43 protein-coding genes, 1 pseudogene and 1 riboswitch (1 of these 45 running past the window's edge) are annotated in these 57,671 nt (G+C 65.7%); of the genes and pseudogenes, 22 read left to right on the forward strand and 22 right to left on the reverse strand.

The annotated features are described in order from the left end of the window. The 4 genes from V7066_RS00005 to V7066_RS00020 form a co-directional block, all read left to right on the forward strand. Window positions 1–1,616 (forward strand): Ig-like domain-containing protein (locus V7066_RS00005; protein ID WP_334181195.1); only part of this gene is annotated, 1,616 nt, incomplete at its 5' end. Between the two features lie 217 nt (window positions 1,617–1,833). Beyond that, the gene (locus V7066_RS00010; RefSeq protein ID WP_334181196.1) at window positions 1,834–3,138 is read left to right on the forward strand and encodes a TolC family protein; all 1,305 of its coding nucleotides are present in this window, start codon (window positions 1,834–1,836) and stop codon (window positions 3,136–3,138) included. Then, the gene (locus V7066_RS00015) at window positions 3,131–5,275 is read left to right on the forward strand and encodes a type I secretion system permease/ATPase (RefSeq protein ID WP_334181197.1); all 2,145 of its coding nucleotides are present in this window, start codon (window positions 3,131–3,133) and stop codon (window positions 5,273–5,275) included. Before V7066_RS00010 ends, V7066_RS00015 begins: the two co-directional genes overlap by 8 nt. Further along, window positions 5,272–6,489 carry an HlyD family type I secretion periplasmic adaptor subunit gene (locus V7066_RS00020; protein WP_334181198.1) on the forward strand — a complete coding sequence of 406 codons (1,218 nt, stop codon included), beginning with the start codon at window positions 5,272–5,274 and terminating at the stop codon, window positions 6,487–6,489. The genes V7066_RS00015 and V7066_RS00020 overlap by 4 nt, the downstream gene beginning before the upstream one ends. Before the next feature lie 4 nt (window positions 6,490–6,493). On the opposite strand, the gene V7066_RS00025 is transcribed toward V7066_RS00020, so the two are convergent. From V7066_RS00025 to V7066_RS00040, 4 genes are all read right to left on the reverse strand, one after another. Further along, a complete protein-coding gene (locus V7066_RS00025; protein ID WP_334181199.1) occupies window positions 6,494–7,006 on the reverse strand; it encodes a hypothetical protein in 513 nt (170 codons plus the stop codon). Between the two features lie 230 nt (window positions 7,007–7,236). After that, window positions 7,237–8,907 carry a YbaL family putative K(+) efflux transporter gene (ybaL, locus tag V7066_RS00030; protein ID WP_334181200.1) on the reverse strand — a complete coding sequence of 557 codons (1,671 nt, stop codon included), beginning with the start codon at window positions 8,905–8,907 and terminating at the stop codon, window positions 7,237–7,239. 261 nt (window positions 8,908–9,168) lie between these two features. Further along, the gene (locus V7066_RS00035; protein ID WP_334181201.1) at window positions 9,169–11,703 is read right to left on the reverse strand and encodes a sulfite reductase flavoprotein subunit alpha; all 2,535 of its coding nucleotides are present in this window, start codon (window positions 11,701–11,703) and stop codon (window positions 9,169–9,171) included. Between the two features lie 218 nt (window positions 11,704–11,921). Beyond that, on the reverse strand, window positions 11,922–12,989 hold the full coding sequence (locus V7066_RS00040; RefSeq protein ID WP_334181202.1) for a threonine aldolase family protein: 1,068 nt from the start codon (window positions 12,987–12,989) through the stop codon (window positions 11,922–11,924). Window positions 12,990–13,044: 55 nt separating this feature from the next. Beyond that, window positions 13,045–13,155, reverse strand: a riboswitch (SAM-I-IV-variant riboswitch). Window positions 13,156–13,320: 165 nt separating this feature from the next. Between V7066_RS00040 and V7066_RS00045 the strand changes: the two genes are divergently transcribed. The 4 genes from V7066_RS00045 (at window position 13,321) to V7066_RS00060 (ending at window position 17,285) form a co-directional block, all read left to right on the forward strand. Continuing rightward, the gene (locus tag V7066_RS00045) at window positions 13,321–14,976 is read left to right on the forward strand and encodes a sensor histidine kinase (protein ID WP_334181203.1); all 1,656 of its coding nucleotides are present in this window, start codon (window positions 13,321–13,323) and stop codon (window positions 14,974–14,976) included. After that, complete coding sequence (locus V7066_RS00050) at window positions 14,973–15,635, forward strand: response regulator transcription factor (protein WP_334181204.1); 663 nt, start codon at window positions 14,973–14,975, stop codon at window positions 15,633–15,635. Before V7066_RS00045 ends, V7066_RS00050 begins: the two co-directional genes overlap by 4 nt. A gap of 1 nt (window position 15,636) precedes the next feature. Further along, window positions 15,637–16,641 carry a lysylphosphatidylglycerol synthase transmembrane domain-containing protein gene (locus V7066_RS00055; protein WP_334181205.1) on the forward strand — a complete coding sequence of 335 codons (1,005 nt, stop codon included), beginning with the start codon at window positions 15,637–15,639 and terminating at the stop codon, window positions 16,639–16,641. 140 nt (window positions 16,642–16,781) lie between these two features. Next, window positions 16,782–17,285 carry a hypothetical protein gene (locus V7066_RS00060; RefSeq protein ID WP_334181206.1) on the forward strand — a complete coding sequence of 168 codons (504 nt, stop codon included), beginning with the start codon at window positions 16,782–16,784 and terminating at the stop codon, window positions 17,283–17,285. A 19-nt stretch (window positions 17,286–17,304) separates the two neighbouring features. On the opposite strand, the gene V7066_RS00065 is transcribed toward V7066_RS00060, so the two are convergent. Genes V7066_RS00065 through V7066_RS00090 form a run of 6 tightly spaced genes read right to left on the reverse strand, consistent with a single transcriptional unit; the run spans window position 17,305 to window position 23,952 of the window. Next, a complete protein-coding gene (locus V7066_RS00065) occupies window positions 17,305–18,747 on the reverse strand; it encodes a GMC family oxidoreductase (protein ID WP_334181207.1) in 1,443 nt (480 codons plus the stop codon). Continuing rightward, a complete protein-coding gene (locus V7066_RS00070; RefSeq protein ID WP_334181208.1) occupies window positions 18,744–19,115 on the reverse strand; it encodes a hypothetical protein in 372 nt (123 codons plus the stop codon). Before V7066_RS00070 ends, V7066_RS00065 begins: the two co-directional genes overlap by 4 nt. After that, window positions 19,108–19,803, reverse strand: coding sequence for an HAD family hydrolase (locus V7066_RS00075; protein ID WP_334181209.1), 696 nt, complete (start codon window positions 19,801–19,803; stop codon window positions 19,108–19,110). The genes V7066_RS00070 and V7066_RS00075 overlap by 8 nt, the downstream gene beginning before the upstream one ends. Before the next feature lie 13 nt (window positions 19,804–19,816). Then, window positions 19,817–20,836 carry a UbiA family prenyltransferase gene (locus tag V7066_RS00080; protein ID WP_334181210.1) on the reverse strand — a complete coding sequence of 340 codons (1,020 nt, stop codon included), beginning with the start codon at window positions 20,834–20,836 and terminating at the stop codon, window positions 19,817–19,819. A gap of 58 nt (window positions 20,837–20,894) precedes the next feature. Next, window positions 20,895–22,475 (reverse strand): glycosyltransferase family 39 protein, encoded by a 1,581-nt coding sequence (locus V7066_RS00085; protein WP_334181211.1) that lies wholly within the window; start codon window positions 22,473–22,475, stop codon window positions 20,895–20,897. A gap of 4 nt (window positions 22,476–22,479) precedes the next feature. After that, window positions 22,480–23,952, reverse strand: coding sequence for an aspartate aminotransferase family protein (locus V7066_RS00090; RefSeq protein WP_334181212.1), 1,473 nt, complete (start codon window positions 23,950–23,952; stop codon window positions 22,480–22,482). Between the two features lie 347 nt (window positions 23,953–24,299). On the opposite strand from V7066_RS00090, the gene V7066_RS00095 reads away from it, so the two are divergent. Continuing rightward, window positions 24,300–26,429, forward strand: a complete 2,130-nt coding sequence (locus tag V7066_RS00095) for a transglycosylase domain-containing protein (RefSeq protein ID WP_334181213.1) — start codon at window positions 24,300–24,302, stop codon at window positions 26,427–26,429. A 2-nt stretch (window positions 26,430–26,431) separates the two neighbouring features. Here the strand turns inward: V7066_RS00095 and V7066_RS00100 are convergent, their stop codons facing one another. Next, window positions 26,432–29,170 carry an EAL domain-containing protein gene (locus V7066_RS00100; protein ID WP_334181214.1) on the reverse strand — a complete coding sequence of 913 codons (2,739 nt, stop codon included), beginning with the start codon at window positions 29,168–29,170 and terminating at the stop codon, window positions 26,432–26,434. Between the two features lie 250 nt (window positions 29,171–29,420). After that, the gene (locus tag V7066_RS00105; protein WP_334181215.1) at window positions 29,421–31,163 is read right to left on the reverse strand and encodes a hybrid sensor histidine kinase/response regulator; all 1,743 of its coding nucleotides are present in this window, start codon (window positions 31,161–31,163) and stop codon (window positions 29,421–29,423) included. A gap of 146 nt (window positions 31,164–31,309) precedes the next feature. Between V7066_RS00105 and V7066_RS00110 the strand changes: the two genes are divergently transcribed. From V7066_RS00110 to V7066_RS00125, 4 genes are read left to right on the forward strand one after another with little or no spacing between them, the layout of a single operon-like run. Further along, window positions 31,310–32,728, forward strand: a complete 1,419-nt coding sequence (locus V7066_RS00110) for an aldehyde dehydrogenase family protein (protein WP_334181216.1) — start codon at window positions 31,310–31,312, stop codon at window positions 32,726–32,728. A 21-nt stretch (window positions 32,729–32,749) separates the two neighbouring features. Beyond that, window positions 32,750–33,091 (forward strand): gamma-glutamylcyclotransferase family protein, encoded by a 342-nt coding sequence (locus V7066_RS00115; protein ID WP_334181217.1) that lies wholly within the window; start codon window positions 32,750–32,752, stop codon window positions 33,089–33,091. After that, entirely contained in the window at window positions 33,088–33,984 is an 897-nt protein-coding gene (locus V7066_RS00120) for a bestrophin family protein (protein WP_334181218.1), read from the forward strand. The genes V7066_RS00115 and V7066_RS00120 overlap by 4 nt, the downstream gene beginning before the upstream one ends. 10 nt (window positions 33,985–33,994) lie before the next feature. Beyond that, a complete protein-coding gene (locus tag V7066_RS00125; RefSeq protein WP_334181219.1) occupies window positions 33,995–34,672 on the forward strand; it encodes a M24 family metallopeptidase in 678 nt (225 codons plus the stop codon). Between the two features lie 43 nt (window positions 34,673–34,715). On the opposite strand, the gene V7066_RS00130 is transcribed toward V7066_RS00125, so the two are convergent. The 3 genes from V7066_RS00130 to V7066_RS00140 all read right to left on the reverse strand — a co-directional run bounded on the left by V7066_RS00130 (window position 34,716) and on the right by V7066_RS00140 (window position 39,128). Further along, entirely contained in the window at window positions 34,716–36,218 is a 1,503-nt protein-coding gene (locus V7066_RS00130) for an alginate export family protein (protein ID WP_334181220.1), read from the reverse strand. 82 nt (window positions 36,219–36,300) lie between these two features. Continuing rightward, window positions 36,301–37,608, reverse strand: coding sequence for an MFS transporter (locus tag V7066_RS00135; RefSeq protein WP_334181221.1), 1,308 nt, complete (start codon window positions 37,606–37,608; stop codon window positions 36,301–36,303). 293 nt (window positions 37,609–37,901) lie between these two features. After that, entirely contained in the window at window positions 37,902–39,128 is a 1,227-nt protein-coding gene (locus tag V7066_RS00140; protein WP_334181222.1) for an MFS transporter, read from the reverse strand. A 286-nt stretch (window positions 39,129–39,414) separates the two neighbouring features. Here V7066_RS00140 and V7066_RS00145 point away from each other — a divergent pair, with 286 nt between their 5' ends. Continuing rightward, on the forward strand, window positions 39,415–41,205 hold the full coding sequence (locus tag V7066_RS00145) for an ABC transporter ATP-binding protein (protein WP_334181223.1): 1,791 nt from the start codon (window positions 39,415–39,417) through the stop codon (window positions 41,203–41,205). 70 nt (window positions 41,206–41,275) lie between these two features. After that, complete coding sequence (locus V7066_RS00150) at window positions 41,276–42,742, forward strand: MFS transporter (RefSeq protein ID WP_334181224.1); 1,467 nt, start codon at window positions 41,276–41,278, stop codon at window positions 42,740–42,742. Here the strand turns inward: V7066_RS00150 and V7066_RS00155 are convergent. Genes V7066_RS00155 through V7066_RS00165 form a run of 3 tightly spaced genes read right to left on the reverse strand, consistent with a single transcriptional unit; the run spans window position 42,663 to window position 47,344 of the window. Continuing rightward, complete coding sequence (locus V7066_RS00155) at window positions 42,663–43,655, reverse strand: nuclease (protein WP_334181225.1); 993 nt, start codon at window positions 43,653–43,655, stop codon at window positions 42,663–42,665. The genes V7066_RS00150 and V7066_RS00155 overlap by 80 nt on opposite strands. Before the next feature lie 18 nt (window positions 43,656–43,673). Beyond that, the gene (locus V7066_RS00160; RefSeq protein WP_334181226.1) at window positions 43,674–44,831 is read right to left on the reverse strand and encodes a YdcF family protein; all 1,158 of its coding nucleotides are present in this window, start codon (window positions 44,829–44,831) and stop codon (window positions 43,674–43,676) included. Window positions 44,832–44,851: 20 nt separating this feature from the next. Further along, window positions 44,852–47,344: a TonB-dependent receptor gene (locus V7066_RS00165; RefSeq protein ID WP_334181227.1), complete on the reverse strand. Its 2,493-nt coding sequence runs from the start codon at window positions 47,342–47,344 to the stop codon at window positions 44,852–44,854. Between the two features lie 160 nt (window positions 47,345–47,504). Between V7066_RS00165 and V7066_RS00170 the strand changes: the two genes are divergently transcribed. After that, complete coding sequence (locus tag V7066_RS00170; RefSeq protein ID WP_334181228.1) at window positions 47,505–48,611, forward strand: ROK family transcriptional regulator; 1,107 nt, start codon at window positions 47,505–47,507, stop codon at window positions 48,609–48,611. A gap of 265 nt (window positions 48,612–48,876) precedes the next feature. Here V7066_RS00170 and fumC read toward each other — a convergent pair whose 3' ends face one another. Next, the gene (gene fumC, locus V7066_RS00175) at window positions 48,877–50,256 is read right to left on the reverse strand and encodes a class II fumarate hydratase (protein ID WP_334181229.1); all 1,380 of its coding nucleotides are present in this window, start codon (window positions 50,254–50,256) and stop codon (window positions 48,877–48,879) included. A gap of 290 nt (window positions 50,257–50,546) precedes the next feature. Between fumC and V7066_RS00180 the strand changes: the two genes are divergently transcribed. Further along, a complete protein-coding gene (locus V7066_RS00180; RefSeq protein ID WP_334181230.1) occupies window positions 50,547–52,820 on the forward strand; it encodes a DPP IV N-terminal domain-containing protein in 2,274 nt (757 codons plus the stop codon). A gap of 202 nt (window positions 52,821–53,022) precedes the next feature. On the opposite strand, the gene V7066_RS00185 is transcribed toward V7066_RS00180, so the two are convergent. From V7066_RS00185 to V7066_RS00195, 3 genes and pseudogenes are all read right to left on the reverse strand, one after another. Continuing rightward, window positions 53,023–53,484, reverse strand: coding sequence for an EF-hand domain-containing protein (locus tag V7066_RS00185; protein ID WP_334181231.1), 462 nt, complete (start codon window positions 53,482–53,484; stop codon window positions 53,023–53,025). Between the two features lie 11 nt (window positions 53,485–53,495). Beyond that, window positions 53,496–54,131: pseudogene (locus V7066_RS00190) on the reverse strand (DUF4198 domain-containing protein); the annotation flags it as partial. 15 nt (window positions 54,132–54,146) lie between these two features. Then, window positions 54,147–54,284 (reverse strand): hypothetical protein, encoded by a 138-nt coding sequence (locus V7066_RS00195; protein ID WP_334181232.1) that lies wholly within the window; start codon window positions 54,282–54,284, stop codon window positions 54,147–54,149. A 168-nt stretch (window positions 54,285–54,452) separates the two neighbouring features. Here V7066_RS00195 and V7066_RS00200 point away from each other — a divergent pair, with 168 nt between their 5' ends. From V7066_RS00200 to V7066_RS00220, 5 genes are all read left to right on the forward strand, one after another. Beyond that, the gene (locus V7066_RS00200) at window positions 54,453–55,172 is read left to right on the forward strand and encodes a 2OG-Fe(II) oxygenase (protein WP_334181233.1); all 720 of its coding nucleotides are present in this window, start codon (window positions 54,453–54,455) and stop codon (window positions 55,170–55,172) included. After that, the gene (alkB, locus tag V7066_RS00205) at window positions 55,159–55,803 is read left to right on the forward strand and encodes a DNA oxidative demethylase AlkB (protein WP_334181234.1); all 645 of its coding nucleotides are present in this window, start codon (window positions 55,159–55,161) and stop codon (window positions 55,801–55,803) included. The genes V7066_RS00200 and alkB overlap by 14 nt, the downstream gene beginning before the upstream one ends. After that, on the forward strand, window positions 55,800–56,351 hold the full coding sequence (locus V7066_RS00210) for a DNA-3-methyladenine glycosylase I (RefSeq protein ID WP_334181235.1): 552 nt from the start codon (window positions 55,800–55,802) through the stop codon (window positions 56,349–56,351). The genes alkB and V7066_RS00210 overlap by 4 nt, the downstream gene beginning before the upstream one ends. A gap of 85 nt (window positions 56,352–56,436) precedes the next feature. Beyond that, window positions 56,437–56,781, forward strand: coding sequence for a DNA-directed RNA polymerase subunit omega (rpoZ, locus tag V7066_RS00215; RefSeq protein ID WP_334181236.1), 345 nt, complete (start codon window positions 56,437–56,439; stop codon window positions 56,779–56,781). Between the two features lie 219 nt (window positions 56,782–57,000). Then, window positions 57,001–57,671: the 5' portion of a ParA family protein gene (locus V7066_RS00220; RefSeq protein ID WP_334181453.1), read on the forward strand. 100 nt of this gene lie beyond the right edge of the window; 671 of the gene's 771 nt are visible here — the first part of the coding sequence; the start codon lies at window positions 57,001–57,003; its stop codon lies beyond the right edge, outside the window.

Here is a 57,671-nt window from a genome sequence, read left to right on the forward strand (position 1 = left end):
TCACGGGCACCACCGACGATGCCCTGCCGAACCTGGGTGCCGTCGCCAACGGCGGCAGCTCCAACGACACCACGCCGACGCTCTCCGGTACGGCTGCGGCCAATACGGTGGTCCTGGTCTTCGACGGTTCGCTGCTGCTGGGCAGCACCACCTCGAATGCGTCGGGTCTCTGGACCTTCACGCCCACGAACGCCATCGCCAACGGCGCGCACAGCTTCACGGCGGTCACGACCGATACGGCAGGCAATGTCAGCGCGGCGTCCAACAGCTACGGCATGACGGTGGACACCGTGGCGCCGACCCAGACCGTCGCTTTCACTTCGCTGACCACGGATACCGGCACTCAGGGTGACTGGAGCACGCAGGACACTTCGCCGACGATCGGTGGCACGCTCAGCGCGACGCTCGGCGTGGGTGAGCGGGTGCAAGTCCAGGTCGACGGCGGGAACTGGGTCAACGTTACCGCCTCGGGCACGACATGGTTCTACGGTGCGGGGACGCTGACCGTCGGATCGCACACCGTGCTCGCCCGCGTGATCGATGCGGCGGGCAATATCGGTCCCAGTACCTCGCAGGCCGTGGCCATTACCGCGATTCCACAGCAGGCGCCCGTGGTGCAGTCCTCGGGCACGTCGCTTCTGGGTCTGGTGGGGGTCGAGGCGCTGGGCCTCATCGATCTCAGAACGCAGTCGCTGACCGCCTACGATCCGAACAACAATCTCAGAAGCGTGCAGGTGCGCTATGCGCCGCTGCTGGCCCTCAGCCTCGGCGCCTACACCCTGACCGCATCCTCCGCGCTGGCTGCCGAACTGGGGCTCCAGATCAGCATCAGCAACACGGCGGGCCTGCTCGGTATCATCGCGCCGACATCGACGTTGACGATCACCGCGATCGGCGGCGGTACGATCGACAACCTGGCGATCAACGAACTGCTCAACACGGTCCATTTCCAGCAGAACGTCTCGCTGCTGGGCGTGGATCTGCTGAACTCGGTATCGATCACCGCCACGGACAGCACCAACCTTTCGTCCACGGCGTCGACGGGAACCCTGCTCGATCTCAGCTTGCTGAACGCGAGTGGGTCGCCGAACGTGATCGAAGGGGACGGTCTCGCCAATGTTCTCAACGGGACTGCCGGGAATGACCGCCTCTATGGCCACGCCGGAAATGACACGCTGAACGGTGGCGACGGCAATGATTTCCTGCGCGGCGGCGCTGGAGCCGATACCCTCAACGGCGGGGCCGGAAACGACACGCTGGTCTACGATTCCGCCGATATCCTGATCGATGGAGGAACCGGAACGGATACACTTCTGATCGACAGCGGCACTGGCCTGGTGCTGGACTTGGGCACAGCCACCAACATTCGCAATATCGAGATTATCGATCTCGGCATGGGGGATAGTGGTCGGCAGATAAATCTCACGGAGGCAGGTGTTATCCGTGCGACGGAAAGTGCCCATCAACTGACGATAAATGGTGATGCAAAAGATACCGTGAATATGGTGGGTGCGGTATTTCAGGGGCAGTCGCTCATAAATGGGGAGGCGTATAACCATTATTCGTTAGGTTCTACAGATATATATGTAGACCATCCGGTTATGGTGGTTGTATAAGGCTAACTCCTTTGAATGATACTATCATAAAAGGGGTTGCATGGCGTTTGCGGAGTGGAGGTTCGCCGGGGCGGTGGGTATTGCCGCCCTGGGTATAATGGGAAGCCGAGGTCACGCAGAGGATCGGAATGAGAGGCAAGCAATAACCGCTACCGGGGAATTACCTCCGATCCGGCGGCAATTGACGGAACCATTACCTGCTTCGTCGGGGGCGGCAATGCCGCCGCCAGACATGACCGGGCAGGCGGGGGGACGGAGCGACGCGCAGCAGGCGGATGAGCTGCAGGTTCCGGCGCAACTCGATCTTTCCGATGCTGTCGTGCTCACGCTGATGCGCCACCCGGAAGTCGCGCGGGCCAATGCCGCTCTGGCGCGGGGCCGGGCCGATCTGGGGGCCGCCAAATCGGTCTGGACGCCGCAGGTGGGCTATCAGGCCAATATCGGGCCGAACATGCTGTCCGGGCGCAACACCTCCGGCCTCAACGAGAACATGGCCGGTCCCAGCATCTATCTCCAGCAGCAGGTCTGGGACTTCGGCCGCTCGAAGGGAGAGATCGGCGCGGCTCGCTCGACCATGCGCCAGCGGCGCTACGAACTGGAATCCGTGGCCGATCAACTGGCCGAGCAGGGCGCCGTCGCTTTCCTCCAGGTCAAGCGCTACGAACTGCTGTCGGTCGAGGCGAAGAAGCAGGTCGAGGAACTGGAGCGCCTGCGTCACCTGATCGGCCTCCGCGTCAATGCCGGGGTTTCCGACAAGTCCGATCTCATGCTCGCCGATGTCCGCGTGGAAAGCGCAAGGGGCGAGGCGATCCAGGCGGAAACCGCGCTGGCGGTGGCGCAGTCCACCTTGCTCAACCTGATCGGCGACCTGCCGCTGGCCTACACCGATCCCGGCGCCCAGATATCGCGTTTCGAAACCGGCGACGACGAACCCGACTACGAGAAGCTGCCCGCTGTCGTCGCTTCCGAAGAAGCCGAGCATGCGGCTGCGGCTAAGATCGGCCAGGCCAAGGGGGAGCGCTATCCTCGCCTCGGCCTCCAGCTTGGCTATACGCGCAACAACTATACCTACAACACGCGCGACAATTCGTTCTCCGGTATGGTTACGGTGACCGGCAATCTCTACCGCCGCAGCGACCACTACGTGATCGAGGCTGCCCAGGAAGATCGCCGCGCCGCCGAGGCGGTCAAGGACAGCACCGTATTGGAAGCGCGCGGCAAGGCGCTCACGGCGCGGCAGGAGATCCGTGCCGGACGCGCGCGGATTTCGGCCTACACGCTTCAGGAACGACAGGCGGTGACCGCCAGCCGGATATTCTTCGAGGAGTACAAGCTCGGCAAACGCACGCTGACCGAGCTGCTCAACACCCAACTCGAAATCTACCGCGCGGCGAGCGCCCGTATCGTCGCGGAGTACGACATCATGGAAGCGCGCGTCCGCTTCGAGAACGTGAGCGGAACCTTGCGGCCCTCGCTCGGCCTGCCCGCCCGCCTGCGTGAGGAGGAAGACTTCGATGGCTGATATTGGCGAGGCGCTCCATGCCCCCTGGACGGCAGCGGTGGCCGCGCTCGGCACCCTCAAGGGGGTGCCGGTGGGCGCACAGGAACTGACGAACCGGCTCTACTGGTCGGAAGGGCAGGATGCCGAAAAGACGCTGATCCACGCGGCAAGGCTGTCCGGTCTCGAGTTCCAGATCGTGGCCATGCGTCTCGACGACGTGCCCCAGATCCTGCTGCCGGCCATTGTCGAACTGAACGACGACGGCGCCGCGATCCTCCACGCCCGCGATGCCCGCAGCGTGCGCGTGTCGATGCCGGGCATGCGACAGGATGCTCTCGTCGAAATTCCGATCGACGTGTTCCGGGAGCGGGCCACGGGCCGGGTCGGCTTCGTGGAGCCACTGTCCACGCGTTCGCGCGATGCCCGGCTGGACGAGTTCCTGCGGGCGCCGTCGCGGTCCTGGCTGTGGGATATCATCATGGCCGACCGGCGCGGCTATGGCGAAGTGATGCTCGGTTCGGTCTTCGGCAATCTGCTGACGTTCGCGACCTCGCTCTTTGCCATGCAGGTCTGGGACCGGGTGATCCCCGCGCAGTCGATCCCGACACTCTGGGTTCTGGCGCTCGGAACCGGAATGGCGCTGACGCTCGAACTCCTGCTGCGAACCGCGCGTGTGCAACTCGTCGACCGCATCGGTCGGCGGGCGGACATGGCGATTTCCTCGCGTATTTTCGCCCGTGCGCTGGATATTCGCAACGATGCCCGCCCGCGTTCGACCGGCGCGCTGATCGCGCAGCTCCGCGATGTGGAGCAGATCCGCGAGATGCTGACGTCCACGACGGTATCGGCGCTGATCGACCTGCCTTTCATCGGCCTGTTCCTGGTGCTTTTCGCGTTCCTTGCCGGGCAGCTCACTTTCGTGCTGATCGCTGCTGCGGCCCTGATCGTGCTGCCGGGCTTGCTGCTCCAGCGTCCGCTCGCCCGCCTGGCGACCGAGGGGATGCGCGAAGGCGCCTTGCGCAATGCGATCCTAGTCGAATCCATCGAGCGCATCGACGAAATCAAGTCGGCCCAGGCCGAGGCGCGTTTCCAGTCGCTCTGGGAACGCCTGACCCTTGCCGGAACCCGCGTCGGCGCCGAGCAGCGCTTCCTCTCGGCCCTGTTCGTCAACTGGACCCAGACGCTCCAGCAGCTTGCCTATACGGCGGTGGTCGTGGCGGGCGCCTTCAAGGTCATGGAAGGCGACATGACGATGGGCGCGCTGATCGCCTGTTCGATCCTGACCAGCCGCGCGCTCGTGCTCTTCGTGCCGTTCGGTCAGATATTCACGCGCTGGCAGAACGCCAAAGTCGCGATGACCGGGCTAGAGGACCTGTTCGCCAAGCCGGTGGACCACGATCCCGAGCGGGGACTGTTGCGCCGAGCCGCGCTCAAAGGCTACTACGAGATCAAGGACCTTACCTATGCCTACGATCCGGAAGGCCCGCTGGCGCTGAAGGTCGATCGCCTGTCGATCCATGCGGGAGAGCGGGTGGCGCTGCTCGGCCGGATCGGGGCGGGCAAGTCCACGCTGCTGCGATTGCTGTCCGGGCTGGCCTGGCCCACCACCGGCGAGGTGCTGCTGGACGGGACCAACCTGACGCTGATCAACCCGGTCGATCTGCGCCGCGACACCGCCTATCTGGGGCAGGGGGCGCAGCTCTTCCTGGGCACCATCCGCGAGAACCTGATGATCGGCGCTCCCGGCGTCAGCGACGAGCAGATCATCCACGCCCTGGCGGTGACGGGCGGGCTGCCGCTCGTGCAGAACCAGCCGCAGGGTCTCGACCTCCTGTTACAGGAAGGCGGGGTAGGGCTTTCGGGCGGTCAGCGTCAGACCCTGCTGCTGACCCGCGCCCTGCTGCGCAACAGCAATATCCTCCTGCTCGACGAACCGTCCGCACCGCTCGACGATATCAGTGAGCGAGGGTTGGTCGCCAACCTCGGGCAATGGCTGCGCGGGCGGACGCTGGTGGTCACGACCAACAGGCCGGGGCTGCTGGATCTGGTCGACCGCGTGGTCGTGATCGATTCCGGGCGCATCGCGCTCGATGGGCCGAAGGACAAGGTACTGGCCGCGCTGGCCGGACCTGCCGGTATCCGGGAGAAGCGGGCATGAGCGGCGGTGCAGGGATGGCTGTCGCACCGGGCAGCAGTCTGCTGGAAGGTATCGGCGGCGAGGAAGACAGCCGCTGGCTGCGCACTGTCGGGCGGCTGCGGATCATTCCGATCCTCTCGGTCGGGATCCTCGCGTTTCTGGTCTGGAGCTATTTCGGGGTGCTGGACGAAGTCGCTGTGGGTACCGGCAAAGTCACCCCGCCATCACGTTCGCAAGTGATTCAGAGCCTCGAAGGCGGCATCGTCAACGGCATCTTCGTGCACGAGGGCGATATCGTCAAACCGCGCGAGCGGCTGGCGTCCCTCGATCGCGCCCGCTTCAGTTCGATGCTTGGCGAGGCGGAAGCCAAGGCGCGGGCCTTGGAAGCCACGGCTGCCCGTCTGGAAGCGGAGATCAACGGCGGCAATCCGAACTTCCCGCAGGCGGTGCGGGAGACGCCGGGATTGATGGCGCGCGAGATGGAGCTGATGCACTCGCGTAGGCAGAACCTCGATGTCGCCACGGCCAGCTTGCGCCAATCACTGGCCCTGACCCGGCGGCAACTCGCGATGACCGAACCGCTGGTCGAGCTGGGCGCGGCCAATCAGGTGGAGATCATCCAGCTGCGCCGCCAGGAGAACGAAATCCAGGCAAAGCTCGATTCCCTGCGCAACCAGTATGTGATCGATGCCAGCGCCGACTATGCCAAGGCGCGGGCCGAACTGGACCAGACCGTGCAGGTCATCGGCGGCCGCCGCGACCAGCTCGACCGTACGGTGCTCTACTCGCCGGTTCGCGGGATCGTGAAGAATCTGGAAGTGACGACGATCGGCGGGGTGATCCAGCCTGGCGGCTCGCTGATGGAGATCGTGCCGTTGGAGGACCAACTGCTGATCGAGGCGCGGCTCTCGCCCCGCGACATCGCCTTCATCCGACCGGGCCAGCCCGCCACCGTGAAGATCACGGCCTACGATCCCTCGATCTACGGGACGCTCGCCGGGACCGTCGATCGCATCTCGCCCGACACCTTGCAGGATGAAGTGCATCGCGATCAGGTCTATTACCGCGTCTATGTACGGACCCAGCGCTCGACTTTGCGGACGAAGAACGGGCATGAGTATGCGATCATGCCGGGCATGGTCTCGACCGTGGAGATCAGGACCGGTCGCAAGACGATCCTGCAATATCTGATGAAGCCCATCAACAAGGCCAAGGAGGCCATGCGCGAGCGGTAAAGGCTCAGACGCGCTGGCAGGTCGATGTCGGGACCTTCCCGCTGGCCTTGGTCAATTTGGCATGGACGCGGGCCAGGAAGGAGCGGGTGCGTGCCTTCGGCTCCGGATCGTCGCAGCAGGTGATCTTCCAGCTCCGGGCGCGGACGTCTGCCGGCTCCCCGGCGAGCAGGCGGTTGCGGTCGCCCACGGTTTCCATCGAGGCCTCGCCGGTGTTGCAGATGTCGTCGGCTCTCGCCACGGCGCTGCCGCCACCCGGAGAACCTCCCCCGCCGCGTCCGCCACCCCCGGCTCCTCCACCGCCGCCGCCGCCGCCGCCTCCGCCGCTTCCGCCGCCGCTGCTCCCACCTCCATTGCCGCCGCCACCGCCGGATTTGGCGATTGCGGGAGAGGCCAGTGAAGTGGAAAGGAGCATGGTCATGGTCGGCGGCACCAGCAGGGAGTATTTCCCGCAGGCCGCAAGAAAGGAGCGACGGTCGCTTTCCCCTTGCGATCCGGTGAAGACTTCGGGCTTTTCCATGACTTGCCTCCGCATCCTGCCCCTGCCTAGAAAGTACAGGAACGCCGTTCAGAGGTAAGTCGCTCTTGAGAGTGGCCCGTGCTTCTCCTGAAGTTCGGCGAGCTACGCCGAATGGTCCCGATCGCTAATACGCTTGTACAAAAGGACTTCCGGGCAGCTTAGGGAAAATTCACCATTGGCGCCGCCGCTCCCCCGCCTAACGGGTGGTTCCAGGCAAATGGGTAGGAATGTCAGGCGGTTTCGGGCTGGGGCCGCAGGTTCGTCGAACGGAGCAGTTCCAGCAGGCGCCGTGCGATCTCGCGCTCACCCATCACCACATGGTCGGCGCCGATGCGGGTGAGGTGATCGACTTCCTCGTCCGAGTGCGCACGGGCCAGGATCTGTATGGCGGGATTGAGCTGACGTGCGCGCTGGGCGATCACGCCCGCTTCGAAGCCTTCGGGAATGGCGATCATCAGCCGGGTTGCATCTCTGACGCCAGCTTCGTCGAGAATGTCCTCGCTGGAGGCGTTGCCGGCAACCACCTCATGGCCTTTCTCTCGCGCGCGCTGGACGAGATCGGGACGCTCCTCGACGACGACGAGGTTGCTGAGATTGCCCGTCATGCCCTCGGTCACCAGCCTGCCGACACGGCCGTAGCCGATCAGGACGAGCCGCTCGCCGGGTTTCGGTATCGCCCCAGCCTCGCGGCGTTCGCGTTCGGCGGCGGCCACGGATTTGACAAGGCTGTGCCGTCCGGCGAGCCAGCGGAAGATGAGCGGGTTGAGGAAGATCGAGAAGATCGCGCCTGCCAGGATCAGGTCGCGGCCCTCTTCGGGCAGGACCTTGAGCTGGACGCCGAGCGCCGCGAGCATGAACGAGAACTCGCCGATCTGGGCGAGGCTGGCGGCGACGGCCAGCGCCGTCGGCGTCGGATGGCCGAAGAGCCGCACGATCGCGACGGCGGCCAGCGACTTGCCGACGATCACGATGAGCACGGTGGCGAGCACCGCTCCGGCATTTTCGACCACGACCGAGGGATCGAACAGCATGCCCACCGACACGAAGAACAGCACCGCGAAAGCATCTCGAAGCGGCAGGGTTTCCTCGGCGGCGCGGCGGCTGAGCTGCTTTTCGCCCATGACCATGCCCGCGAAGAAGGCGCCGAGCGCAAAGGATACGTCGAAAACATAGGCCGCGCCGAAAGCCACGCCCAAGGCTATCGCCAGCACGGCAAGGCGGAACAGTTCGCGCGAGCCGGTATGCGCGGCCCAGTGCAGCGCGGCGGGGATCACGCGCTTGCCGACGATCAGCATCAGCGCGATGAAGCCGCCGACTTTGGCCAGCGTCAGCCCGATGGTCCAGGCCAGTTCCACGCCCGATTGCGCGCGTCCGTTCGCCAGGCCCGCAAGCGCGGGCAGGAGCACGAGGACGAGGACCATGGCAAGGTCCTCGACGATCAGCCAGCCGACCGCGATCCGGCCACGCTCGGTATCTATCAGGTTGCCGACCTGAAGCGCTCTCAGCAGCACCACCGTGCTCGCCACCGATAGGGCAAGGCCGAAGATCAGGCCCCCCGCCATGCTCCAGCCGAGCCAGGCGGCAAGACCGGCGCCCATGGCCGTGGCGATCGCGATCTGGAGCACCGCGCCGGGTACGGCGATGTTCTTGACCGAAAGCAGGTCCTTGACCGAAAAATGCAGGCCGACGCCGAACATCAACAGGATCACGCCCAGTTCCGCCAGTTCGTTGGCAAGGGCGCTGTCGGCAACGATGCCGGGCGTGAAGGGACCGACCAAAACGCCCGCGAAAAGATAGCCCGCCACCGGCGAAATTCTCAGGCGATGGGCGAGGGCGCCCATGACGAAGGCGACGACCAGGCCGGCAACGACCGTTCCGACGAGAGGCGTGGTATGCGGCAAACGAAACTCCCGTTCGGAACTTGGTCGGCATAAGCAATGCCGACGGTTCGTTCACTCCAGGGTGATGACGAAGAGGACCGCAAAGCCCGCCGCTGCCATCGATACGACCAGCAACAGCGGCAGCATCCACCCCGGAGCTATACTACGCTTACGGACCATTGCCGGTTCCTTTCCGCCTGCGTCGATGCGCCATCATGCTCCGGGAATGCGTTCTCGTTCGTGACCCTTGTGTTTCAGTATGTTTCCAAATACCCAGTTTGTTCAATAGATATCGCGGCGGTACTGACCCATTTCGGCCATGTCCTCCAGCCGCTCGTCCCCGAGCGCCGCGCGCAGTGCCGCATCGACGGCCGGGGCCATGCCCTGGAGGCTGCCGCAGACCAGGATCGCGGCGCCATGCTCGACCCAGTCGCGGAGGTCCGCTTCGGCTTCGGCGAGCAGGTGCTGGACGTAGCGGCCGCAATCGGCATCGCGTGACCAGGCCCGATCGAGGCGGGTGAGGGTGCCGCTCGCCAGCCATCCGTCGATCTCTTCGGCAAGCAGGGCGTCGTGGGCTTGACTGCGCTCGCCGAACAGCAGCCAGTGGCCACCGTGCCCGGCTCTCTCGGCGGCGCGCAAGTGGCCGCGCAGGCCCGCGAGGCCGGTGCCGTTGCCGATCAGGATGAGCCGTTCGGCTTCGGCGGGGGCATGGAAGCCCTCGTTCGGGTGCAGGCGGAGTGCGATCTCGCTGCCGAGCGGCGCAAAGTCCGTCAGCCAGCCCGAGCCGAGGCCCAGGGTGCCGTCGGTCCGCGAGACCTGCCGGATCAGCAGGTCCAGGCGGCCGTCGTCGGGGATCGAGGCGATGGAATATTCGCGGTGCGGCAGCGGACGCAGTGCTGCGAGCAGGTCTTCGCCGCTTGCGACCGGATGGTCCGGGATCAGTGCCAGTGCGAGGTGTTCGGCAAGCGGCCGTCCCTCGATCATTTCACCACCACTCAGCCCGCAGTGGGCGAGATAGGCGGCGACGCGGGCCGGATCGTTAGCGCCGGGCAGGACTTCGGCGATGTCACCGGCCTGCCAGTCGCAGGCGGAACCGTCACAGGGTTCCAGACTGACCAGGAAGGCCGGTCCCCCGGCGCTGCCCGGATTGAGCAGGCGGCGTTCGGCAAGGCGCCAGCGTTCGTAGGCGGCAGGCTCCCAGTCCGGCAGATCCGGTTCGGCGCCGAGTGCGGCAAGCTGCTGCTGCCACTGGCGTTGGGCATCGCCGTCGTCGCCGTCGACCTCGATCATGTCGAACATGCGGCGGGCGCCACCGGCATGGAGCCAGTGATCCACCGAATGGCCGAATGCGCAGAATTCGGGGTATTCGCGGTCGCCGAGTGCCAGAACGGCATATTCGAGGTGATCCGCGCCCGGCGGCGTCGCCATGACCTGCCGCGCGAAACGGCGGGCGGGGTCCGGCGGCTCGCCCTCGCCATACGTGCTGACCACGAAGAGCGCGCGATCGACTTCGGACAGCACGCCGTCATCCACGGCGGAGAGCGGCATCACCCGGGCGCCGCCAAGCGCTGCGGCAGTCTGGCGGGCGAGGCGTTCGGCACCGCCGGTCTGGCTGGCGAAGGCCACGAGCAAGTCGCCGGTGGTGTCCATGGCCGTATCTGCCGGCTCCTGCGCTGCGACGGCGGCGAGCGCGCGCTTGCGCTTGCGGCGGGCCAGATAGAGCAGCAGGCCGGTGACGGTGAAGAGAGGCATCGCCAGGCTGGTGAGCAGCAGCAGGATGCGTCCGCCGATGCCGAAGAAGGCGCCGCGATGTATTTCATACATGCTGGTGGTGATGACCTTGCCGATCTTGCGGTCGGCATAGCGGTCGGCCTTGAGCAGCTTGCCGCTGGCGAGGTCCACCTTGAGGTTGTCGGTCATGCGGTCGTGGCGGGCGCCGGCCAGCAGGACACGGAAGCTCGCAGGTTCGTGGCCCTCGGGCAGGGTGACGGAAATCGACTTGTAGCTGCCGTCCATCGCGGTCAGGACGGTCGGCCAGGCACGCGCAAGGCCCGGGCTTTTAGCGGTCTCCGTTTCGGCGGGCTTTTCGCCGTGCTTTCCTCCGCCATGCCCGCCTTCTTCGCGACTGGTCGTGCCGGTGAGCGTGTAGAGCACGCCTTGCCGATACCAGTCGTAGGACCACCAGAGGCCGGTCAGCGCGCTGAGCAGGTAGACGAGGGCAACCCAGCCGCCGATCACCACATGGAGCGCGCGATAGAGATTTCGTCCGCTTTTCCGCAAGTCGAGCACGAGCCACGAGCGCCAGTCGAACGTGCGGCGCGGCCAGCGCAAGTAGAGACCCGAGATGGCGAAGAACACCAGGGCGATCGCGGAAAATCCGGTGATCTGGCGGCCCAGGCCGTTCGGACCACCCGGAAGGGCGAGCCAGCGGTGCAGTTCGCGGATCGTCTGGAAAAAGCCTGCGCCGGTGGGCTGTCCAAGAAGCATGCCGCTGCGGGGATCGACATAGCTGCGCTCCCCGCGCCGCTCTCCTTCCTTCGCTGCGAACTGCACGGTCCAGGCGGCCCGGGGATCGCTGTCGACGGTCAGGCCCTCGACCGCAAGGCCGGGACGCTGGGCCGAAGCGCGGGCGATCACTTCATCGGGCGAGAGCGGGGCGCCGGTTCCCGGTGCAAGCGTGACTACGCCCGGGCTGATGGCGCGCATGATCTCGTTCTCGAAGCTCATCGTCGCGCCGGTGAAGCCCATCAGGGCGAGCACGAAGCCCGCCGTGATGCCCAGGAACCAGTGGATCTGAAATAGGACTTGCCGCGTCACGTGTCGCTTCCCGAATTCCGATGGCGCGACCGATGCTGCTTGCGCGCCCTAAAGAATGGTTCGGCTAATGAGATCAAGTTGCAATAGCAATGGGCAATTCGCTCGTTTGCCGAGCCAGGGGCAGGCGGATTTGCTTTTTCGGGTGATCTTGAATGAAATGCCCCGCCTTATATGCGGGGCAATCAATGTACTAAAATTAGAGACTTGTAGAAATATCCTCAGGCTGAAATGAGGTTAGACTCGCGCTCCTTCGCGAGTTCGACGACATCGGTGGCAAGCCGGTCAACCTGGTCAGGATCGGCATCCCAGGCGAACATGAAGCGTGCGCCGCCGCCGATGAACGTGTAGAACCGCCAGCCGCGGGTTCGCAGTCCGTCCAGTACCTGCTCGGGCGTAGCGAGAAACACCGCGTTGGCCTCTACCGGGAAAATCAGTTCCAGCCCTTCGACGCTGGATACGGCATCGGCAAGGCGCCGGGCGCAGCGATTGGCGTGGCGGGCGTTGTTCAGCCAGGCGCCGCTCTCCAGCACGCCGATCCACGGCGCGGAGAGGAAGCGCATCTTCGACGCGAGCTGGCCCGCTTGCTTACAGCGATAGGAGAAGTCCTCGGAAAGAGCGCGGTCGAAGAAGATCACCGCCTCGCCCACGGCCATGCCGTTTTTGGTGCCGCCGAAGCAGAGCACGTCCACTCCCGCCTGCCAGGTGATCTCCGCCGGGGTGCAATCGAGTGCGGCGCAGGCATGGGCGAAGCGGGCGCCGTCCATATGCAGCTTCAGGCCCAGTTCGCGACAGGTCGCCGAAATCGCCTCGATCTCGGCCACGCTGTAGACTTGGCCGGTCTCGGTCGGCTGGGTGATCGTGACCACGCGGGGCTTGGGGAAGTGGATGTCCGAACGGCCGACCGCCAGCGTGCGGATGGCCTCGGGCGTGAGCTTGCCGTCCGGGCTCTGGGAGACGAGGAGCTTGGAGCCGTTCGAGAAGAACTCCGGGGCGCCGCATTCGTCGGTCTCGACATGGGCTGAGGATGAGCAGATAACAGAATGATAAGATTGGCAAAGTGCTGCCAGTGCCAGCGAGTTGGCGGCGGTGCCGTTGAAGGCGAAGTAGACGTCGCAATCGGTGGCGAACAGCGTGCGGAAGGCATCGGCGGCGCGCAGGGTCCATTCGTCCTCGCCATAGGCGGTGGCCGAACCCTGGTTGGCAAGTTCCATCGCCGACCAGGCTTCGGGGCAGATCCCGGCATAGTTGTCGCTGGCGAATTGTTGGGTCGGCTGGAGATCGGGCATGCGGTATTCCTTCAAGGCTCGAACGAGCCGGAAGCGAACGACGGCGATGCAACTGGAAGACCCGATTGTTGCCGGTCCGGCCACATCCCTTCGCATGTCTGCGAAGGTACCACCTTGCTCGGGAGCAGGTTGGTGCCGGGCGCGATCCCGACTCTTGATGCTGGGCCGGTCTCTAGGCCTTCCCCCCGAATTCGTCAATCGGGGGCAGACGCATATCCTTTTGCCCCGCGCGATAGCAGGAAGGCTGACTCGACGGAATTGCAGCAGCTTCGTAGATTTTTCCGACGCTTCCGGTCGTCATTGCCGGAGGGCGCGAGGACACGAAGAACACATGGGGCGGACTTTCGATGCGACGGCATCCGGCCTGAGCCGGGCACGGAACGTACTGCTGATTACCGATCCCAATCGGCTGATCAGCTATGGCCGACTGGTCACGGCGGTCTTCGCGGTCATCGCCATCTACCTGGATCCCACCCAGCCCGTTCGCTATCGGACCGAAGCGCACGACGTGCTGGCGGTCTACCTCGTCCTGGCGATCCTGCTGGTGGCGCTGCCGATCCGGCGACCGGTGGACAGTCTCGTCCATTTCGCCGTCCATGCGCTCGACACCGCGATCCTCGGCTGGCTGGCCTTCCTGACCAACGAACTCACCAGCCCGTTCTTCTCGTTCCTGCCGTTCACCCTGCTGGCGATGACGGTGCGCTGGGGCTTCACGGGCGCCATGGTCGGGGCGGTCATGCTGGAAGTGGTGCTGTTCACGATCGGCATTCCCGACATTCTCGACGGCGAGTCCGAACTGAACGTCCTCATCATCCGCACCGTCTACTTCATCGTCTGCGCGGTCATGCTCGGCTACTTCGGCGCCTATCGCGAGAGCAGCCGCGAGCGGCTGACGCGGCTGGCGAGCTGGCCGATGGATGCCGGGGTCGGCGACCGGCGCGGCTGGCTGGCCGAGCTTTGCGGTCATTCCGGAGCGGTGACCGGTTGCGACAGTCTGATCCTGATCTGGCGCGAGCAGGACGAACCGACCGGGTTCATCGCCTATTGGCGCCGCGAAGGGCTGCGGCTCCTGCCGCTCGACCCTGCGACCTATCGCAGTGTCTTCGCCGAAGCGCGGCTCGATTTCATGGACCGCACCCGTGCCAGCCTTCTCGATTCCGAGGAGATGGCGGGGCTGAACCATGTGCTTGATGCGCTGGATTTGCCCCGTCCCCGCTCGCACGACTATGCCGTGCGCTCGGGCTTTTCCGGACTGCGCTTTCGCGGTGCGATGATCGTGGTCGACCCGGACGGGCGGCCCGAGGATGCGCTGGCGCTTACCGAAATCATCGCCGCCCGCACGGGGTCCGAACTGGAACATGTCGAACTCGTCGCGCGGCGGGCAGACAGCGCGCGGGCGGAGGAACGTACCCGTCTGGGGCAGGATCTTCACGACAGCGTCCTCCAGGACCTGACCGCGACGAGCCTGAAGCTGCGGACCCTGGCCGCGCGTGAGCCGGAAATGGCGCAGGACCTCAGGGCCATCGAGGAACTCGTCACCGAGCAGCAGCGCCGCATCCGCCGCTTCGTCGAGAAGCAGCGCGATGTCGATGCCGACCAGCCGACCGACATGGTGGCGGACTTGCGGCGGCAGGCCGACCTGCTCCAGAAGACCTGGGGCGTCACCGTCGCTTTCGACTGGCATGGCCGCTCGACGCAATTGCCGCGCAATCTCGTGCAGGAAGTGATCGCGCTGTTCTCCGAGGCGACCGCCAATGCGGTACGCCACGGCGCTGCCACCCGTGTGGCGCTGGAGGCTCGCCGGGTCGGCAGCGCGCTTGAACTCGGCGTGGCGGACAACGGGCGCGGCCTCGGCGCGGCGGCGAACGGCAGGGGGTCGGTATCCCTGCGCAGCCGGGCCATGCAACTCGGCGGTTCGATCGCCGTTGATGACAGCGCGGACGGCCTGCGCGTCACCATGGTCATCCCGCTGGAGGTTGCGGCATGAGCCTCACCGAACTTCAGACTTGCCGCGTTCTCGTCGCCGACGATCATCCGCTGCTGCTGCGCGGCTTGGCCGACCTGCTCCAGGCGACGGGCGAGATCGACCTCGTCGAAGCCACCGGCAGCGGCACCCGCGCGCTCGCGGTTATCCGTGAGAGGCGGCCCGACGTTGCCGTTCTCGATGTGTCGATGCCGGATGTCGGCGGGCTGGCGATCCTGCGGGCGATCCGCGAAGGCGGCTGGCCGGTGCGCGTGATCTTCCTTTCCGCGACGATGACGGGGCGGCAGATCGCCGAGGCTATCGGGTTGGGGGTCTGGGGCCTGCTGCTCAAGGACTATGCGGCGGATTCGCTGCTCGATTGCCTGCGGCAGGTCGTGGCCGGTCGCAAGTGGCTGCCGGAAGACCTCGTGGCGAAAGCCCGGCGTGGCGGTGGCGTCGATATAGGCGGCGAGATCGCCGGCCTTACCCCGCGTGAGAAGGAGATCAGCGCGCTGGTCTGTCGGGGCTTCTCCAACAAGGCCATTGCCGGAATGGTGGGATCGACCGAGGGAACGGTGAGCATCCACCTTCACAACATCTACCGCAAGCTCGACATTTCGAGCCGCACCACCTTGGCGACGCTCTTCGTGAAGTACCAGTCCCAGATCAGCGAAAACGACTGAGATGGCCGCCGAACCGGTCAACACGAACGGCGCGCGCTGGCGTTTCTGGCTGGGGGTGGCGGTGGGGACGGTGTTTCTCGTGCTGCTCTGGACTTCGGTGGACAGGGCCGCCGTGGGGGCCCTGCTGATGCGGGCAAGCTGGCCGCCGTTGGCCCTCGCTCTGGCGGCTTATGCGCTGGACTTCCTGCTGCGGGCCTGGCGCTTTCGTCTGCTGCTGGATCCCGATGGCCGCAAGGTGCCGTTCGGGCCGAGCGTCGCGCCTTTCGTCGCCAGCTTCGGGATCAGCGATATCCTGCCGTTCCGGCTCGGCGACGTGTTTCGGGTCTACTGGTTCCATCGCAGTTTCTCATTGCCGGTGGGGCATGTGCTGGGTGCCATGGTGGTGGAGCGGGTGCTCGATCTCGTCTCGATCCTGATGGTGGCGGGGTTGGCGCTCCTGCTCGTCGATACCGCGCTTCCCGCCGAGATCGTGACGCAGTTCCGGCTCGTGCTGGCCGTCGCGGTGGCGGCGAGCCTTGTCGTCCTGCTCTCGCCCGGTGCGATCGAGGCGGTGGCGGGCTGGGGGGAGCGCCGGTTCCGGCACTCCGCAATGAGCAAACTGACCGGAACCACGCGGTCGGTGGCGCAGGCCGTGCGCGGCACCGGCAATCCGCGCCGGATTCTCGGCATGGTCGTGCTGTCCTTCGCGCTCTGGTTGCTGGAGAGCCTGGTCATGCTCGGGGCCTGGGTGAGCCTGGGCGGCGAGTTGCCGCAATGGCTCAGGCCGCTGGTCGCTTTCGCCTTCTCGACCCTGGGGACGCTGGTTCCAGCGCTGCCGGGGCATTTCGGATCGTATGAATTCTTCGGCATGCTGTCCTACCGTGCGGTCGGGGTCGAGGCCGAACAGGCGGCGGCGACGATCCTGCTGGCGCACCTGCTGCTCTGGCTGCCGACGGCGCTGTTCGCGCTGGGTTGGCTGGTTTCGATGCGGCGGAGATCGCCGCTCATGGTGCTGAAGACACGCTAACCATCTGATTCCACAAACGCATCGTCGTTCGAAAACCGTCTGCCGCTTGTTTCGGGCGGCCCGTCGAGGCAAGGGCGCCGCCCCGCTCCATCGTCGCCCCTCTCGCGATGCCGGAGCCGCGCCATGATGAGGTTTTCAAGATGCCAATGCCCCGCTCCTTCGTGCTTCCTGCCTTGGCAGGAGCTGCCGTTCTGGCCGGTCTGTCGGTGCAGGCGGATGCGGCGTCCTCGTCGCTGGCGCGGCCCGATCCGACGCAGGTACAGGGACTGGAAAGGGCACTGGCATCGGCGCCGGCGGCCTTGAAGGCCGACGTGGCGGCGGCCATGCCGACGCTGCGGCCTTTCGCCGTCACGCTCATGTGCGTGCAGGACGACCGGGCCACGCAAGGTCTCGTCGCCAGGTTCGTCGGATCGCGCGGCACGGCCATGTTCAACGGCTGGGCCGGTGCCAATTCCCCGGGCAAGCGTATCCGCAGCCACGACATGGTCGGCTGCCTGTCCGTCACCCGCATCCAGAACTGGAAGCGCGTCGCGGCGAACGAGTTCAAGTTCGATATCCTGTTCACCGCCGAAGACAGCGGCGAGAGCTACCTCTGGAACACCGTGGTCCACAAGGAGCCGGACGGCACCTGGCTGATTGCCTGACGCTTGTTCTGCCGGAGCCTCAGTGGAACTGCCGGGTCAGGGCCTCGGTCGCATTGCGGTGGGCGACGGCCATGACCGTGCCTTGCGGATTGACCGAGGTCGGTCCGCAAAGCAGGGACGCGTCGTTGATGTAGAGACCGTCGGTGCCGTGGACTTTGCCGAAGGAATTGGCTGCGGTGCGGCGGTTGTCCTCGCCCATGGGACAGGACGAGAAGACATGGACCGAGGTCATGTTGCCGTCGCTCGCCTTTAGCAGGTCCGGCAGGTTGGCGAGGTCGCCCGGCGAGTGCAGGTCCGGATAGCCTGCAAGGCAGGGATAGATCCGCTGCGCTCCGGCGGCGAACAGTGCCTCGCAGAGTCGCCGCAGGCCTTCCCCCAGCACTGAAAGGTCGCCTTGCGAGAACCGCACGCGCACGATGGGGTCCTCGAAGCCGGGCAAGTTGCGCACGCTGGCCTCGCCGCCGCCGGACTGGACGTAATAGATGCCCATGCGGCGCCAGCGCTCCGCGACAAGCTGCCAGTGATCGGGGCGTCCGGACAGGGCCACGCCGAGCATCGCCGGGGTGCTGATCGAGCAGCCCATGCCGAAGCGCGGCTCGAATTCCTTGACCTGGTGCACGGGATCAAAGTCGTCCGGACGGTTCACGTCGCGGTCGAACTCGGCGACGACCTTGACCATCGGATGGAAGCGCAGGCTGTCGCCGACATTGTGCGAAATGCCCGAGCGGCGCAGCAGGGCCGGGGTCTGGACGGCGCCGCAGGCGATGAACACTGTCCGGGCGCGGAACGTGACCGGGCGCTGTTTCCCGTCCTCGCCGCGTCGGCTGCCCTGGGCGATCCAGTGGCCGTTCATGCGGCGCAAGCGGGCGATGCGCGTCCGGGGAAGGAGCGCACCGCCCGCCGCGACGAAACGCCGCACGAAAGTCGCTGACATCGATTGCTTCACGCCGCTGCGGTGGTCGTGGTCGTAGCGGTAGAGGCGCGGAGCCTCGATCGCCAGCCAGCCCTGTGCCTGCGCGCCCTGCTGAAGCCTGCGCGACATGTCGGAGGCGGCAGTGCCGGCATATTCCACCCGGGCAACCGCCTCGCAGGCCTCGAAATGCGGAGTCATTCCGGCAAGGTCGAGGTCGTGAACGGCGAAGCGGCGGCGCCAGTCGTCGAAGACATAGCCCGGCGTGCGGTGGTAAAGACCGCGATTGACCTCGCTGCCGCCGCCGACGCAGCGCCCCTCCACCCAGGCCAGCTTGTGCCGCCCCAGCGCGACGCCGACCCCGGCATTGCGATACTTGAGCAGCATCTCCTCGCGCGAGAAATGCGGCGCGGCTTCGAGGGCAAGGTGGTCCCCTTCCTCGACCATGACGACATGCCGTCCGGCTTCGGCGAACAGGGTCCCGCTGACGGCACCACCGGGGCCGGAGCCGATCACCAGGATTTCGGTCTCGATTTCGCTCCGGTCGTTCATGCGGCGATCCTGGCGGCCGGGGCGCGATCCTGTGCGCGCGGCAGCGAATAGAGGCCATAGCAGGCGAACGTGGTGTAGAACGCGATCATCGAGCGGCGGAAACCGATGCGGGACCGGCGCCAGGCGGCGACATGGGCCTGCCGTTCGGCGGGGGCGAGGCGGGAGAAGCGGTGGCCGTGGACCGGCAGCGCCGCCATCTCGAACATCATCGCCAGCATGCGGAAACCCATGCGGAAGTAGTCGGGCATTCCCGCCAGAGTGGAGCGGACATAGTCCGCCACGACGCTGCGCTCCGAGGCGGTGAGGCCGGGGCGGGCTTCGTCGACCAGCACGTCCACCAGCGCGGCGACGGTATCGGGCTTAGACATGGCGGGCCTCCGCGAGAATGGGGGCGAACGGGGGGTCGTCGAAACGCCGGAACATCGTGTCGCCGCTGGAGTGGCTGCTGCGGATCAGCGCGGGCACGCCGATGGCGGCGGCTCCTGCGGCGTCGCGGTCGGCCCGGTCGCCGATCACCAGGGTTTCCTCGGCCGTCACGCCTGCTTCCTCCAGCAGGGCCAGCAACCCGGTGGGATCGGGCTTGAGGCGGCCGACGCCGTGGTCGCCGGACCAGATGACGTAATCCGCCTTCAGGCCGAGCGCGGCGAGCTTGGCGTTCACCGGATAGTCCGACCAGACCGCGATCCGCCGTCCCGTCGCCCGCAGCGCCGAAAACAGGCTGTCGATCCCGCGCGCCTTGTAACGGGGGAGATGCGCAAGCGGGCGGCGCTCGATCCATTCCTCCACCAGCGCGCGCACTTCGCCTTCCGAGCAGCCGCAACGCCGGGCGGTGAGGCGGAACTGCTCGTTGGTGAAATCGTCGCCCTGGACCTGGCCCAGCAGCTCGCGGATCTGGCGATAGGCGCGCAGCGTCTCGACGGTGCGCAGGCTGCAGCGAAGCAGGCTGTGCTTGACCAGTTCCAGCGCCATCGCGCGGCGGAGCGGGGGCTGATCGTAGAGCGTGCCGTCGAGGTCAAAGACCACGAGCCGCACCTTGCTCCAAGCCACCTCGGTCACGATTTCCACTCCCTTACTTGCCGTGGCCGGGCAGCATGTCCACCGGGGTGAAGCTGCGGTTGGTGAGGCTGGTGAGGCTGGGCACGTCGACGAAGGAGAGCGCCAGCAGAACGCCCACGGTGATCGCCAGCGTGGTCATCAGGCGGCGCGAGCGGAACATGCGCTCCGGCCGCTGGGCGATGGAGTCGCGCAGCATGGAAAGCCAGAGATAGCAGCCGAACAGTCCGGCGATGAACGGGAAGGCCAGGATGTACTCGACGCGGTACTTGATGAGGAACACGCCGAGGAAGAAGGATGAGAGCATGGCATAGACCAGGCAGCTCACCACCAGGCTTTCCGCCGTGTAGCCGGCAAAGGACTTGCGATAGCGGGTCAGCGTGTCCAGCCCGACCAGCGCGGTGATGTCGCGGTATTCGGAGAGCCGCTTGGAGCCCATCAGGAAGGCGCCGCCGGCCCAGTAGGCCAGCAGGAGGCTGGCGGGCGGCATGCTGGCCGGGTCCATCATCAGCCAGCCCAGCGTCAGGCGGATCGGATTGTTCACCGATTCCGAGATCACGTCCAGGAACGGCCGGTCCTTCGAGCGCAGGGGGCGCACGTTGTAGAGCAGGCCGGAGGCGAGGAACACGACCGAGACGGTGAAGAATGCGCTGCCCAGCGTCGCGGCGAGCCCCAGTCCGAACGCCGCGAAGATCGCATATTGCAGGTAGACCAGCGCCGGGGAGAGATCCAGCGAGACCGCCGTGCGGTGGTGCTTGCTGGGATGGTGGGCGTCGAACTCGCGGTCGAGCCACTCGTTGATGATATAGTTGGCCGAGGCGATGGCGATCGCCACCACGAAGCCGATGACGATCCGCGCCGGTGCGTCCAGCAGCGAGGGTTCGCGCAGGGCATAGGCCAGGATCAGGCCGGGGATCACGAAGACGTGCTTGGTCGCATGATCGAACCGGGCAAGGCTCAGGTAGTCGCGCAGGCGCGCGGTTTTCCGGTCGAGCGTGGCGGTCTTGATCTTCGGTCCCGTCGTTTGCGTTGTCATTTCCGGCTTCTCCTGGCGCGGAGGGGGTGATGGATGAGGAGCGTTCACGGATGGACGCTCATGGCTGCGTCGTGGCGGCGACGCGGTAGATGCGGCCGTCGGCGAACTGGCCGACGGGTTCGAGCGCGAGGTCGCCCTTCAGCCGCGCTTCGCTGGCCAGGTAGAAGCGCCAGTCGATGCGATCGAGGCAGATCACGTAGACCGGAAGGCCTGCATTCGCCTGGGTTCGCATAAGCGCGATCTGGGCCTCGGGCGGGTTCGCCGGATCGGGGCGGTTGGTCCGCAGCAGCCGTTCCTGCGGCACGATCTGAGCCGGGCGATCCGCGAGCAGGGCGACGACATCGGCTCCGTTCGAGTAGAGTACGGCGTTGCCCGGCAGCTCTTTCACGGCGGCCATCGTCGGCGAAGCGCGCCAGTCGAGGCTGAGGAAGCCGTTGCCCTCGCGATAGAACGTATGGGTCCGGGCCGAGGTGCGCACGCTATGTCCAACCAGCACCAGCGCGGAGAGACCGGCCAGCGCGATCCAGACGTTGCGAAGCCCTCCGAGGCGCCGGTCGAGCCCGCTCGCCTGGGTCGTCACCATCATGACCAGCATGACATAAGCCGGGAAGCCATAGCGACCGACGAACTGAAGGTTCGCTTCGAGTGCGGTCGAGAGCCAGACGAAGGCGAGATAGCCGATGAAGAACAGGCCCAGCGTGAGCGAGAAGGCGATCCGCAGTTCGCAGGAGATGTCGAGCCGCGACCGGCGCCATGCAGCGAACTGGCGGGTGAACTGCCAGCCCGCGAAGCCGAGCACGGCTGCGAGCAGCAGTACGCGAAGGGCGAGAGGAACGGCATCGGGCAGAAGCCAGGCGGCGGTCGTTTCGAGGTTCGCCCACCACTGCGCCGGCCCCATGTTGCCGTAGAACTTCAGCTCACGCCCGATCGAATGGCCGACCGTCAGGGTGCTGGCCACGACCCAACCGAAGAACAGCGCGCCGCCGGGGATCGCCATCAGCGCGCTGTCGGTCAGGCGGCGGGATACGGGCAGGCGTGGGTCCGTCAGGATCACCAGCACGATGGCCGCGCCGAGCGGCGGGGCGGTGAAGCGGGTGAGCGTGGCCATGCCCAGCATCAGCGAGGCTATGACAAGGTCGCGCCGGGTGCCGCGTTCGAAGTAGTCGAGCACGAACCACAAGGTCAGCAGCACGAAGGTGATGAACGGCGGTTCCGAGATCACGGCGGCGTGAAGCGAGACGAACTGCGGCGCCAATGCGATCAGGGCGGTGGCGAGGGCGGCATAGCGCCAGTCGCCCGTGATGCGCCGGACCAGCGCGAAGATCAGCAGGACATTAGCGGTGAGGGTGACGATGCCCCAAGCCACTGCCGCGGCCAGCAGCGGCACACCCAGGGCATGGGGCAGCACCAGCATCCAGTGATAGACCGGCGCATCGTAGGGGATCGGGCTGATCCCCATGTAGCGGGTGCTGTCCGGGGAGACGGTCATGCCCTGATGGATGTTCAGGCGGAACAGCACCAGCGACAGCACCAGCAGGGCGGCGCAGGCAATCCATCCACTGGAGGCGGAGCGCGCGGCGTGCCGGTCGGTGAAGGGCGGGCGGGCGGCGGGGGTGAGCCTCTCGGCGGGAGTGGCCATGACGTCAGCCCAGCACGCGCTTGATGTTCTTGATCACGAAGCGCACCGTCGCGTCGGCCACGCCCCGTCCCAGCACATCGTCGAGTGCCTCGATCAGCTTGTCGATCTGTGCCTCCGAAACGATGTAGGGCGGCATCAGGTGCAGCAGGTCCCGCGCGCCGGGCTGGAAATGCACGAGAATGCCGTGGCGCTCGTAAAGCTCGCGGGCCATCGCCCCGATCAGCACCGTTTCGTATGTGACGAAGAGCGAGTTCGTGCGGATATCAATAGCTTTTTCAGCTAATTGCTGGCCGAAGTTAAGTTCTATTGCCTGGAAGCAGCCCTTGCCGCGCAGCGAGACGATCTTGCGTGGATATTTCTCACGCAGTTTCTCAAGTCTGCTCTTCAAGTAATTGCCGATCAGGCCTGCGCGCTGGATCAACTGGTCGTCTTCCAGCACGTTGAGCGTCTCGATGCCGACGGCGCAGCTCTCGCCCATGCCGCTGAAGCTGGAACTGTGGAGGTTGCAGTCGTTCTTGTTGCCATAGGCCTTGTCGAAAAGGGCCTGCGAGGTGACCATCGCGCCCAGCTCGCGCTTGCCGCCGCCCAGGGTCTTGGCAAGGGTGACGACGTCGGGGACCACGTCCTCGTGCATGAAGGCGCAGAACTTGCCGGTGCGGCCCATGCCGACCTTCACTTCGTCGAAGATCGTCAGGATGTCGTGCTCGCGGCAGAGCTTCGCGAATTCGGTGAGGAAGCCCGGGTCGGGGACGTGGCAGGACGTGCCGCGGATCGTTTCGACGATGCCGGCGATGATGCGGTTGCCCTTTTCGAAGCGCTCGCGCTCGATGACTTCGCGCACCGAGGCGATGTCGCCGTAAGTCGCGAAGACCACGTTCTCCTTGGGCACGCCCATGATGAAGCCGCTCTGCACGTCGGTGGCGGTGGTGAGGGAGAGTGGGCCGTGGGTCTTGCCGTGGAAGGCGCCCTTGAAGCAGAGGAACTTGGTCTTGCCCTTGGGGGTCTGGACCCGCTCGCAGATCTTCATCGCCGCTTCGTTGGCCTCGGTGCCGGAAACCGCCAGGAACGAGACGTTCAGCGGCTCGGGCAGGAAGCGCGAGATGTTGTAGGCCAGTGCGCCCTGCAGCTTGTGCGGGGCGATCTTGATGCAGTCCAGCACCTTGCGGTCATGGCAGAGCCGCTCGGCGGCGATGATGCGCGGATGGTTGTGGCCAAGGCCGAGCACCCCGAAGCCGCCGGAATAATCGAGGATCGTGCGGCCGTCCCGCAGGGTGATTTCCACGCCCTGCGCGCTCTCGATATCCATGTGCGCAAGGCCGAGGATGTCGAAGACCTGGAGCATGTACTTGTTGAGGTGTGCGGCATAGAGCCCCATCGCGGTTTCGCCGTCGAGCGCGAGGCTCTGTTCCAGCGTCAGCAGTCCATGGTTCTGCCGATCTTCGCGGCTCGGAGCTTCGATCTTCGCAAGTGCCGTCACGCTCGTTCCCTCCCTTCAAGCGGAATTGAGGAAAAGTACCGGCGAGCGGCGGCTGAGAGTATCTACAGGACCATATACTACCGAATGCCCGAAGGCCCGGCGCGGCCTAGCCCGAGGGGAGCGCCGCCCTATCCCTGCTGGGTAGACCGGATGACCTGCATCGGCGCGAAGGAGGTTGGCGGCATCCCAAACAGCCGCGAAAATCCTGAAGTCGGTAGTCGGGGGACCTCATCGGTTTGTCGATTTTGCGACAAGTTTTGCCTCGCAAGCTGCGACGGAACCCCGTATTGGCGAAATCCGGCCCGACATGGGCTCGATCGACGGGAATTGCAGGCGAAGCCGAAGACATGGCCTTGACGTTGGATAACCTGAACAGTCTGCCGGAAGGCGGGCCGGGTCAGGGCGACCTTTCCCCTCAGTCCCCGAACCCGCTTCCTCCCTCTGACGGCCTGTCCGGCAAGGGCACGCCGCGCAAAGGGCGTTCGCGCTGGTGGTGGTTCTCGCGCGGGCTGGCGGGCCTGCTCATGCTGTTCTTCCTGACGATCGGCTGGCTGGTCGTCACGGCGCCGCTGTCGAAGTCGCTGCAACCGATCTCGCCGCCGCAGATCACCCTGCTGGCGGCGGACGGTACGCCGATCGCCCGCAACGGCGCCATCGTCGATGCCCCGGTCGAAGTGAAGAAGCTGCCGATCCACGTCGGCCAGGCCTTCATCGCGATCGAGGATCGCCGTTTCTACGACCATTGGGGCATCGACCCGCGCGGCATCGCCCGCGCGCTCTGGAGCAATGTCAGCGGCGGCAGCACCCAGGGCGGCAGCACGATCACCCAGCAGCTCGCCAAGTTCACGTTCCTCACTTCCGAGCGCAGCCTGACCCGCAAGGCGCGCGAAGTCCTCATCGCCTTCTGGCTGGAGGCCTGGCTGAGCAAGGACGAGATCCTCGAACGCTACCTCTCGAACGCCTACTTCGGCGACAATACCTACGGGTTGCGCGCCGCCTCGATGCACTATTTCCACCGCAGGCCGGAGAACCTCTCGCCCGCGCAGTCGGCCATGCTGGCCGGACTGATGAAGGCGCCCTCGCGGCTGGCGCCGACCAACAATTACGACCTCGCCGAGAAGCGCATGAAGCTTGTGCTCCAGGCCATGGTCGAGGCGGGCTACATGACCCCGGAGCAGGCCCGCGCTACCCGCGCGCCGCGCCTCGACGTGCGCTCGCAGAACGACCTGCCGACCGGCACTTACTTCGCCGACTGGGCCTTGCCGCAGGCGCGCGGGCTGGATGAGGCCAGCTACGCTGCGCAGACCTACAAGACCACGCTCGATTCCCGCCTCCAGGCCGCTGCGCGCCGCGCGATCGAGGCGGCACCGCTCGGCAAGGCGCAAGTCGCGCTGGTGGCGATGCGGCCCAACGGCGAAGTCGTGGCGATGGTCGGCGGACGAGACTATGCCAAGTCGCCGTTCAACCGCGTGACCCAGGCCCAGCGCCAGCCCGGCTCGACCTTCAAGCTCTTCGTCTATCTGGCGGCGCTCAACGACGGCTGGAAGCCGACCGACACCATCGAGAACACGCCGTTCGAAATCGGCTACTACCGTCCTCAGAACGCGGGCGGTTCCTATTCGCAGACGATCACGCTGGCCGACGCCTTCGCCCATTCCAGCAATGTCGCCGCCGTGCGCCTGTTCCAGAAAGTGGGTGACAAGGCGGTGATCGACATGGCGCGCAAGCTTGGCGTCACCGCGCCGCTGCCGCAAGGCGATCCCAGCCTGGCGCTCGGCACGTCGAGCATGACGCTGATGCAACTGACCGCAGCCTATGCGGGCATCGCGGGCAACCGCTTCCCGGTTGTGCCCAGCGCTTTCAAGGCCAAGGAAGAAGGCTGGTTCGACGGCCTGATCAGCGGTCGCAGCAGTCTTTCGGATGGCGTGCACGAGAACATGGAGACCCTGCTGCGCGGCGCCGTCAATCGCGGCACCGGCCGCGGCGCGCGGCTCCAGGCCGCCAATTACGGCAAGACCGGCACGAGCCAGGAAAACCGCGACGCCCTCTTCGTCGGCTATGCCAAGGACCTCGTGGTCGGCGTCTGGGTCGGCAACGACGACAACACGCCGCTCAAGGGCGTCTCGGGCGGCACCATCCCGGCGCGCATCTGGCGCGACTTCATGCAGCAGGCACTTGGCGAGCGCGCGGCGCCGCGTCCGCACGCGACCGAAAGTCCCGATCCGGAAGGCCCGGTCCAGCCGCTCGACGTGCCCGACATCGGCGATATTCCACGTGATATTCCCTTGGGCGATGCCAATCTGCGCGTGGAGCAGGGCAAGGCGGTGCTCTCGACCCAGATCAACGGTGCTCCGGTCGACGTGAAGCTGGACCAGAACGGTTTCCAGATCGACGGGCGCAAGGTGATCGAGCAGCTCGTACAGCCGAAGCCGCAACCCCCGGCCCGCCCAGCCGAGACCCCGCCACAGCAGCCGTAAACTTAGCTGCTGCCGAGGCGGGAGGGTTGGCGATCTTCGTTCCGCCAGCAGAAGCGGCGGCTGGATCCCTGCCAGTTACGCAAGAAGGTGCCGACCCGTTCCGCCCCGAGGGCTCCGCCGAAAAGGAACCCTTGGGCAATGTCGCAGTGCAATTCGCAGAGGCGGCCGAGTTGCGCCTCGTTCTCGACTCCTTCCGCGACGGTGCGGATATCCATGCGCTGGGCGATGTCGATGATGCCGTGGACGATGGCGAAGTCCGCGCTGTTCGCGCTGCCGAGGCGTGAGACGAACGAGCGGTCGATCTTGAGCACGTCCACCGGATATTGCTGGAGATGGGTCAGTGAAGCGTAGCCCGTGCCGAAATCGTCGAGGGCAATGGTGACGCCGGCTTTCGAGAGCGTGGCGAGCGCGCGCTCGGCGGTGGAGGCCATGTGGCCGAGAAACACGCTTTCCGTCACTTCGAGTTCGAGTTCGGAGGGCGACAGATCCAGCGTGTGAAGCCGGGTCAGGATGCGTTCCGCAAAGTCGTCGCGCCGGAAATCCACCGGCGACCCGTTGATGGCGATGCGTCCGATCGCGTACCCTTTGTCCTTCCACTCGGCCATGTCGCGCAAGACCCTCTCCAGCATCCGGTCGGTCAGCTGGATCGAGAGGGCACTGTCCTCGAAGGCGGCGTGGATCGCGCCGGGCGGCTGCAGGCCGCGCTCGCGGTGGTGCCAGCGCAGCAGGGCCTCGAAGCCGACGATGGTGCCGGTGATGAGGCAGATCTTCGGCTGGTAGAAAGGCAGGACCCGTTCCTCGCCAAGCGCATCGCGGGCGTCGCGCAGCATGCCGTTCCGCAAGTCCACGGCCTCGCGAAGCTCGGGATGGAAGCTCTCGACATCGCCCGAACTTTTCGCCTTGGCCGTGTAGAGCGCGAGGTCCGCGCTCTTGAGGACCGCTTCGCCGTCTTCGCCATCGTTCGGCCAAAGCGCGACACCGGCGCTGACCCCGGCTTCCACGACGCTCTCGTCGATCGTGATCGGCTGCGCCACATCATGGAGGACGGTCCGTACGAAAGCGGAGCAGTCGTCCTTGGTATCGAGGGTGGGCAGGATGAGCGCGAATTCGTCGCCGCCTAGGCGGGCCGCCATCGCCCCTCTCGGAAGCCGTGCCGACAGCCTTGCCGCCACGGCCTGGAGCACCATGTCGCCGGCACCGTGACCCAGACTGTCGTTGATCGACTTGAAGCCGTCGACATCGAAGACGACGACGCCGACTTTCGTATTTCGGGTCCGTGCGCGGCTCAGTTCCTTCTCGAGCTGCTGGTAGAAGCAGGCACGGTTGGGCAGGTCGGTCAAGGCATCGTGATAGGCCGCGCGGCGCAGTTCCGCCTCCGAGCGCCGGGCCTGGGTCACGTCCTGAAGCGCGCCGATCGAGCGCCGCGCTTTTCCGTTTTCGTCACGAAGCGCATAGCCGCTTGAAAGCAGGTGGACGTAGGAGCCGTCGGCAGCGCGAAATCGGAATTCGTGCTGCCATTTGTCCGATTTTCCCGAAAGCACCTGGGTCGTCAATGCATCCACGCCGGGCAGGTCGGCCGGATGAACGTGATCGCGCCACCAGGCGACCGTCGTGCCCTGCGCGGCTTCGACATGGCCGTAGATATTGTCGATCCCTCCGGCCCATTCGAGGCGGTCGGTCTGGTGGGACCAGTCCCAGATCAGGTCCCTGGTCGCGCGGGATGCCAGCCTGTAACGTTCCTCGCTGTCGCGCAGGGCGGTTTCGGCGGCGACCTGATCGTCGATATCCTCAAGGTTGCCGTACCACTTGAGAATGCGCCCGTTCTCGTCCCGCCGCGGATAGGAGCGCGCCCGGACCCAGCGATAGCTGCCGTCCACCTGGCGCAGGCGATAGCGGACATCGGCTACCGGGTTTTCGGTGGTCTGGAGGGCCGCGTGCCACGCTTCCAGCACGCGCGGCAGGTCTTCGGGATGCACGGCCGCGGTCCAGCCGGACCCCATGCCGTCCTCCACGGAAATGCCGGTCATGATCGTCCAGCGCGGACTGATCTCGCAGATCGTGCCGTTCGGCTCGCTGATCCAGGGAAGCTGTGGGTTGAGGTCCACGGAGGAGCGGTAATGCTCCTGGCTCTGTTCGAGCGCGTTCAGAAGCCGTTTCATTTCCGAACGTGAACGCAGCAGTTCGAAGAAGGCCGAGCGGTTCGTGGCCAGCGTGCGCAGGATGACGCCTGCCGCCAGCAGGAACGTCACGCCGGTTCCGGCAAGATACCAGTCCCCCGAAAGCAGCAGTCGCCCGGTCATGGGGGCGGCACCGAACAACAGGACGAGGCGGGCCGCGGAGGGCAGGGCCTGGAGGCAGTAGCAGCACCCGATGGCCCCGACGAAGACATAGAGCGCGATCGAGCCGAAGTGCTGGGGGTCGATCCGTTCCAGCAGGAGCAGGCCCCAGATGCCGAACAGAAGGCTGAGGGCTGCCGCGGCAATCTTGGTGCCACGCAGATAGCCGCGTATTTCGTCGATTCCGGCGTCTCGCTCGTGGCGCGACAGCCAGAGGGCGGCGCGGACCACAGTGATGGACAGAAGACCCACCGGGAGGCCGATCCCGACAAGCGGATGAACGCTGGGGCTGGCGACCAGCATCAGAAAGACCGCGTTGATCGCCATCAGCAGATACATGAGCGGGATTTGCTTCCGCAAGCTCAGATACTGCTCGCGGATCAGGGCCTGGGCGGGGTCATGCAATTCCTGGGGGTCGGGCAAAGTGTTCACATGGGAGCTTATAGAGTGCCAAGGGACTGTCACGTTCCAGTGATGCGGTTAAGATTTGATGTGTCCGTAACCGGGGCACATCGCAGGTTTTTCGGACCGCAGCTCGGGTATTCGTCGGAGATTTCTTAGGGTTTCTCGCTATCGAATTGTAAAATAGCGGAACTTCCCGTCGCGGATATGACAGAAGGAAAGAACCGTTTCGGTTACGACTGCTGCAGAACCATCAGATGCTTTGCCGCATCAGGCACATGCCGTTGCTTTCATCCCGCAGCCGCAAGGCCGGTTGTTCCATGAGGATGTCCCGGAAACTGGAGAAGCGCGGCGGCTTGAGCAGATAGCCGGAAGCACCCAAGGCCGCGGCACGTTCCTGGTCGGGCTCGTGGTTGGAGCCGCTGCACATGATGACGAGGACATCGCGCAGGGCTTCGTCCTCCTTGATCTGCTCCAGCAGCCGAAAGCCGTCGACATCGGGCATGTTGATGTCGAGCAGGACGAGATCGACGGCGGCACCGGGGGTGGTCAGCAGGCGATGGGCTTCGCGCCCGTCGCGCGCGCTTTGCAGGTTGCAGCGCAGCTTGGGCCGCCTGAACAGGGCGATCTCGGTCATTTCCAGATCCGCCTCGCGGTCGTCGACGATCAGGACATTGGCCATGGCGAACATCTCATTCCCGACGACATCTTCCGTTTCCGGCAGTTCTGCATCGGGGAGCGAAAAGGAGAAGCTGGCGCCTCCGCCTTCTCGGCTTCCGCAATGTATCGTCCCGCCATAGAGCGAAACGATGCGCCGGCAGATGGCGAGGCCGAGGCCCGAGGCGTCGTTGCGGTGAACCAGACGGCGGAAAGGTTCGAACACCTGCTCGCTCTGGTCTGCGGGAATGCCGTTCCCGTCGTCGCTGACGGTAAAGAGGCGATGTCCGGCAGACCTGCTGCTCTCGATGGTGACGGTGATCGGTCCTTCGTTGTGGAGGATGGCATTGGCAACGAGGTTTTGGAGCAATTGCCGCAGATGGACCGGATCGGCGAGGAGTGCGGGCAGCGCTCCGTGCACGATCGTGGTTTTCCGTTCGGCGATGATGCGGGCGAGGTTTTGCCGGACTTCGGCCACGACATCGCCGAGAAGGCACGAGGAACGGGTGGAAATTTCCGGAGAATCGAGCCGGGTGTATTGGGCCACGGAGTCGATGAGGGTGCCCATCCTTGCGGCGGAATCGCCGATGAAGCGCAAGTAGGTCGCCTGGGTTTCCTGATCCTGCGGTTCCTCCCGCAGCATTTCGGAGAACGATATGAGTGTCCTCACAGGTTCTCGCAAGTCGTGGGCGAGCGCGCGGGTGAAGATGCCGAGGCTGGCATGTTGCTCGCCGATGCGGATCTGCTGTTCTTGCAGCCTCCGGATCATGCCCTGAAGGCGGGTGTAGAGTTCGGCGTTTTCCAGCGCGACGGACGTCGTGTCCGCCAGTGCCTGGAGAACCGCAAGCTCCTCCGCCGAAGGAAGGCGGTGGGTGGACCAGTAGTTGCCGATGGCCCCGATCGGCGACGTCCGGCGGATCGGGACCATGGCCATGCTCTTCACGAAGGTGGGGCGATAGGCCTCGACCGGCACGCGCGGGTCGTCGTAGATGTCCTCGATGACGACGCTTTGCGCGTTCACCATCACCCAGCCGCTGACGCAGCGGTTCATGGGGAAACGCAGGCCCTTCCACAAAGGGGCGATGGCGTTTTCCTCGGCATAGTAGCAATTGTCGCCATCGCGCAGGACGAATGTGGCGCCGTCCGCGCCGGTCAGGTTGCGGGCGGCATCGCGCACGACTGCGGTTACTGCATCGAGATCCCGCGCATGGGAGAGGTCCTGCACGAAAGCGACCAGCCGTTCCATCGCGGAAAGATACCAGGATTCGGCAGAGGCTGGAGGCGCGGCTGGAGGCTCGGCGAGAGGCTCGGTGGGGGGCAGGGCCAAGGTCTGTTTCATGTCATAGGCCTTCGAGAGGCGACGCCGTTTGCGTGACGGACGGTAGCTTTCCGGAGCTTTCGGGAAAGCGAAGAGCCGGTTAGGTATTTCAACCGGAATCGTGGTGGTCCCTGTACGGCGCGTGGCGGTGCGCCTAGAAGCGGACGATGTCTTTCCGCCTGCTTATCGACGGTCGCCTTTGCGACGGCGTATCCACTTTCGATGTCCTCGATCCCGCCACCGGCACCGTGCTTGCTTCCAGCTGGTGCGCTGACGATGCCCTGGCGGACCGGGCGATTGCCGCTGCCCATCGTGCCTTTTCCTCGTGGCGCGGCACGTCGCCGGGGCAGCGGGGGGCTGCCCTTGATGCCCTGGCCACCGCGCTGGAGCGAGAGACCGAGGCCTTTGCGCGGCTCCTCACGCAGGAGCAGGGCAAGCCGCTGGCCGAAGCGCGGGGCGAAGTCGGCGCTTCGGTGGCGGCGCTGCGTTATCATGCCGGTCTGAGGCTGGAAGATCGTGTCCTTGTCGAGACTTCGGAAGAGCGGATCGTCGAGCAGCGCTATCCGCTGGGCGTCGTTGCGGCCATCGTGCCGTGGAATTTTCCGCTTTTGCTGCTCGTTCTCAAGCTGGCTCCCGCACTGGCGGCGGGCAACTGCGTCATCGCCAAGCCCGCTCCGACCACGCCGCTCACCGCGCTCAAGCTCGGCGAACTGGCGGCGGACCTGCTGCCGCCGGGCGTGTTCCAGACGCTGGGGGATGCCGGATCGCTGGGGGCGTTCCTGGCCGCGCATCCGGGGATCGCCCATGTCAGTTTTACCGGATCGACCGCGACGGGCCGCAAGGTCATGGCCTCGGCCTCCGCCACTCTGAAACGCTTCACTCTGGAATTGGGCGGCAACGACGCTGCCATCGTCCTCGACGATGCCGATATCGCCGCAGTCGCGCCCCGGCTGTTCGAGGGGGCGATGTCCAATGCGGGGCAGGTCTGCATCGGCATCAAGCGCATCTATGCGCCGCGCAGCCGGATCGATGCACTTTGCGATGCGCTCGCCGATCTGGCGAAGCAGGCGGTTCTCGGCAACGGTTTGGACGAGGCGACGACGCTCGGCCCGGTCCAGAACGCCGCGCAGCACGCGCGTCTGGGTGACCTGCTGGAAGAGAGCCGCCGTCTGGGCCGGGTGCTGACCGGTGGTACGCCGCTGCCCGGGCCGGGCTGGTTCGTATCGCCCACGGTGATCCGCGACTTGCCCGAGCAGGCCCGCCTCGTGCGGGAGGAGCAGTTCGGACCGGTCATTCCCGTCCTTGCCTACGACAGCGTGGAGGAAGCCGTCGCGCGTGCCAACGACAGCGAATACGGCCTCGGCGCTTCGGTCTGGAGCGGTGATGTCGAGCGTGCCCTGTCCGTCGCTTCGGGGATCGAGAGCGGGCTGGTCTGGGTCAACCGGGTCTTCAGCCTGCCGTTCGATGTGCCGATCGGCGGCGCGAAGCAGTCCGGGATCGGTCGTCATCAGGGGCTTGCGGGCATGGAGGAATTCACCCAGGCCCGCATCGTCAACGCGTCGCTGGTTTCAGGGCCGCTTGCATAGCTGGAGCATACGGGAGTGCACATGCAGGACGTTTTTCTCTTCTCCTACGGCACCTTGCGGCAGACCGAAGTGCAGCTGGCCCTGTTCGGTCGCGAAGTGGCGGGCACGCCGGACGCCATGCTGGGCTGGCGGCAGCGCATGATCGAGATCACCGATCCCGAGGTCATCGCCAAAAGCGGTACACGCTGGCATCCGATGGTCGAGCGCAGCGACAGCGCGGAGGACGCCGTGGAAGGCACGCTGTTCCGGATAACGCCGGAAGATCTTGCCAGCGCCGATGCCTACGAAGTCGACTATGTGCGCCGGGAAGTGTGTCTGCGTTCGGGCCTGACGGCCTATGTCTATGGAGATCCCGAGGAATGATCGTCAGGCCGAAGCCGGGGCTGCGGGAAATTCTCTTTGCGGTAAGCGGGTCTATCTTGCCCCGCATCCTCGGCCGACTGCTGACGATTGCGGTGATCTGCGTGGTCGCGGTACTGGCGGCGGGCAGTCATCCCGGGGTGTTCGTCCAGATCAGCGCCATTCCCTTCACCTTGATCGGGATCGCACTTTCGATCTTCATGAGCTTTCGCAACAATGCCTGCTACGACCGTTGGTGGGAAGGCAGAAAGCTCTGGGGATCGTTGCTCATCGCCTGCCGATCGATCGCCCGCCGCGTCGCATCTCTCGACGAGGCGGAGCGCCGCTATTTCCTGCTCGGCGCGACGGGTTTCACGGCCGGACTGGCGGCGCAACTACGCGGACGCGACGAGCCGGAAGCGATAGAGGCCCATTGCGGGCCGGGGGTGTGGAGCACGGCGGCGAACCCCAACGACACGCTGCTGCGCGAACTGGGCGTGCGCGGCTTCGCGCTGATGCAATCGGGGCGGATCGGTCCGATCCATCACTCGCTGCTGGAAGAGCAGCTTCACCTTCTTGCGCAAGTTCAGGCGGGCTGCGAGCGGATCGCCCTGACGCCGGTGCCGTTCAGCTATTCGCTGCTGCTGCACCGCACGGCCTACATCTTCTGCCTGGCCCTGCCGTTCGCGCTGGCGGGAACGCTCGGCTGGTGGACGCTGCTGCCTGTCCTGCTGGTGAGCTATACCTTCTTCGGCCTCGATGCGCTGGGCGACCAGCTCGAAGATCCCTTCGGTCTGGAACCCAACGATCTCCCGCTCGATGCCATGGCGCGCACGATCGAGCGGGAAATGCTGGAGGCCCTGAACGAACCTTCATTGCCGCCGCCGCTGGCGCCGGTCTCCCATGTCTTGCATTAAGGAAGTCTTTGTGACCGCATCTTCTCCTCTTACGGCATCCCCGCGCGAAGCGGTCGGTGAGCACTATTCGATGGAGGCCCTGCGCGAGGCCCAGGCGCTGTCATGGCGGGCACTGGAGCGTATCGTCGAACAGGTTCGTCCGGGCATGCGCGAGAGCGAGGCCGTGGCGATCGGCCATGCCGCGCTGGCGGAGCTTGGCATGGAGAAGTCCTGGCACCCGGTGCTCGTGCGCTTCGGCGAGAACACCCTGAAGATCTTCAGCGATCGCAGCGAAGGCGATGCCGTTCTCGGCGCAAACGATATCTATTTCATCGACATGGGGCCGGTGTTCCTCGGCCACGAGGGCGATGTCGGCGCGACTTTTGCCGTGGGCGACGATGCGGAGATGCAGGCCTGCGCCCGCGACGTGAAAGTGCTGTTCGACCGCGTGCAGGCGATCTGGGGACAGGGCGAAGTGACCGGCAGCGCGCTCTATGCCCGCGCGGAGGAAGAGGCGCGGGCGATGGGCTGGGTGCTCAACCTCGACATTCGCGGGCACCGGGTCGGCGATTATCCGCATTCGGTGCACAAGGGCGGCAATCTCGGTAACTTCGATCAATTGCCTGGCAAGGGACTCTGGATCCTGGAAATGCAGATCCGCCATCCGACGCGGCCTTTCGGCGCCTTTTACGAGGACCTGCTGGCTTGAGACTTGCGGTGCGCCCCGGTTCGGCGGGGCGCACCCTGCGCGATCAGAAGCGGTAGTTCGCCATCAGGCCGAAGTAGTTGCCGTTCTTGCCGCCGTTGGCCTGGAAGGAATCGCTGGCCGCGAAGTACGTCTCCCAGAGGCGGAAGGCGAGCCGGTCGGTCGCCTGCCATGAGGCTTCGAGGTTGAGGTCTGTGCCGATCGAACGGCTGGAGCCGTAAGGCGCGAAGCTCGATCCCGAGGGGCCGATGTAGACCCCGTCGCCCTTGCGAGCGCGCCACAGGAAGTCCGGTCCGGCCATGACGGTGATCGCGGGCGTCGGCTTGACGGTGACCGAGGGATAGATGTCCATCAGGTTCGAGAAGCTGAAGAACGCCGCCTCGCTGATCAGCGGCAGGCGGGCGGCGGCGGGAACGAAGGTGCCCATCTTGCCGTCGGTCAGGTCCTTGTCGCCGCTGAAGTAATTCGTGCGCAGGCCCAGGCGCGGCTTCATCGGCGCGTCGAACGTGTAGCCGCCTTCGAACATCGCGCCATAGGCCCGGATGTCCTTGTCGATGAAAGTGCCGCTCTGATAGGTGCCTTCGAGATCGAGGTCCCAGTGCGGGCCGCGCTTCCAGAGGCGGCCGCCCCAGTTGTTGCGGTCGTCCTTGCCGACGCCTGCGGTGAGCGTCGCGCGGTCGCGCTTCATCTCGTACCAGTAGAGGTCGGTGCCGAAACCGGCGATGCGGTTGGGCGCGCTGATGTAGATACCGTGGAAGTCCTGCGCATGGTTCGGGCCGTCGTCGAAAGTGCCCGGCTTGATCTGGACAGGCTTCACCGCGAAGACGTCTACCGAGAGTTTGCCCGGCAGGATGTAGGTGGCGCGCAGGCCCTGATAGGTGAAGCGCATGTTCAGCCCTTCGCGTACGCCCGCCAGCTTGCCGTTGCCCAGCGGCATCTCGAAGCGGCCGGGGCGGAAGGTGATCTTGCCCGCCTTGCCCAGCGGCACTGTCACGTCGATGAAGGCCTGGTAGATATCCGCCTTGTCGCGATTGGGCGGGGTGGCGAACTGCTCGCCGAACTCGCGATTGTCGCCGAGTTCGAGATAGGCGCGCAGGTTCTCGCCGACGTGGAGGTCGGCCAGCAGGCGCAGGCGCGACTGGACCGGATCGTTGTTGTCGTTCGCCCTCAGGCCCAGCGAGGAGCGGTGCCAGTCGGTATAGTAGATGCGGGCCTCGCCGCCGAGCGTCAGATAGACGTCGTCGCCCGCGATGGGGATATGCTTGATCTTTTCGAGCAGCGGGGCGTCGGCCTCGGGCTTCTTCGACCAGTCCTCGGTCCAGCGGATGTTCTGGGGCAGGCCTGCCGGGCCGGGGCGTCCGCCGGGCATCGCTTCGGCCGGGCGGCCCTGCGACTTTGCCGGACGGATGCCCGGAGGCGCCTGCGTGGACAGGGTGCCGGCCTCGTCGGTCTTGGCGCTGTCGGGCGGAACCGACTGGGCGAGGGCGGGCAGGGCGGCAAGTGCGGCCGTGCCGCAGGCAAGCAGGGTCAAGGCGCGGGGGGAGCGCATGGAAAATCCTCTCGGGAAACGTCTTGCTATTTTTAGGCGGGGATGGCCGGCCTGAAGCGGCCACCCCCGCATTTTTTGCCGATCAGGCGATCGCGCTTTCGCGGTAGCGCACCTGTGAAAGCACCACGGCGGCGATCAGCGTACCGCAGGCCAGGGTCATGGCGACCGGGGCAAGTCCCCAGCCCGCATTGAACAGCAGACCGGCGACGATCGGGCCGAGCGCGGCCCCGGCGCGGCCGACGCCGACCACCAGCCCCGTGCCGCCAGCGCGCAGCGCCGCCGGATAGCTCTGGGCGATTACCGCGTAGAAACCGGCGATGGCGGCATTGGTGAAGAAGCAGGCCACGCAGGCGATCAGCGACAGGCCGCCGAGGGTCGAGAAGCCCTGACCGAACAGCATGACCGCCCCCGAACCCATGACCATCGAGGCGACCACCAGCGGACGGATGCCGACCTTCTGGCTGAGCAGGCTGACGGTGATCGAGCCGATCGCGCCGCCGATATTGGCCCAGACCAGCACGCCGCCCGCCGCACCGGGCTCGAAGCCGAGATCGACGACGATCTTGGGAATCCACTTCACCAGGAAGTAGAACGTCATCATGTGGAAGAAGCATACGGCGGTCAGCATCGTCGTGACGCTGGCAAGGCCCGGCGCGAAGAGGGCGGCAACGCTGGTCTTCTGCTTGACGGGGTCGGCGGGGGGCATCTGGGGCAGCGGCTGGCGGCCCTGACGAACGAGCGTGCGGTTGATCTTCTCCAGTGCACCGGCGGGACGCTTGAGCAGGAGGAAGGCCATGGTCTCGGGGACCAGCCAGAGCACCAGCGGGATGAAGCAGAGGGTGACGGCGGCGCCGAATTCGAACACCGATTGCCAGTGTCCCGTTTCCGCGAGCAGCCAGGAAGCTACCGAGCCGCCGACGATGGCACCCATCGGATAGCCGCCCGCCATGATCGCGACGGTCAGGTTGCGGCGCTTGGCGTTCGAACATTCGGCGACGACCGCGTTGGTCGCGGCGAGCATGCCGCCGATGCCGAGCCCGGTGAACAGGCGATAGGCGGAAAGGATCGGGACGCTGGTCGCGGTGGAGGCCATGAACATTCCCAGGCCCATGATGACCAGGCAGGCCAGCAGCATCGGGCGGCGACCGACCTTGTCGGCCAGGCTGCCGAGCACGAAGGCGCCCACGCCCATGCCGAACAGTTCCATCGAGAGCACGAGGCCGATCGCGGCACGGTCGATACCCCAGTCTTTGGCGATACCCGGCGCGGCGAAGCTGATCGACAGAACGTCGAAGCCGTCGAGCGCGTTGAGCGCGGTTGCGACGGCGATGGCGATTACCTGCCGGTAATGCATCGGTTCACGCGCAATTGTGGCGCGGGGGTCTTCCATGCACTTCTCCTCTGCCGCCCCCGGTTTTTGCTTGGGGGCAGATCTTATTGGCGACTCTTCATGGGCAGGCTCGGACGTCTCCGCCCAAGCCTGCCGCGGAGTTGGGTGAGGTGCTGGTCGCTGGTCCTGAGATGGTCTTCAAGTATACCACCGCGCAATCGAGGCACAAATAGCCAGATTGGATAGCCGCGCCATGGCTAAGTGCTTATCGCAAAAGGGCTGGGTTTTGCGGCGCGGAAAAGGGCCGCGTGCCTATAACTTCGATGTCAGTCGCTGAATTGTCGATTCGGTGGTTACGCGATCCGGCCGTTCTCGAAGCGCGAGAGCATAAGGCCCAATGGGATCAGCACCAGCGTGATCGCCGCGACCATGCCAAAGGCCAGCCACCAGCCATAGACCGTCCCTTGCAGCCAGCCGGTCAGCGTCGGGCCGAGTGCGGCGAAGCAATAGCCGATGCTCTGAGCCTTGGTGGAGGCGCGGCGGTTCTCGTCCATGGTGCGGGTGAACTTCATGATCATCATGAAGACGAGCACGAAGGTGCCGCCGTGGGCGATACTGCCGATCGGCGCCCAGAGCATCCATTGCTCTGGCGCAAGGAGAATCCAGATGGGCGTGATGGTCCAGATCACGCCCATCGCCGCCATGAGCGTGCCCAGCGAAAATCGCCGGGCCAGCAGTGGAATGCCGAGCGAGCCGGTAAGCGAGAGGATCTGGAATGCCGAAGCGACGATGCCCGCCTGCGTTGCGCTCATGCCGCCTGCCCCGGCGAGATAGGTCGGGAGCCAGGCGGTCAGGCTGTAATAGGCGAAGATATGGACGGCAAAGGCGAGCGTCATGATCCAGATGGCGCGCTGCTGGCCGGGGCTCGGCGTGGCAGGCGCCGAAAGCTCTGCAGCGGCGCTCCGGCTTTCCTCGTCGGGAGACGCTTTCGGCCGGGTGAGCAAGCGGACGATCATGGCCATGACGGCAAGCCCGGCCCAGGCCGCCAAGGCCAATCGCCAGCCGACGCGATCCGCCATCGGCGCGGTAAGGGCCAGCGTGAGCATCGCGCCGAGATTGAGCGATATCGTGTAGAGGCCGGTGACGAGGTTCGTCTTCCCGGCGAAATCGCGCGCGATCAGCATGAGGGTGACGATGTTGCCGATCGCGATGCAGAGGCCGATCAGCAGCGTACCCGCGAACAGCCCCTCGATCCCCGCGAAAGGCCGCAGCAGCATGGCCAGCGCCACGCCCGCGAGAACCAGCTGGATCGAACGGTCGATGCCGAGCCGGGCGATCAGGGGCGAGACCAGCGGTGGCAGCAGGCCGAAGCACAGCACCGGGATACTGGTCAGCAGGCCCGCGCCCACCGAGCCGAGACCCAGGCTCTCCCTTATCGGTCCCAGCACGGGCTGGATCGCGGTGATCGGGCCGCGCAAGTTGCAGCCGAGCAGGATCAGCGCCAGCAAGGGCATCCAGAAGCGAGCAGCCTTTACTGCGGGGGCTGCGCTGCAAGTCTGCGTCGGCGACGATGAAGTCATCGCGGCTGGATGCAGGGTGAGGCTGCAATTGGCAATGGCCCAGTGCGCGAAGCCGACCGCTCTTCACTGGCCTTGGCAGGACATGTCTGGTATGAAGCGGGCGTCGGCAATCAGCAGGGAGGGCGACGATGTACCATTCGTATCTGCCCTTTTGGGCTCGCATTCGCGACTGGGGCTGACCGGGTTTCCCTGGATACCTGCCTCTCCTGATCCGGCCCCATGGCTTCGGACCAAAGCTGAAACCCGCTGAAACAAGGACCGCGCCAGGCCGCGCGGACATCTCTCCATGACCGATACCGACGAAGACCTGTTCCCGCGCGCCGCGGTCCTGCGCAAGGTTCTGGCGTTTGCCTTCGGTCACTGGCGGCGAGCGCCGGTGCTGGCAGTGGCCTGCGCCGGGGCGATGATGCTGGCGACCGTCACCGAAGTCTTCGTGCCGATCTACGCCGGACGCATGATCGACGCGGTCGGCGGCGGACTTGCGGCAGAGGCCTGGCGGGCCTTCGCGGCGATTACCGTGCTCGGTCTCGGCCTTGTCGTTTTCCGCTTCCTCGGCTGGTGGGCGATCACGCCGCTGACCCTGGGAATGATGCGCGACGTGACGCAGGAAGCCTTCGCCCGCGTCCAGCGCCTCTCCACCGACTGGCACGCCAATGCCTTTTCCGGCTCGACCGTGCGGCGCATCACCCGCGGCATGTGGGCGCTCGACACCCTGAATGACGTGCTGCTGCTTTCGCTGCTTCCCTCGCTGACGGTGCTGGTGGCGACGGTGATCCTGATGACCCTGCACTGGCCAGTGCTGGGGCTGGTGATGGCCGTTGGCGCGCTGGCCTATATCACGCTGACCGTGGGACTGGCGACGCGGGTGCTGGCCCCGATCGCGCGGCTTTCGAACCAGTGGGACACGCGGATCGGCGGCATCCTGGCCGATGCGATCGGCACCAATGCGGTCGTCAAGGCCTTCGGCGGCGAGGAGCGCGAGGAGGAACTTCTCGGCAGGATCGTCGCCAAGTGGCGCAGGCGGACCTGGCGGACCTGGATGGCCTTCACCTGGGCAGGCACGGGGCAGACCAGCCTGCTTTGGCTGGTGCGTGCAGCGGTGACCGCTGCGGCGCTTTGGCTGTGGATGCAAGGGCAGGCGGGTGCGGGCGATGTGGCCTATGTTCTGACCAGCTACCTCGTGCTCAACGGCTATCTGCGGGACATCGGCCAGCACGTCCACATGCTCCAGCGTTCGGTGAACGAGATGGAGGAACTCGTCCAGCTTCACGAAGAGCCGCTGGGCGTGGCCGACCGCGCCGATGCGCTGCCCATTCGTATCGTCGACGGCGCGATCCGCTTCGAGGACGTGACGTTCCATTACGGCGGACAGGACAAGCCGCTGTTCCGGCATCTCGACGTGACGATCCCGAGCGGCCAGCGGGTGGGGCTAGTCGGGCCTTCCGGCTCGGGCAAGACCAGCTTCGTCAAGCTGATCCAGCGGCTCTATGACGTCGAGCAGGGCCGCGTCACGATCGACCACCAGGACGTGTCCCATGCCACGCAGAGTTCGCTGCGGCGGCAAGTCGCCATCGTGCCGCAGGAGCCGGTGCTGTTCCACCGGACCCTGGCGGAGAACATCGGCTACGGCCGCCCGGACGCCACGATCGAGGACATCGAACAGGCGGCCCGGCTGGCCAATGCGCACGATTTCATCATGCGCCTGCCCAAGGGCTATCGCACGCTCGTGGGTGAGCGCGGCGTCAAGCTCTCGGGCGGCGAGCGCCAGCGCATCGCCATCGCGCGCGCCTTCCTTGCCGATGCGCCGATCCTCATTCTCGACGAGGCGACTTCCAGTCTGGATTCCGAATCCGAGGCGGCGATCCAGGATGCAATGGAGCGTCTCATGGTGGGCCGGACCGCGATCGTCATTGCGCACCGCCTTTCCACGGTGCGGGCGCTGGACCGCATCCTGGTGTTCCATCGCGGCGAAATCGTCGAGGACGGCGTGCATGAGGCTTTGCTGAAATCGGAACAGGGGCAATATCGTCGCCTGTTCGAGCGGCAGGCCGGGACGGTCGAGGCGGAGATACATTGAGTTTTTCCTCCCCTCGGTGGGGGAGGAATTCCGTCGCAAAACTGAAATGGCGGGCGGCTAGAGGCCGCGCATGGCACTTGCTTCCCCGCACCCGGCCCGACAGCGGGTAGCGGCACGTTCCGGCTTAGGGACCGAAGCGCGGCTGGTTGGCTATGCCAGCGGGAATTTCGGCAAGAACCTGGTCTTCGCCGGTGCCGACGTCACCTTTCTCTATCTCCTGACCGACCTGTTCGGACTGCCGGGGGCGGTGGCGGGATTGCTGATGCTCGTGGCGGTGGCGGGAGACCTCGTGTTTGACTTGCTGGCGGCGCTGCTGGTCATTCGCCTGCGCCGTGTGGGCAAGGGCTATCGCTGGCTCATTCTGGCGGGCGCGATCCCGGCCGGAGGCGGCTTCGCATTGCTCTATGGGCTGCCGGCGCTGGGGGCGGAGCGGGTCTGGATGGTCGCTGCCGCGCTCCTGTTGTTTCGCGGCGCCTATGCGGTGATCGACGTGCCGCACAATGCGCTGATGGCGCGCATGACCGTGGACAGCCGCGCGCGGGGGCGAGTCTCCGGCTATCGCCTGTTCTTCAGCACGACATCCTCGCTGACCGTCGCCGCGCTGCTGACACCGACCGTCCAGCACGCGGTGTCGGCACGGATGCTGGAACTGCTGGCGCTGACCGGCTGCCTGGCAGGCGTGCTTTTCGCCATGACCATGGCCTTCTCGGCTCTGGCTTCGGGGCGCGAGGTACCGCCTCCGGCCGAGGGCCTCGGCGACGGCATTGCCGTGCCGCTGCGTGACGGGCTGGTCCTCGGCATGGGGCTGGTTGCGGCGATCACCGGTTTCGCGGTGCCGACGTTCGAGCGGATGCTGCTTTACATGGGCACTTACGTCTTTGATCGGCCGGAAAGCGTGAGTTCCCTGTTGATCGCCGTGACTTGCGGACAGTTCCTCGGCGTACCGTTCTGGACCATGCTGACGGGGCGCTACGACAAGAGCCGGTTGCTGGCGGCGGGACATTTGCTCTGCGCCGGAAGCCTGGCGCTCTTCGCCTTCTGCATGGCCTGGCCGCCGCTTCTGCTGGCCTGCGCCGTGCTGATCGGCGCAGCCTTCACCTGCGTGTTCATGCTGCCCTGGGGGCTTCTGGCCGACACCGTGGACTTCGTCGCCTTGCGGCATGGACGCCGGTTCGAGACCGGCCTCTTCGCATTCTATCTCGTGGTCGTGAAGGCCAGTGGAGCGGCGGCGAACGGAGTGATCGGCTGGTCGCTCGGGAGCCTCGGCTATGTGCCGGGGGCGGAGCAATCGGCGCTTGTCCGTACCGGCATTCTCGTGCTGGGGCTGGGCGTGCCGATCGCCGGAAGTCTCGGCGCTTTCGTGATGCTGCGGCGTTTCGACATCGGCCATGCGCGCCACGCCCGCGTGCTTGCGGCGCTATCTCGCCGCAGGCACGCGGTAAGGGGGGTCGTCCCGTTCAGGCCCCGATCTGTGCCGGTGCCGAGCCGGTTTCGGGATCGTAGGCCGGATTGGCCGGGTCGAGCGGCGAAGGCGTAAGCGGCTTGGGTTTTACCGCGCTTTCGGCCCAGGCCCGGCAGATCATGTCGCGGAGCATCGCCGCGCCCTTGCCGGTCTGGGCATAGACCATCTCGCGCACGTCCTTGTCCTTGAAATTGGCGAAGCGGTCGCGTTTTTCGAGGACATAGACCTGCTCCATCCGGCCCGCTGCATCGTCGAGGTAGGCCAGGACGGCGCCAAACATGTCGCCTTCACGGTGGCCGGGAGAGCCGATGCGCGGGGCGATGTCCTTGACCGTGAGACCGATGCCGTCGACGAAATCGCTCTCGAAACGGCCGTGGATCGTGCGGTCGCGGGTGTAGCCCTTGGGATTGTCGCCTCGCCAACCGTCGCTGTTGACGGAATCGTGCAGCGGCTGGGCGCCGTCACCGATGTAGTGGCCTAGCCGGATAACATGGAAGGCGCAGTGCTGTTCGGCGAAGGCGGTATCCTTGCCCTCGGCCCGAAGCGCACGGATCTGGCGCATGCAGGCGATCAGGCGTTCGTAGGATTCCATCGCGGCATAAGGCAGGGTGCCGGTCCAGCGGACATTGGTGCGCGCGGCGGCGGCCGGGTCGCTGTCCTTGATCGCCTCGTATTGCTTGTGGAGCGCGATCACGAAGGCATAGCGCGAGCGAGGGATCGGCTTGAGAAAAGCGAACTGCTCCTTGAACCAGCCGTGGTTGGGGTCTTCCTCGATCTTCGAGAACGGCTCGCTGTCGCCGCGCCAGCCGTCGGGGAGGGACGCCGAACCGGCGATATAGTCCACGTGCTTGCGCAGGAAGGTCGGGCCGTCGTCGGGGATGGCCTCGATTGCGGCGCGGTCGATGACGGCATGGGCGGTCCCGCCCCATGCGAGTACGGGGGCGGGCAGGGCGGCGGCGGCAAGCGCTGCGAGATTGAGAATACGCATATCAGGCTCCGACGAAGTTCAGGGATCTAGCGGATCGCGCGGATCGACGCGGGCGGATTGCGGCGAGGGGCGGAATTCCAGTTCCGTCGGCGAGATGCGGCGACCGACCTTGCCCGGCTCGTAGCCCAGTTCGGCGATGTTGCGCTGGGCAAAGGCGGGGCTTTCGATCGCGGCGCTCTGGTCGGGGTTGCAGACGATCACCGTGTCCTTTTCGAGCGGAGCGCCCATCGCCATCAGCAGGCGCGTGGCATCGCGCAAGTTGGTGGTCGTATGGCGTGCGTAAGGCTCGATGACGATCGCGTCCGCCGGGACGCCATAGCGTTCGATCAGGGCCTTGCGCATCTGTTCGGCCTCGGCGAAGCGCGTGGCGCGCGGATGGGCGCGGCCTCCGGTGACGATGATGAAGGGCACGTCGCCTTGCGCATAGCGGCTGGCGGCGAGACGCAAGTGGAACTTGCCGAAAGGGCTGAGCGCCATGTCGGGCACTTCCGGCCCTACCCCGGTGACGATCATCGCGCTGTAGCGGAAACGCTTCCAGTCGAGGCTCTTGGCCCGTTTCATGGCGGGGGCGTTGAGACCGCCCGCGAGTGGCTCGAAGCCGATGGCATCGGCACGATCGCTGCCGTCGAGCAGGGCGAGCGCGAACTCGATGCTGGGGTCCAGCGCCTGCGTGGAAGCGGCACGCGGGGTCTGGGAAAGCCAGGCGGCGGCCTGGAGGCGCGAGCGGATTTCCTGCGGGTCGATGGTTCCGGCACCGTCGATCTGCGGATAGGCGGGGACTTGCCCGAGGCCGAACGTGCGGACGATGGCATTGACGCCTTCGATCTCGCGCGCGGTCTGCGCGGCCACGCCGTCATCGGAGGCATGTGCTCCGGCAGGCTGCATCGCCGCGCGGGCGAGGAGGGCGCTTTCCGCCGAAGTCCACACCATGGCTTGTGCAAGGCAGCCGATATCCGAGGCGCAGGCCTCGCGGCGTTCCTGCCGGACCCGCAGCATGGCCGCGACTTCCGGCTTCGTCCTGACCGCTTCCATCGCGGGCAGGTCCCGGCCGAGGGCATCCAGCAGCGGGAACAGGCGGTTCGACAGGGTTTCGGTCTCGATGTCGCGAACCGCCCCGGCCGAAGCCGGGACGGAAGCGAGCGAGAGCATGGCCGCTGCCAGTAGCGGAGCGGTCATCCGGTACGCTTTTCCGCGCATTACCAGGCCTTGCTCACGACGAGGCGGAAGTTGCGGCCGAAGATCGGGCGGCCGTAGATCGCCTCCGAACTGCCCTGACCCGCGAGCGAGTCGGTGCGGGTATTGCCTTCGGTCAGGCCGTGGGCGTTGAACAGGTTGTCGCCCACGACCTGAAGCTGCCAGGTTCCGTGCGAGACCGTGACGCCTGCGCCGATCGTGCCGTAGGCCGGAAGCGCGGTGTTGTTGTAGAGGTCGACGAAGCGCTTGCCCATGTAGGTGTAGCGTCCATAGACCGAGATGTCGGTGTCGTTCGTTGAGAAGTTGAAGCTCGGGCGAATATTGCCGTAGACCTTCGGCTGGCGGACGATCTGGTTACCTTCCGCCTGCTCCGGATCGGCGCCGGTGCTGCTCTGGAAGTTCTTGTACTTGGGATCGCTGACGGTGAGCGCGCCGTTGAGCGTGAACCACGGGGTGACCGACCAGGCACCGTCGAACTCGATGCCCTTGACCTGGGCCTCGCCGATGAAGGGCACGTTCACGTCGTTGCGGCCCGTGGTCGGATCGAAGGCGAGGAACGAGGCGTTGAGCGGGTCGAAGTTGGTGTAGAAGCCCGTGACGTAGAGGTACGAGCGGCCCGAGGCGAGCTTGAGGCCCACTTCGTACTGGTCGGCAACGGTCTTGATGATTGTCGGGTTGATGCTCATCACCGTCTGGACGTTGGGCGGCGTTTCGAGGTGCGACGCGCGGCCGTAGAGGCCGATATGGCGCGAGAAGTCGTAGTTGGCGCCGACGGTCCAGTTGGTGGCGTTCGGCTTGAGCTTCTGGTTCAGGATCACGCCGGTGAAGGCACGGGTGGTGTCGTCGGCCAGAGTGGTCGCGTCACCGAGGTTCGCCTGAGCCGTGAGCGCGGCCCAGCCCTTGTAGCTGTAGCGCTCGTGGCGGATACCGGCGTCGATGCGCAGACCCGGCACGATCTCCCAGGTGTCGTTGGCATAGACCGCGAACATCTTGGCATCGGAATCGCCCTGGCTGAGCGTCGCGGCGTAGTTGAGCACGCCATTGTCGGTCACGCGGCCCACTACCGCACCGGCAGCATTGTAGCCCACCAGGTCGAGCGTGCGAGGCTCGCCCGCCACTTCGATCAGGTAGTTCTGGTAGAGGGTGCGGCTGTCCTCGCCATAGAGGCTGCCGTAGAGGCCCAGCTTGATGTCATGGGTGCCGATGCCGGTCTTGACCTGCTTGGCGACCGAGAGGTTGGCCTGTCCCGAATAGAACTTCGAATGGATGTCGCGGTACTGGCCCTGCATCACCAGGCCGGAGGCGGCATAGGGATCGTAGACGGTATCGGTGCCCGCCAGCACGTAGCCGAAGCGCGTGGCACCGAACGGAGCGCCGCCGGCGCGGTTGAGATAGCCATTGGCGAAGGCGTTGCCGTCCACCGGGTTGGTCGTCGAGTAGAACGCCGTGAAATCGTTCTTGCCCTGGGTGTAACCGGCGGCGGCGGTGACGAGCCAGCCGTCGAAGTCGCCTTCGTAATGCGCGCCGAAGTTGATCATCTGCATATGGCGACCATCGGAAAGGTCGCTGGTCCGGCTCTGGATCACGCCGTTGCCGTCACGGTTCTTGAGGTTGACGTTGCGGAAGGCGGGCGAGTTCATCGTGCCGGTGAAATAGTCGATGTACTGGTTCAGCGACTTGCTGGGATCGCGCGGATCGTTGGTGGGGATCGGCAGGTAGAAGACGTTGTGATCGTTGACGTAGTTTAGGTTCAGCTTGATGAACCCGTTGTCCAGCTCATGCTTGATGTTGGCGCGGATCTGGCCGCCCTTGTCGTTGGGGAAGCCGTTGTCGCGATAGCCGTCATGATAGCGCATGAAGCCGCCGATGGCGTAGTAGGTGTTCTTGCCCAGGGGGCCTGCTTGGTAGGCGTCGAGGCGGTAGAGGCCGGTATCGCCCAGCGTCACTTGCGCCTTGCCGCGTGCCACGTCGCTGCCGGTGACGGTGATGGCGTTGATGATCGCGCCCGAATAGCTGGCATAGACCGGCGCCGGGCCGCCGCGCACCACTTCGACGCGCTCGGTCATGAGGTCCTGCTTGAGGATCGCGTCGCCGCGGAAGAACACGCCGTCGTTCTCGTGGAACAGCGGCAGGCCGTCCTGCTGGAAGCTCACGAAGCCGCCGTCGTTGGGCAAGCCGCGAATGCGGTAGATGTTCTGGACTTCGCCGCCGGTGATCTCGGTCTGGAAGCCGGGGAGCTGGCCGATCAGGTCCGCGAAGTTGACCGGGGCGATCTTCTGGATGTCTTCCTGCGACAGGGTGTTGATCGCATAGGATACATCGAAGCGGCGCTGGGCGCGGGTCGAGCCGGTAACGATGATGTCGTCGGTAGGCGCGGCCTGCTCGGCGCCGTCGGCCGGAACGGAAGCCGATGCCGTCTGGGCGAGTGCGGGCGCGGTGAAAACGGTGCAGACGGCAGCCAGTGCCGTGCCGGAAGCGAGAATGCTCTTACGCATTGGGGGAACCCTCATTTCGTTGCAGGTCAGCCTTGCCAGCCGACGCGGGAAGCCCCTTGACCGCGGAACATGACGCTTTTAATTATTATTCGTGAAATAAATAATTATGACAGTTCGAAGGCAGGTTTCGCCGGTTTCCGAAGGTCTGGAGCCTCCTCCCATGCTTTTGCCCGCCCTCGAGAAGGACCAGCGCCGGATCATCCAGGAACTGCGCAAGTCCGGCGCGCTGTCCCGCTCGGCGCTGGCCGCGCGGTTGGAGATCAGCCCTGCCGCGCTCACCAAGCTGTCGCGCGCACTGCTTTCGATGGGGGTGGTGGAGGAACTGGGCGATCCGGCCCATCAGGCGCGCGGTCGCCCGGCGGTGCCGCTGCGACTGGCATCGAGCGGCGGCTATGCGGTTGGCGCCACGGCGCACAAGGGCATGCTCGACATCGCGCTGGTCGATTTCGCGGGCGCCGTCGTCGCCACCCATCACGAGACGATTCCGCCGATCGATCCGCGGCAGTTCGCCCGCAAGGTCCGTGAGATCACGCATGAACTCGTGAGCCGGCACAATCTGCTCGGGCAGCGCATGCTCGGCATGGGCGTGGCCGTGCCGGGACCGGCGCTGTCGAATGACGGCGAGCGATGGAGCGTGGTCGATGCACTGCCCGGCTGGCGAGGGGCGCCCCTCCACGAAATCCTGTCTGGCGAACTGGGCTGGCCGCTCTGGCTGGAGAACGACGCCAATGCCGCCGCATTGGCCGAGTTCTACCTTGGCGGACTGCTGCGCGATTTCTCCACCGTGGTCGTATTGCTGCTCGGGTATGGGATCGGCGCGGGAGTCATCGTCGACGGCCGGTTGATGCGGGGGCAATATGGGGTCGCGGGGGAAGTGGGCTGTCTGTTTCCCATGGATCAGCCTCGGCCCAGCCCGCTCGATCTGTTGGCCTGCTTGCGAGCCGACGGCTGCGCGATCACTTCGGTGGCCGAGATCGATCCCACGGCGGCCGAACAGCGTCCGACGATCGAGGCCTGGCTGGACCGCGCGGCGGAACAACTGGAAGTCGTGTGCAATACCGCTTTCGCGTGGATCGACCCGGGCGCAATCGTACTGGCGGGACCTTTGCCGGGCGAAGTCCTGTGCGGACTGGAAGCCCGGTTATCCCGGGCAGCGCTGGTCGTCACCGTAGGAAATCGCCGACCGCCGGTAAGGGTATCCGGTCTTGAGGGTTCGCCGATTACCTTGGGGGCGGCTTTACTGCCGATCCATGCCTTGGCCGCATAGGATGACGGCGGGTTAGCGATCAGAGCATCAGAAAGTCACGCGTCAGTTTTGCTCGCGCCCGCCTTGTTTAGGCTCGGTCGCGGGGCGAGGTGGCTTTCCCTCGCTATCGGGTGGACAGACCATCTCGTCTTCGACCTCGCGATTTTTGGGCCGATTTTCAGGGCGCTCTTCTGGTGCAGTCATAGCTGAAATACTCCTGCGGCGACGTTACCCGGAAGCAACGTCGCCGCAGGTGCCCGGTTCCGGGCCTCGCCGCGCGGGAGGCTCAGACCATGGTTTCGGGGCGCACGAGCCGGTCGAACGTCGCATCGTCCACCAGGCCGAGTTCCAGCGCCGCCTCGCGCAGGGTCTGGCCCTTGGCGTGGGCGTGCTTGGCGATCTTCGCGGCATTGTCGTAGCCGATCTCCGGTGCCAGCGCGGTCACCAGCATCAGCGATCGCTCCAGCAATTCGGTGATGCGCGTGCGGTTCGGCTCGATGCCGTCGACACAGCGCTCGGCAAAGCTGGTCATGCCCGTGGCAAGCAGTTCGATCGAGCGGATCACCGCCGCGCCGATCATCGGCTTGAACACGTTGAGTTCGAAGGCGCCCTGAAGGCCGCCCACCGTGACGGCCTGGTGGTTGCCGATCACTTGAGCGGCGACCATCGTCAGCATCTCGCACTGGGTGGGATTGACCTTGCCGGGCATGATCGAGCTGCCCGGTTCGTTCGCGGGCAGGTCGAGTTCGCCGAGGCCCGAGCGAGGGCCGGAGCCGAGCAGGCGAATGTCGTTGGCGATCTTGGTCAGCGCGACGGCGAGGGTCGAAAGCGTACCGGAAAGCTGCACCAGAGCGTCGTTGCTGGCGAGGGCCTCGAAGGTATTCGGCGCCTTGACGAAGGCCTTGCCGGTCTGTTCGGCAAGATCGGCAGCGACGGCCTCGCCGAAACCTTCGGGGGCATTGAGGCCGGTGCCGACCGCCGTGCCGCCCTGCGCCAGCCGCAAAACGCCTTTCTCGGCGTCGCGAATGCGCTGGTAGGCGTCGCGAAGCTGCTGGACGTAGCCCGAGAATTCCTGGCCGAGGGTCAGCGGCGTCGCGTCCTGAAGGTGGGTTCGGCCGATCTTGACGATGTCGGTCCAGGCCTTCGCCTTGGCGTCGAGCGAGGCGGTCAGCCGGTCGAGCGCGGGAACCAGCACTTCCTCGATCGAGACGACTGCCGCGACGTGCAGCGCGGTGGGGAAGCTGTCGTTGGAGGACTGGCCGCGATTGACGTGGTCGTTGGGATGGACCGGGTCCTTGCCGCCGCGCCGGCCGGACAGGATCTCGTTGGCGCGGCCGGCAATGACCTCGTTGACGTTCATGTTGCTCTGGGTGCCGCTGCCGGTCTGCCAGATCACGAGCGGGAACTGGTCGTCCAGCTTGCCTTCGACGACTTCGGTGGCGGCGGCCTCGATGGCATCGGCCAGTCCGGCATCGAGGCCATGGGTGCGGTTGGCACGGGCCGCAGCCAGCTTCACGCGGGCGAGGGCGCGGACGATCGGCAAGGGCATGCGTTCGCTGGAGGCGAAGGGAAAGTTCTCGATGCTGCGCTGGGTCTGGGCGCCCCAGTATGCGGCGGCGGGAACCTCGATTTCACCGATGCTGTCGGTTTCGCGACGAATATCCATGGCCTTGACCGTCTCCTCGTTGCCGGACCGCGGTTTCTGGCCCGGTGTTGAAACTAGGATCTCCCCCCGAGGGGTTCAATGGCGGCGAATCGATGCGCCGCGTGGAACCGAATCTATGACCCGTGATTGAGAAAAAGAATATGCGACGCATTAGCATTTAATGCAGATTGCGGCGCGCTTTTCGCATCCGTGGAAGAACGCGATGGCGTTGAGGGGATCACGCAGACATTGCGTCGCTCAGGTAATACCGTATACGATCCTGATCTCCTTTCCCAACCGAGGTCTTTTCCATGTCGCTTGCTGCTCGCCGTGCTCGTATCTGCGGATTGTTGATGGCGGGCGGCGCAGCGCTGATCTCGGCAACCGTTGGCGCAGCACCGACGCGGGCCGATATCGACCGCTCGCTGGCCCTTCGCGAAAGCTGGCAATACCTGACGCGCGACGTGGCTTGGCCCGCGCACTGGACCCCGGACGGCCAGGCATTCTCCTATCGCAAGACCGTGGAAGGCGGCTTTGCGTTCGAGACCGTGGATGCCCGGTCGCTGGCGCATAGCCCGGCCTTCGACCAGCAGCGCCTCGCCGCGACTTTGAGCGCGGCTCTGGGCCGACCGATAGCGCCGCTGCGCCTGCCTTTCGCGGAATTCGACTATGCCGGAGACCGACAGACCATCCAGTTCTGGCTCGACGAAGACGGCTGGCGCTGCACCCTGACCGACTATGCCTGCGAGAAGCAGCAGGACCCGCGCCGTCCGCGCGGCTTCGGTGTCGTTCGCGATCTTTCGGTTCCGGCGGACAATCATCCGCGCCTCTCGCCCGACGGCAAGTGGGAAGCGCTGGTGGAGGATGACAACCTGATCGTGCGCCCCGTCGGGAGCAAGGCAGCGGTTCGTCTGAGCATCGATGGTTCCTCCGGCAATTTCTACGATCCCGAGACGATCGCCTGGTCGCCCGACAGCCGTCACCTTATGATCTACCGCGTCCGCCCCGGCTATGCCCGCCATGTCCTGCGCGTCGAGGCGGCGCCCAAGGACAAGGGGCAGCCGGGACTCCAGACCCAGCTCTATCCCAAGCCCGGCGATGCGATCGACCAGGAGCAGCCGGTGCTGTTCGACGTCGCGGAAAAGCGCCAGACCGTGGTTGACCCTTCGCTCTTCCCCAATGCCTACGAACTGTCCGGGGCGCGTTGGCGGGCGGACGGCAAGAGCGTGGAGTTCGATTACGTCCGACGCGGTTTCGGGCAGGCGCGGATCGTCTCGGTCGATGCTGCGAACGGCGCAGCCCATGCCGCCGTTACAGAGGACGCGAAGACGTTCGTCTATGCCGACCGCCGCTTCTCCCACGACGTGAAGGGGCTGGGCAACGAGATCGTCTGGGCTTCCGAGCGCGACGGCTGGAACCACCTCTACCTGATCGACGGCCGGACCGGAAAGGTGAAGAACCGCATCACCACCGGCCAGTGGGTCGTGCGCGACGTGGTCAAGGTCGATGACGAGAAGCGCCAGATCTGGTTCGCCGCCAGCGGCGTGAATGCAGGCGAGGACCCCTATTTCCGTCATTACTACCGCATCGATTTCGACGGCAGGAACCTCACCCCGCTCACACCTGAGCGCGCCGACCATACGGTCAGCTTCTCGCCGGACATGCAGTTCTACGTCGATACCTACTCGCGCGTGGACCTGCCCAATGTCAGCGAACTTCGTCGTACGAGCGACGGCGCCCTGGTTCAGACCGTCGCCAAGGGGGATATCAGCCGCCTGACCGCCGCCGGTTTCCGCGCGCCGGAAGTCTTCACCGCCAAGGGGCGCGACGGCAAGACCGACATCTGGGGCCTCGTCGTGCGCCCCCGCGACTACGATCCGGCCCGGAAGTACCCGGTGATCGAGAACATCTACGCCGGGCCGCACGACAGCTTCGTGCCCAAGAGCTTCTGGCCCTTCGGCTACCACTCGGGCGGAGACAAGGTGATCGGCATGCAGGCGCTGGCCGACCTCGGCTTCATCGTCGTGCAGATCGACGGCATGGGTACGGCCAACCGCTCCAAGGCGTTTCAGGACGTGGCGTGGAAGAACCTCCAAGATTCCGGCTTCCCGGACCGTATCCTCTGGCACAAGGCGCTGGCGGCGAAGGACCCGGCCTACGATATCGGCCGGGTCGGCATCTACGGCGCTTCGGCGGGCGGGCAGAGCACGCTCAATGCTCTGCTGTTCCATGGCGACTTCTACAAGGCCGGGGTGGCCATGGCAGGCTGCTACGACAACCGCATGGACAAGATCAGCTGGAACGAACAGTGGCTCGGTTGGCCGGTCGACAAGAGCTATGTGGATGCCTCGGGCGTGGACAATGCCGCAAAGCTCCAGGGCAAGCTGTTCATGATCGTGGGCGAGCAGGACAGCAATGTCGATCCGGCCTCGACGATGCAGGTCGCCGATGCGCTCATCAAGGCGGACAAGGACTTCGACCTGCTGGTCGTGCCCGGCGGCGAGCACAGCGTGGGGCGCTCGACCGGTCCGATCGATTATGTGACGCGCAGGCTGTCGGAATTCTTCATCCGCAGCCTTCAGTGAGGCGAGGCAAGCTGGGGACTTGCAGTAGATCGAGCGTCAGAGCCACGGCCCCACCGTCATCCTGAACTTGTTTCAGGATCCATCTTGCCGAACGAACCGCCGCCGATGACCAGAAATGGATCCTGAAACAAGTTCAGGATGACGGTGGTAAAGCGGGGCGGTCAGTTGTCAAACGCGTCGATCCGCCGCCCCGCTCGCAGCCTTACTCGCCGTCTTTCGCAGGCACGTCCTCGGCCGAGACGAAGCCGTCGTGGTTGGTGTCGTGCCGCAGGAACATGCCCCAGCCGGTGGCGGCGAACTCGGCGCGGGTGATGCCACCGCTCTTGTCGCTGTCGAGGACGCCGAAGCGCACTTCCGCCTGACGCATCTGGCGGGTGCGTTCTTCGGCGCGCTCGCTTTCGGGGCGCTGCGCAAGTTCGCGTTCCAGACGTTCGCGATAGTCGCCGACATATTCGTCGTGCGAGAGGACGCCGTCGTGGTTGCGGTCCATCCGGTCGAACTCGGCATCGCGGCCGCGCTGGAATTCGTCCTTGCTCACCTTGCCGTCGCCGTCGAGGTCCTGCTCCTTGATGAAAGTCGCAAGGTCGTGGGAGGCGGCATGGGCTGCCGTGGTGCCGGTGCCGATCGCTGCCAGCAGGGTGATCGCGCAGAGGGCGGGCTTCATGGTATTCTTCCTCATTTCGAAACGGAATAGGTCAGGGCGTAAGTGTAGCTGCGCGCGGGCAAGCCGTTCACGGCGTCGACGCGGTGCCGCGTCATCGCGAAGTAAAGTCCGGGCTCCGGCGCGGTGATGGTGAAGCGGCCGCGCGCGTCGCTGGTGACAAGCGGCAGGCGGGTGTTTTCCACCTCGCCCGCACGGGCCTGCTCGACCTCGACGTCGGCATTGGTGAGCGGCTTGCCGTTGAACAGCAGTTCGAACTCGGCAGGCTGGCCCGCGCGGATAAGCGAGGGGTGCGTGATCGCGCGATATTCGATTCCCTTGCCGGACGGCGCGAGCGCGGCCTGGTCGGGCTTGCCGCGCGTCACGAAGGCCTCGGCCTTGGTCACGCTCTGCATATCGACCGGCGTGACACCGGCGGGCAGGGGACGGCGCGGGTCGATGAATTCCCAGGTGCCGTCGATGAGCGCGGCCTTGGCCACGCGGCCCTGGCGTTCGCCGCTGGTCAGGCGATAGGTGCCGTCGGTGGCGAGCGGGGCCTCCAGGATCACCAGATCGCGCAGCGCCACCGGCTTCAGCGGCACGGCCTTGCCGTCCGGTCCGACGAAGTGGAAATCGTCCGACTGCATGGCGACCGTGGGCACGAAGACATGCTCGCTGAACGAGGCTTAGACCGTGACGTGATCGTCCTTGTCGAGGTTGAAGCCGTTGGGCAGCAGGTAAGGCGAGTGGGCAAGGGCCGGTGCAGCGAACACGGCGGCAGCGACGGAAGCGGCCAGCAGGCTCAGGCGTTTGGTGCGAGTCATCGGGTCTTTCTCGATCAGTGAGCGTGCCCGCTCTTGGCCATACAACCTAATGCGAATCAATAGCGATAATTGTAACGATGCATATCCATCGCCTCGATAGGCGACCGTCAGGGTTTGATCGCAAGGAACGGGGCGCTATGCTTCGCTCGTCGTGCTAGGCGGCCGGTGATGAACCAGAACGAAGATGAAACGCCTGCTGTCGCGGCACAGGACTGGCCGGGGATTGCGGCTCAGCTGGATCGGGAGGGCTGGGCGGTCCTGCCGGGCCTGCTTGGGCATGAGCAATGCGATGCGGTTTCCCGGCTATACGGGCCGACAGACATGTTCCGCAGCCAGGTTCACATGGCCCGCCACGGCTTCGGGCAAGGCGAGTATCGCTATTTCGCCTATCCGCTTCCCGATGCGGTCCAGTCGCTGCGCACGGCGCTCTATCCCTGCCTCGCGCCGATCGCCAACCGCTGGCACGAGCGCATGGACATGTCGGTCCGCTTCCCGGCGGATCATGCCGACTTCCTCGATCGCTGCCATGCCGCCGGGCAGCGAAGACCGACGCCGCTTCTGCTCCAGTACGGCCCCGGCGACTACAACTGCCTGCATCAGGATCTCTACGGCGAGCATGTCTTTCCTTTGCAGGTGGCGATCCTGCTCTCGCAGCCGGGCGCGGATTTCACCGGCGGCGAGTTCGTCCTGACCGAGCAGCGCCCGCGCATGCAGTCGCGGCCCATCGTCGTGCCGCTGGCGAAAGGCGACGGCGTGATCTTCGCCGTCAACCACCGTCCGCAGCGGGGATCGCGGGGAGACTACCGCGTCGCCATGCGCCATGGCGTATCGCAGGTTCGTTCGGGCAGGCGTCATGTTCTGGGGGTGATCTTCCATGACGCAGCCTGACATGTTCGCCAGTGCCCGCAGCGAAGTGGTGCTCGGGCCGGGGGCGGTCCTGCTCGGCGGTTTCGCGCTGGATGGGGCGGACGCGCTGCTCGCCGAGATACCGCCGCTCTCGGCGATTTCGCCGTTCCGGCACATGTCGACCCGCAGCGGCGGGAGACTTGCCGTGGCGATGTTCAATTGCGGGGAGACGGGCTGGGTCAGCGACCGCGCCGGGTACCGCTATCAGGCGATCGATCCGGAGACCGGCGATCTCTGGCCCGCACTGCCGCCGCGCTTTCGCGATCTCGCCGCGCGATCAGCAGAAGCGGCGGGCTATCCCGGCTTCGAGCCTGACGCCTGCCTGGTCAATCGCTATGATGCCCGGACGCGGCTTTCGCTGCATCAGGACATGGACGAGCGTGACCACGAGGCACCGATCGTCTCGGTTTCGCTGGGCCTGTCTGCCACGTTCCTCTGGGGTGGCCTCTCGCGGAGCGACCGGCCCCGGCGCCACCGGGTCCATCATGGCGACGTCGTGGTCTGGGGCGGGCCGTCGCGTATGGTGTTCCATGGGGTGGACAGCGTCGAGAAGGGCACCCATCCTGCCACCGGCGCCTGGCGCTATAATCTCACTTTCCGGAAAGCCCGATGACCGAAACGATCCACCGCTGCCGCTGGGCCGAAGGCGACGCCCGGATGCAGGCCTATCACGACGAGGAATGGGGTGTTCCCATCCGCGATTCCCGCTCGCTTTGGGAAAAGCTGGTGCTGGATACCTTCCAGGCAGGCCTGTCCTGGCGAACGATCCTCTACAAGCGCGAGGCGTTCCGCGCGGCATTCGAAGGCTTCGACCCTCACCGCATCGCCGAATATGGCCCTGCCGAGATCGAGCGCCTGATGGGCGATGCCGGTATCGTCCGCGCCCGCGCCAAGATCGAGGCGACCATCCGCAACGCGCGGGGATATCTGGCGATGCAGGAGCAGGGCGAGGATTTTGCCGAATTCATCTGGTCCTTCGTCGGCGGCGAACCCGCCTTGGGCGACGGCACCGGCAGCGCGGCGCGCTCCCCTGTAGGCGATGCGCTGTCGGCGGCGCTCAAGCAGCGCGGCTTCGGCTTTGTCGGCCCGGTCGTGGTCCATGCCTGGCTCCAGGCCGTGGGCGTGGTGAACGATCATGAGGCGACATGCTTTTGCAGATAGGCGATGCGCGGATTCCTTGACTCTTGCAAGCAATCCGCTTATCGGCCCTCGTTTACCGATCCACCAGATTTCATACGGAGTGCCCATGGCGCGCGTTACTGTCGAAGATTGCGTCGACAAGATCCCCAACCGCTTTGACCTGGTCCTGCTGGCCGCACAGCGTGCGCGCGAGATCTCGGGCGGCGCCGAACTCACCCTTGAGCGCGACCGTGACAAGAACCCGGTCGTCGCCCTGCGCGAGATCGCGGAGCAGACCGTGACCCCGTCCAACCTCAAGGAAACGCTGGTCACCTCGATGCAGCGCGTCCTGCCGGACGACGACGACGAGATGGACGAAATCGGCTCGCTCAGCCAGTCGGCCGAAGCCCTGCGCATCACCGCTTCGGCGCCTACCCGCAATACCTCGCTGGGTGGCGACTACGACGGCTGATCGCCTGACTTATTGACCCGGTGCGAGCCGGATTGCGGCATCGGCCCGCAGCTCTCTCCGTTTTTCGGACAGAGCTGCGGGCCGATGCCGTTTTAGACATGGACCGAGGGCGGTTCCCGGTTGACGGATCGCGCTCCACCGGCAACGATCCCGCGCGTGGTTGGCAAGAAGCACAAGTTACCCCGGATCGCCGGTGGATCGGTTCGAGAACGCGCGCGCGTGCAGGAACCGGACGCGGATAGGCCATCGTCCGGCGGAGCCACGATCGCCATCTACAGCGTCAAGGGCGGGGTCGGTAAGACGACCTTTGCTGCCAATCTCGCCTGGTACTCGGCGCAAGGCGGCCATCGCACGCTCCTCTGGGATCTCGACGCGGCGGGAGGTTCGGGCTTCCTCTATGGACTGGAGGCGAAGGGTTCCGGGCTGGCGGAGGAAGTCTTTTCGCGCGACCGCTCACCGGCCAAGCTGATCCAGCGTACCGCCTGGGAGGGTATCGACATTCTTCCCGCGGACGAGAGCATTCGCGCACTTGACGCCCAGCTCATGCGCATCGGCAAGCGCAAGCGGCTTGCCCGGCTGACGGAGGAACTCTCCGCGAACTATGGCCGCATCGTGCTGGATTGCCCGCCGGTGATGAACGAGCTTTCCGCGCAAGTCGTGCGTGCTGCCGATCTGGTGATCGTGCCGCTGCCGCCTTCGCCGCTTTCCGCCCGTGCCTTCGATCTCGTGGTGCGCGAAATCTCCGGCAATACGCGTCGCCATCCGCCGATCCTGCCGGTGCTTTCGATGCTGGACTTGCGCCGCGCCCTGCACAGGCAGGCACGCGATGCGAACCCGAACTGGCCCTCGGTTCCCTATGCCAGCGCCGTCGAACAATGTGCGGTCCACCA

Source organism: Novosphingobium sp. (assembly GCF_036820275.1).
GTDB lineage: Bacteria > Pseudomonadota > Alphaproteobacteria > Sphingomonadales > Sphingomonadaceae > Novosphingobium.

Coding starts and splice junctions, on each gene's coding strand:
- V7066_RS00010 (WP_334181196.1), top strand. CDS start 1,834: ATGCCGCCGCCAGACATGACCGGGCAGGCGGGGGGACGGAGCGACGCG.
- V7066_RS00015 (WP_334181197.1), top strand. CDS start 3,131: ATGGCTGATATTGGCGAGGCGCTCCATGCCCCCTGGACGGCAGCGGTG.
- V7066_RS00020 (WP_334181198.1), top strand. CDS start 5,272: ATGAGCGGCGGTGCAGGGATGGCTGTCGCACCGGGCAGCAGTCTGCTG.
- V7066_RS00025 (WP_334181199.1), bottom strand. CDS start 7,006: ATGGAAAAGCCCGAAGTCTTCACCGGATCGCAAGGGGAAAGCGACCGT.
- V7066_RS00040 (WP_334181202.1), bottom strand. CDS start 12,989: ATGCCCGATCTCCAGCCGACCCAACAATTCGCCAGCGACAACTATGCC.
- V7066_RS00045 (WP_334181203.1), top strand. CDS start 13,321: ATGGGGCGGACTTTCGATGCGACGGCATCCGGCCTGAGCCGGGCACGG.
- V7066_RS00050 (WP_334181204.1), top strand. CDS start 14,973: ATGAGCCTCACCGAACTTCAGACTTGCCGCGTTCTCGTCGCCGACGAT.
- V7066_RS00055 (WP_334181205.1), top strand. CDS start 15,637: ATGGCCGCCGAACCGGTCAACACGAACGGCGCGCGCTGGCGTTTCTGG.
- V7066_RS00060 (WP_334181206.1), top strand. CDS start 16,782: ATGCCAATGCCCCGCTCCTTCGTGCTTCCTGCCTTGGCAGGAGCTGCC.
- V7066_RS00065 (WP_334181207.1), bottom strand. CDS start 18,747: ATGAACGACCGGAGCGAAATCGAGACCGAAATCCTGGTGATCGGCTCC.
- V7066_RS00070 (WP_334181208.1), bottom strand. CDS start 19,115: ATGTCTAAGCCCGATACCGTCGCCGCGCTGGTGGACGTGCTGGTCGAC.
- V7066_RS00080 (WP_334181210.1), bottom strand. CDS start 20,836: ATGACAACGCAAACGACGGGACCGAAGATCAAGACCGCCACGCTCGAC.
- V7066_RS00085 (WP_334181211.1), bottom strand. CDS start 22,475: ATGGCCACTCCCGCCGAGAGGCTCACCCCCGCCGCCCGCCCGCCCTTC.
- V7066_RS00095 (WP_334181213.1), top strand. CDS start 24,300: ATGGCCTTGACGTTGGATAACCTGAACAGTCTGCCGGAAGGCGGGCCG.
- V7066_RS00105 (WP_334181215.1), bottom strand. CDS start 31,163: ATGAAACAGACCTTGGCCCTGCCCCCCACCGAGCCTCTCGCCGAGCCT.
- V7066_RS00110 (WP_334181216.1), top strand. CDS start 31,310: ATGTCTTTCCGCCTGCTTATCGACGGTCGCCTTTGCGACGGCGTATCC.
- V7066_RS00115 (WP_334181217.1), top strand. CDS start 32,750: ATGCAGGACGTTTTTCTCTTCTCCTACGGCACCTTGCGGCAGACCGAA.
- V7066_RS00120 (WP_334181218.1), top strand. CDS start 33,088: ATGATCGTCAGGCCGAAGCCGGGGCTGCGGGAAATTCTCTTTGCGGTA.
- V7066_RS00130 (WP_334181220.1), bottom strand. CDS start 36,218: ATGCGCTCCCCCCGCGCCTTGACCCTGCTTGCCTGCGGCACGGCCGCA.
- V7066_RS00135 (WP_334181221.1), bottom strand. CDS start 37,608: ATGGAAGACCCCCGCGCCACAATTGCGCGTGAACCGATGCATTACCGG.
- V7066_RS00140 (WP_334181222.1), bottom strand. CDS start 39,128: ATGACTTCATCGTCGCCGACGCAGACTTGCAGCGCAGCCCCCGCAGTA.
- V7066_RS00145 (WP_334181223.1), top strand. CDS start 39,415: ATGACCGATACCGACGAAGACCTGTTCCCGCGCGCCGCGGTCCTGCGC.
- V7066_RS00150 (WP_334181224.1), top strand. CDS start 41,276: ATGGCACTTGCTTCCCCGCACCCGGCCCGACAGCGGGTAGCGGCACGT.
- V7066_RS00155 (WP_334181225.1), bottom strand. CDS start 43,655: ATGCGTATTCTCAATCTCGCAGCGCTTGCCGCCGCCGCCCTGCCCGCC.
- V7066_RS00160 (WP_334181226.1), bottom strand. CDS start 44,831: ATGACCGCTCCGCTACTGGCAGCGGCCATGCTCTCGCTCGCTTCCGTC.
- V7066_RS00165 (WP_334181227.1), bottom strand. CDS start 47,344: ATGCGTAAGAGCATTCTCGCTTCCGGCACGGCACTGGCTGCCGTCTGC.
- V7066_RS00170 (WP_334181228.1), top strand. CDS start 47,505: ATGCTTTTGCCCGCCCTCGAGAAGGACCAGCGCCGGATCATCCAGGAA.
- fumC (WP_334181229.1), bottom strand. CDS start 50,256: ATGGATATTCGTCGCGAAACCGACAGCATCGGTGAAATCGAGGTTCCC.
- V7066_RS00180 (WP_334181230.1), top strand. CDS start 50,547: ATGTCGCTTGCTGCTCGCCGTGCTCGTATCTGCGGATTGTTGATGGCG.
- V7066_RS00185 (WP_334181231.1), bottom strand. CDS start 53,484: ATGAAGCCCGCCCTCTGCGCGATCACCCTGCTGGCAGCGATCGGCACC.
- V7066_RS00195 (WP_334181232.1), bottom strand. CDS start 54,284: ATGACTCGCACCAAACGCCTGAGCCTGCTGGCCGCTTCCGTCGCTGCC.
- V7066_RS00200 (WP_334181233.1), top strand. CDS start 54,453: ATGAACCAGAACGAAGATGAAACGCCTGCTGTCGCGGCACAGGACTGG.
- alkB (WP_334181234.1), top strand. CDS start 55,159: ATGACGCAGCCTGACATGTTCGCCAGTGCCCGCAGCGAAGTGGTGCTC.
- V7066_RS00210 (WP_334181235.1), top strand. CDS start 55,800: ATGACCGAAACGATCCACCGCTGCCGCTGGGCCGAAGGCGACGCCCGG.
- rpoZ (WP_334181236.1), top strand. CDS start 56,437: ATGGCGCGCGTTACTGTCGAAGATTGCGTCGACAAGATCCCCAACCGC.